This window comes from Paraburkholderia oxyphila NBRC 105797 (assembly GCF_000685075.1).
Lineage (GTDB): Bacteria > Pseudomonadota > Gammaproteobacteria > Burkholderiales > Burkholderiaceae > Paraburkholderia > Paraburkholderia oxyphila.
The window spans coordinates 1-57,671 of record NZ_BAYD01000057.1 but is presented as its reverse complement, the minus strand read 5'-3'; the positions used below and the strand labels follow the sequence as shown (position 1 = coordinate 57,671).

46 protein-coding genes and 2 pseudogenes (1 of these 48 running past the window's edge) are annotated in these 57,671 nt (G+C 62.2%); 24 read left to right on the top strand and 24 right to left on the bottom strand.

The genetic code is table 11. The features are described from left to right. The 6 genes and pseudogenes from BO1_RS29670 to BO1_RS29640 form a co-directional block, all read right to left on the bottom strand. Positions 1-2,910 carry the 5' portion of an efflux RND transporter permease subunit gene (locus BO1_RS29670; protein ID WP_028220655.1) on the bottom strand. It extends 354 nt beyond the left edge of the window, so the window shows 2,910 of its 3,264 coding nt (coding positions 1-2,910); the start codon lies at positions 2,908-2,910; the stop codon falls past the left edge of the window. Between the two features lie 12 nt (positions 2,911-2,922). Continuing rightward, entirely contained in the window at positions 2,923-4,206 is a 1,284-nt protein-coding gene (locus tag BO1_RS29665) for an efflux RND transporter periplasmic adaptor subunit (RefSeq protein ID WP_245643933.1), read from the bottom strand. Then, positions 4,203-5,633, bottom strand: a complete 1,431-nt coding sequence (locus tag BO1_RS53310; RefSeq protein WP_245643932.1) for an efflux transporter outer membrane subunit — start codon at positions 5,631-5,633, stop codon at positions 4,203-4,205. The genes BO1_RS29665 and BO1_RS53310 overlap by 4 nt, the downstream gene beginning before the upstream one ends. A 163-nt stretch (positions 5,634-5,796) precedes the next feature. Then, positions 5,797-7,266, bottom strand: a complete 1,470-nt coding sequence (locus BO1_RS29655) for an aldehyde dehydrogenase family protein (RefSeq protein WP_218002833.1) — start codon at positions 7,264-7,266, stop codon at positions 5,797-5,799. A 664-nt stretch (positions 7,267-7,930) separates the two neighbouring features. Next, positions 7,931-8,665 (bottom strand): annotated as a pseudogene (locus tag BO1_RS61380) (glucose 1-dehydrogenase). A gap of 24 nt (positions 8,666-8,689) precedes the next feature. Next, positions 8,690-9,415 carry an SDR family NAD(P)-dependent oxidoreductase gene (locus BO1_RS29640; protein WP_028220651.1) on the bottom strand — a complete coding sequence of 242 codons (726 nt, stop codon included), beginning with the start codon at positions 9,413-9,415 and terminating at the stop codon, positions 8,690-8,692. 566 nt (positions 9,416-9,981) lie between these two features. Between BO1_RS29640 and BO1_RS56565 the strand changes: the two genes are divergently transcribed. After that, positions 9,982-10,671 carry a TetR/AcrR family transcriptional regulator gene (locus tag BO1_RS56565; RefSeq protein ID WP_084688266.1) on the top strand — a complete coding sequence of 230 codons (690 nt, stop codon included), beginning with the start codon at positions 9,982-9,984 and terminating at the stop codon, positions 10,669-10,671. Positions 10,672-11,052: 381 nt separating this feature from the next. Next, the gene (locus tag BO1_RS53295) at positions 11,053-11,913 is read left to right on the top strand and encodes a pirin family protein (protein ID WP_043287148.1); all 861 of its coding nucleotides are present in this window, start codon (positions 11,053-11,055) and stop codon (positions 11,911-11,913) included. Between the two features lie 153 nt (positions 11,914-12,066). Here BO1_RS53295 and BO1_RS29625 read toward each other — a convergent pair whose 3' ends face one another. From BO1_RS29625 to BO1_RS29610, 4 genes are all read right to left on the bottom strand, one after another. Next, the gene (locus BO1_RS29625) at positions 12,067-12,429 is read right to left on the bottom strand and encodes a BON domain-containing protein (RefSeq protein WP_028220650.1); all 363 of its coding nucleotides are present in this window, start codon (positions 12,427-12,429) and stop codon (positions 12,067-12,069) included. Positions 12,430-12,520: 91 nt separating this feature from the next. After that, a complete protein-coding gene (locus BO1_RS29620) occupies positions 12,521-13,600 on the bottom strand; it encodes a porin (protein WP_028220649.1) in 1,080 nt (359 codons plus the stop codon). A gap of 329 nt (positions 13,601-13,929) precedes the next feature. Beyond that, positions 13,930-15,009 (bottom strand): porin, encoded by a 1,080-nt coding sequence (locus BO1_RS29615; RefSeq protein WP_084688265.1) that lies wholly within the window; start codon positions 15,007-15,009, stop codon positions 13,930-13,932. 188 nt (positions 15,010-15,197) lie between these two features. Next, complete coding sequence (locus tag BO1_RS29610) at positions 15,198-16,412, bottom strand: MFS transporter (protein WP_028220647.1); 1,215 nt, start codon at positions 16,410-16,412, stop codon at positions 15,198-15,200. A gap of 689 nt (positions 16,413-17,101) precedes the next feature. Here BO1_RS29610 and BO1_RS29605 point away from each other — a divergent pair. From BO1_RS29605 to BO1_RS29570, 8 genes are all read left to right on the top strand, one after another. After that, positions 17,102-18,709, top strand: a complete 1,608-nt coding sequence (locus tag BO1_RS29605; RefSeq protein WP_084688264.1) for an FAD-dependent oxidoreductase — start codon at positions 17,102-17,104, stop codon at positions 18,707-18,709. A gap of 2 nt (positions 18,710-18,711) precedes the next feature. Next, the gene (locus tag BO1_RS58055; RefSeq protein WP_084688263.1) at positions 18,712-19,788 is read left to right on the top strand and encodes a VOC family protein; all 1,077 of its coding nucleotides are present in this window, start codon (positions 18,712-18,714) and stop codon (positions 19,786-19,788) included. Between the two features lie 57 nt (positions 19,789-19,845). Beyond that, positions 19,846-20,850 carry a fumarylacetoacetate hydrolase family protein gene (locus tag BO1_RS53285; RefSeq protein ID WP_052409643.1) on the top strand — a complete coding sequence of 335 codons (1,005 nt, stop codon included), beginning with the start codon at positions 19,846-19,848 and terminating at the stop codon, positions 20,848-20,850. A gap of 5 nt (positions 20,851-20,855) precedes the next feature. Then, positions 20,856-21,872 carry an NADP-dependent oxidoreductase gene (locus BO1_RS29590; RefSeq protein ID WP_174490615.1) on the top strand — a complete coding sequence of 339 codons (1,017 nt, stop codon included), beginning with the start codon at positions 20,856-20,858 and terminating at the stop codon, positions 21,870-21,872. Between the two features lie 4 nt (positions 21,873-21,876). Next, positions 21,877-22,803, top strand: a complete 927-nt coding sequence (locus BO1_RS29585) for a BKACE family enzyme (protein WP_028220644.1) — start codon at positions 21,877-21,879, stop codon at positions 22,801-22,803. 10 nt (positions 22,804-22,813) lie between these two features. Beyond that, complete coding sequence (locus tag BO1_RS29580; RefSeq protein WP_043287145.1) at positions 22,814-23,257, top strand: nuclear transport factor 2 family protein; 444 nt, start codon at positions 22,814-22,816, stop codon at positions 23,255-23,257. A 110-nt stretch (positions 23,258-23,367) separates the two neighbouring features. Then, the gene (locus BO1_RS29575; RefSeq protein WP_028220642.1) at positions 23,368-24,408 is read left to right on the top strand and encodes a phosphotransferase family protein; all 1,041 of its coding nucleotides are present in this window, start codon (positions 23,368-23,370) and stop codon (positions 24,406-24,408) included. 13 nt (positions 24,409-24,421) lie between these two features. Then, positions 24,422-25,669 carry an acyl-CoA dehydrogenase family protein gene (locus tag BO1_RS29570; protein ID WP_028220641.1) on the top strand — a complete coding sequence of 416 codons (1,248 nt, stop codon included), beginning with the start codon at positions 24,422-24,424 and terminating at the stop codon, positions 25,667-25,669. Between the two features lie 253 nt (positions 25,670-25,922). Here the strand turns inward: BO1_RS29570 and BO1_RS56550 are convergent, their stop codons facing one another. After that, a complete protein-coding gene (locus BO1_RS56550) occupies positions 25,923-26,825 on the bottom strand; it encodes a LysR substrate-binding domain-containing protein (protein ID WP_052409642.1) in 903 nt (300 codons plus the stop codon). Between the two features lie 112 nt (positions 26,826-26,937). On the opposite strand from BO1_RS56550, the gene BO1_RS29560 reads away from it, so the two are divergent. The 4 genes from BO1_RS29560 to BO1_RS29545 all read left to right on the top strand — a co-directional run bounded on the left by BO1_RS29560 (position 26,938) and on the right by BO1_RS29545 (position 32,092). Beyond that, positions 26,938-28,299 carry an NAD(P)/FAD-dependent oxidoreductase gene (locus BO1_RS29560; protein WP_084688261.1) on the top strand — a complete coding sequence of 454 codons (1,362 nt, stop codon included), beginning with the start codon at positions 26,938-26,940 and terminating at the stop codon, positions 28,297-28,299. 112 nt (positions 28,300-28,411) lie between these two features. Beyond that, positions 28,412-30,073 carry an FAD-dependent oxidoreductase gene (locus tag BO1_RS29555; RefSeq protein WP_028220639.1) on the top strand — a complete coding sequence of 554 codons (1,662 nt, stop codon included), beginning with the start codon at positions 28,412-28,414 and terminating at the stop codon, positions 30,071-30,073. Between the two features lie 4 nt (positions 30,074-30,077). After that, entirely contained in the window at positions 30,078-31,241 is a 1,164-nt protein-coding gene (locus BO1_RS29550; protein WP_028220638.1) for an NAD(P)/FAD-dependent oxidoreductase, read from the top strand. Between the two features lie 53 nt (positions 31,242-31,294). Further along, complete coding sequence (locus BO1_RS29545; protein WP_028220637.1) at positions 31,295-32,092, top strand: transporter substrate-binding domain-containing protein; 798 nt, start codon at positions 31,295-31,297, stop codon at positions 32,090-32,092. Between the two features lie 213 nt (positions 32,093-32,305). On the opposite strand, the gene BO1_RS29540 is transcribed toward BO1_RS29545, so the two are convergent. Further along, the gene (locus tag BO1_RS29540; RefSeq protein ID WP_028220636.1) at positions 32,306-32,896 is read right to left on the bottom strand and encodes a PadR family transcriptional regulator; all 591 of its coding nucleotides are present in this window, start codon (positions 32,894-32,896) and stop codon (positions 32,306-32,308) included. A 51-nt stretch (positions 32,897-32,947) separates the two neighbouring features. Between BO1_RS29540 and BO1_RS53275 the strand changes: the two genes are divergently transcribed. The 5 genes from BO1_RS53275 to BO1_RS61370 all read left to right on the top strand — a co-directional run bounded on the left by BO1_RS53275 (position 32,948) and on the right by BO1_RS61370 (position 37,881). Beyond that, positions 32,948-34,573, top strand: a complete 1,626-nt coding sequence (locus tag BO1_RS53275) for an AMP-binding protein (RefSeq protein WP_043287139.1) — start codon at positions 32,948-32,950, stop codon at positions 34,571-34,573. A gap of 54 nt (positions 34,574-34,627) precedes the next feature. After that, positions 34,628-35,437 carry an FAD-binding oxidoreductase gene (locus tag BO1_RS53270; protein WP_084688260.1) on the top strand — a complete coding sequence of 270 codons (810 nt, stop codon included), beginning with the start codon at positions 34,628-34,630 and terminating at the stop codon, positions 35,435-35,437. Between the two features lie 104 nt (positions 35,438-35,541). Beyond that, positions 35,542-35,988, top strand: coding sequence for a BBE domain-containing protein (locus BO1_RS58045; RefSeq protein ID WP_084688259.1), 447 nt, complete (start codon positions 35,542-35,544; stop codon positions 35,986-35,988). A 284-nt stretch (positions 35,989-36,272) separates the two neighbouring features. Beyond that, positions 36,273-37,334, top strand: a complete 1,062-nt coding sequence (locus BO1_RS29530; protein ID WP_028220635.1) for a DMT family transporter — start codon at positions 36,273-36,275, stop codon at positions 37,332-37,334. Beyond that, positions 37,261-37,881: an SRPBCC family protein gene (locus BO1_RS61370; RefSeq protein WP_245643931.1), complete on the top strand. Its 621-nt coding sequence runs from the start codon at positions 37,261-37,263 to the stop codon at positions 37,879-37,881. Before BO1_RS29530 ends, BO1_RS61370 begins: the two co-directional genes overlap by 74 nt. A gap of 59 nt (positions 37,882-37,940) precedes the next feature. Here BO1_RS61370 and BO1_RS58040 read toward each other — a convergent pair whose 3' ends face one another. From BO1_RS58040 to BO1_RS29510, 4 genes are all read right to left on the bottom strand, one after another. After that, positions 37,941-38,132, bottom strand: coding sequence for a DUF3079 domain-containing protein (locus BO1_RS58040; RefSeq protein ID WP_084688258.1), 192 nt, complete (start codon positions 38,130-38,132; stop codon positions 37,941-37,943). A gap of 109 nt (positions 38,133-38,241) precedes the next feature. Then, positions 38,242-39,684: an MFS transporter gene (locus tag BO1_RS29520; RefSeq protein ID WP_028220633.1), complete on the bottom strand. Its 1,443-nt coding sequence runs from the start codon at positions 39,682-39,684 to the stop codon at positions 38,242-38,244. A 121-nt stretch (positions 39,685-39,805) separates the two neighbouring features. Then, positions 39,806-40,963, bottom strand: coding sequence for a CaiB/BaiF CoA transferase family protein (locus BO1_RS29515; RefSeq protein WP_028220632.1), 1,158 nt, complete (start codon positions 40,961-40,963; stop codon positions 39,806-39,808). Positions 40,964-40,992: 29 nt separating this feature from the next. Beyond that, positions 40,993-41,928: a hydroxymethylglutaryl-CoA lyase gene (locus tag BO1_RS29510; RefSeq protein ID WP_028220631.1), complete on the bottom strand. Its 936-nt coding sequence runs from the start codon at positions 41,926-41,928 to the stop codon at positions 40,993-40,995. A 185-nt stretch (positions 41,929-42,113) separates the two neighbouring features. On the opposite strand from BO1_RS29510, the gene BO1_RS29505 reads away from it, so the two are divergent. The 5 genes from BO1_RS29505 (at position 42,114) to BO1_RS29485 (ending at position 47,195) form a co-directional block, all read left to right on the top strand. Then, entirely contained in the window at positions 42,114-43,052 is a 939-nt protein-coding gene (locus BO1_RS29505; RefSeq protein ID WP_028220630.1) for a LysR family transcriptional regulator, read from the top strand. A 105-nt stretch (positions 43,053-43,157) separates the two neighbouring features. Continuing rightward, positions 43,158-44,135, top strand: a complete 978-nt coding sequence (locus BO1_RS29500; protein ID WP_028220629.1) for a substrate-binding domain-containing protein — start codon at positions 43,158-43,160, stop codon at positions 44,133-44,135. Continuing rightward, positions 44,132-45,019 carry a transcriptional regulator GcvA gene (gene gcvA / locus BO1_RS29495; protein WP_028220628.1) on the top strand — a complete coding sequence of 296 codons (888 nt, stop codon included), beginning with the start codon at positions 44,132-44,134 and terminating at the stop codon, positions 45,017-45,019. Before BO1_RS29500 ends, gcvA begins: the two co-directional genes overlap by 4 nt. 175 nt (positions 45,020-45,194) lie before the next feature. Continuing rightward, a complete protein-coding gene (locus tag BO1_RS29490) occupies positions 45,195-46,349 on the top strand; it encodes a pyridoxal phosphate-dependent aminotransferase (RefSeq protein WP_028220627.1) in 1,155 nt (384 codons plus the stop codon). A gap of 66 nt (positions 46,350-46,415) precedes the next feature. Next, entirely contained in the window at positions 46,416-47,195 is a 780-nt protein-coding gene (locus tag BO1_RS29485; protein ID WP_028220626.1) for an ABC transporter substrate-binding protein, read from the top strand. Between the two features lie 47 nt (positions 47,196-47,242). Here BO1_RS29485 and BO1_RS29480 read toward each other — a convergent pair whose 3' ends face one another. The 8 genes and pseudogenes from BO1_RS29480 to BO1_RS29445 form a co-directional block, all read right to left on the bottom strand. Further along, positions 47,243-47,635 (bottom strand): hypothetical protein, encoded by a 393-nt coding sequence (locus tag BO1_RS29480; protein WP_028220625.1) that lies wholly within the window; start codon positions 47,633-47,635, stop codon positions 47,243-47,245. A gap of 75 nt (positions 47,636-47,710) precedes the next feature. Further along, positions 47,711-49,555, bottom strand: coding sequence for a S10 family serine carboxypeptidase-like protein (locus BO1_RS29475; RefSeq protein WP_028220624.1), 1,845 nt, complete (start codon positions 49,553-49,555; stop codon positions 47,711-47,713). Between the two features lie 590 nt (positions 49,556-50,145). Then, positions 50,146-51,387, bottom strand: a complete 1,242-nt coding sequence (locus tag BO1_RS29470) for a M24 family metallopeptidase (protein ID WP_281179210.1) — start codon at positions 51,385-51,387, stop codon at positions 50,146-50,148. Between the two features lie 29 nt (positions 51,388-51,416). Beyond that, positions 51,417-52,940, bottom strand: a pseudogene (locus BO1_RS29465) (ABC transporter substrate-binding protein); the annotation flags it as partial. Positions 52,941-53,408: 468 nt separating this feature from the next. Further along, positions 53,409-54,734, bottom strand: coding sequence for an MFS transporter (locus tag BO1_RS29460; RefSeq protein WP_028220621.1), 1,326 nt, complete (start codon positions 54,732-54,734; stop codon positions 53,409-53,411). 443 nt (positions 54,735-55,177) lie between these two features. After that, on the bottom strand, positions 55,178-55,477 hold the full coding sequence (locus BO1_RS53260; RefSeq protein WP_156992450.1) for a hypothetical protein: 300 nt from the start codon (positions 55,475-55,477) through the stop codon (positions 55,178-55,180). Positions 55,478-55,655: 178 nt separating this feature from the next. After that, entirely contained in the window at positions 55,656-56,684 is a 1,029-nt protein-coding gene (locus BO1_RS29450) for a helix-turn-helix domain-containing protein (protein WP_028220620.1), read from the bottom strand. Positions 56,685-56,916: 232 nt separating this feature from the next. Then, positions 56,917-57,671: WD40/YVTN/BNR-like repeat-containing protein (locus BO1_RS29445; protein ID WP_028220619.1), on the bottom strand; the 755-nt coding region annotated here is incomplete at its 5' end.

Genomic DNA, 57,671 nt, shown 5'->3' with positions numbered 1-57,671 from the left:
TGCGAGCCCGATCACCGTGACCATGCCGATCTTGAAGTAGATGTCGTTGGGCACCTTGAACAGATGGCCGAACACCGACATGCCCAGCAGACCCAGCGGCACGCTCAACAACACCGCGACCGGAATGGACCAGCTCTCATAAAGCGCCGCCAGACAAAGGAACACCACCACGATCGACAACGCCATCAACGCCATTGCCGAATTTCCCGCGAGGATTTCCTGGTAAGACTGCCCAGTCCAATCCGAGGCAAAGCCACCCGGCAGCGACTTGTCGACAAGGTTGTCGATGATCTGCATCGCCTGGCCAGTGGAGTACCCCGGCGCGGGCATGCCCACGATCTCGACCGCCGAGTAGCCGTTGTAGCGCGAGAGTGCCTGCGGGCCGACACCCCACTTGGCCTTCACCACACTCGAGAGCGGCACCATGTTGTACGGACTGATGGCGCCGTTGCTCACCGATGGATTCACGGGGCTCAGTGCACCGCTCGGCGAGGTCCCCGCGCCGCTCGCGCCGGCGGCGGCGCTCGAACCAGACGAGGCGCCCGTCACGCCGCTCGGCGTGTAGATGTGCCCCAGCGCGTCGAGTCCCATCCGGAACGGCGCGTCAGCCTGAAGGAAAACGCGCTTCAGCCGTCCATCGTATGCGAATTCGTTCACATAGACCGGGGCGAGATCCATTTGAATGCTGTTATAGACGTCCGGCAACGAAAGCCCCATCGATTGCGCCTGAACGCGATCCACGGCCAGCTGAAGCTGGGGTGCCTCCGGCAACGAGTTGGGCCGAATACCGAAGAGCCTCGGGTCCCGGCCCGCCTCCGACAGCAACTGGCCTTCCGCCTTCGCGAGGTCGGCCCGCGATTGACCATTGCGCGCCTGCAGATACATATCGACGCCGGCGAATTGGCTCAATCCGCGTATGGTCGGCAGGTTCGTGACGAAGATCCTCGCGCCGTCGACGCCGCTCAGTATCTTGTTGGCCTGCGGAATCAACTGCATCGCGCTTTGCGAACGCTTGCCCCAATCGGTGAGCTTGATGAACGCCATGCCGACGTTTTCGCTTTGACCGACGAAGCTGAAGCCCTCCACGGCAAACACGCTGTCGATGTCCTTGCCGATCGGACTGTTTTTGAGCTTGCCGTCGACTTCGTCCATGACCTGCTGGGTACGTGAGAGCGTCGCGCCAGAAGGCAGATTGACGATCGCCAGCATGAAGCCCTGGTCCTCATCAGGGACGAACGCCGTCGGCAGGCGCGTGTAAAGCACGCCGGCCAGTGCGGCAAGCGTGATGAAGAGCACCATCCAGCGCGGGGCACGTCGGACAATCCGGCCGACGCTGCCGACATACCAGTTGCCGAACCGGTCGAACCCACGATTGAACCATTGAAAGACGACGTTGGAGCTTGCGTGATGCGAAGGCTTGAGGATGGCAGCACACAGCGACGGCGTGAATGACAACGCGAGGAATGCCGAGAACACCATGGACACGGCGATCGTCAGCGCGAACTGCGAATAGATCATGCCGGTCGCGCCCGGCTGCATCGCGGACGGAACGAACACGGCGGCAAGCACCACCGTGATCGCGATAATCGCCCCCGAGATCTGGCCCATGGCCTTGCGGGTCGCCGCCCCGGGACTGAGGCCTTCGTCACGCATGAGGCGCTCGACGTTTTCAATCACGACGATTGCGTCGTCCACCACGATGCCGATGGCGAGCACCATCCCGAACAGGTTGAGCTGGTTCAGCGAGAAGTGCAACAGCGACAGGCCGATAAATGTGCCGAGCAACGCAACCGGGATGACGAGCGTCGGAATGATGGTGGCCCTCACGTTCTGCAAAAAGAGCAGCATCACGACGAAGACGACGGCGATCGCCTCGACGAGCGTGTGCACGACGTCGGAAATCGAGGCGGTGATGAACGGCGTCGTATCGTACGGCACCGTCCATGTCACGCCCGCAGGGAAGTCGCGAGCCAGTGTCGCCATTTCAACCTTGACGGCCTTGGCCGTGTCGAGCGCATTCGCACCTGGCAGCAGGTAGACGCCCAGGCCGCCAGCAGCCTTGCCGTTATAGGCGGCGGAGGTGCCGTAGCTTTGCGCGCCAAAACTCACGCGGGCGACGTCGCTCAGTCGAACCACGCTGCCATCGCTGTTCGTGCGCAGGATGATGTCGCGAAACTGCTGCTGCGAGGAAAACAACGTATCGCCCGATACCGTCGCCGTGAAGACCTGGCCATTGACGGCTGGATCCGCGCCCAGCGAACCGGTTGCGAACTCGGCATTTTGGGCCTGGACGGCACTCAGCACCTGCGAAGTCGAAAGACCGTAGCCTTGCAGCTTGTCGGGGTTGAGCCAGATCCGCAACGCGTATTCCGAGCCCAGCATGAAGGTATTGCCCACGCCGTTGATACGGCCGATGACGGGTTGCAGCCGCGACGCGATGATGTCGCTCAGGCGCGCCGCATCGATGGCCGGGTTGGTCGATTGCAAGCCGACGAAAAGCAGAATGTCGGTGCTCGCCTTCGCCACGACGATCCCCTCCTGCGTCACCTCGGCCGGCAGCAGCGGCTGGGCGAGCGAGACCTTGTTCTGCACCTGCACCTGTGCGATGTCCGGGTTCGTTCCGGGCGCAAAGGTCAGCGTGATGGTGGCTGTCCCGTTGCCATTGGAGGTCGAGCTGAAGTACAGCAGGTTGTCAATGCCGGTCAGTTGCTGCTCGATCACCTGCGTGACCGTCGATTCCATCGTCGAGGCATTGGCGCCCGGATACGTTGCCGTCACGGTCACCTGGGGCGGAGCAATCTGCGGATAGGAATCGACCCCGAGGTGCTGCAGCGAAATCGCACCGAACAGGCAGATGAGGATGGGGATGACCCAGGCAAAGACCGGGCGATCGATAAAGAAACGTGACATGATACGGACTCCCTACGAACTGCTGCCGGCGCGACGGCCGCCCGATGACGGCGCCGCGCCGCTCTGCGTCAACCTCGTGCCTTGATCAGGCTCCGACCACGGGGTGGCTTTGGCGAGGATCCCCTCGTGTACGTTCTGCACACCTGTGACGATCACACGATCGCCAGCCGAAAGCCCCCCTGTGACAATCCAGTCGCTACGCCAGGCGTCGCTGGTATCGACGTCCTTGCGGACCACCTTGCCGTTGGCACCCAGGACCATCGCGTAGGAGCCGACTGTGTCGCGCTGGATGGCTTGCTGGGGAACCAGGTACACATCGTTGCGCTGGCCAAGGTCGGCATTGAGCGATACGTACATGCCCGGCAGCAATTGATGCTGCGGATTGGGTATCTGCGCGCGCAGGCTGACCGCGCCTGTGGCTGCGTTCACGGAAGCATCCGTGAAATCCAGCGTGCCGAGCTGATCGTAGGGTGTGCCGTTGGGCAGGATGACCTGAACGGTGGTCTTGTTTTGCGCGGCAAGCGCCACGTCGCCTTTGCCCTGTGCCTGCTTCAGCGTGATCAGATCGGCGGCGCTGATCGTGAAGTTCACATAGAGCGGATCGATCTGTTCGACCGTGGCGAGCAATGTCCCGCCAGAACCCGCATCGGCCGTGCCGTTGCCGACGACCGCGCCCGCGGTCACCTGTTGCTGACCCGCAATGCCGCTAATGGGCGAGGTCACCTTCGTATAGCCGAGATTCACGCGTGCGCCAACGACCGCGGCTTCGTCTGCCTTGACCTTGGCAGCGGCACTGCGTTCAGCCGCGTCGGCGTCGTCTGTGGTCTGTTGCGATACGGAGCCGATCGGCAGCAGCTTGTGATAACGGTCTGCAGTGACACGATCGTTCGCGTAGGTCGCCTCGTCCTGAGCGAGCGTGGCGAGATCGGTATTGAGCACGGTCTGGTAGTAGGTGGGGTCGATCTCGAACAGGGTCTCTCCTGCCTTGACCTCCGCGCCTTCCGTGTAGAGGCGCTTCGTCAGCACACCGGACACGCGCGCCGTGACGTTCGCGCTGTAATAGGCAGACAGGCGTCCGACGAAACTGCGGGTCAGCGGCACGTTGCCGGGTTCTGCTTCCATGACGCCGACCTGTGGCACAGGGGGAGCCGGAGGCGGATTATTTCTGCTGCAGCCAAAAAGCGCTACGAGGCCGATTGAGATAATCGATGAACGTAGAAGGAGTGACATGATTGAAACCGCTCGAACAAAATCGGAAAAAAATAGCGCGCGCAGCCCCGGTGCGCATGCTGTCAATGGCTACTCGTGGACGGCGCGGCGGCATTGGCAGGCACCTCATTGGCTTCGTCCCATTGCCATCCGCCGCCCAGGTTTTTGATCAGCGTTACGCTGCTCAAGGTCAGCGACGCCTGCGTGTCCACGAGGTTCTGCTGCGCCAGCAGCAACGTGAGCTGCTCGCTAAAGAGACTTTGTCTGCTTGTGGTGCCGATCTGGTACTGCGCATGCTCGCTATCGAAAAGCTGCTTGTTCCGCTGGTAGATATCCGCGTACGCGTGTTCCTGCTGTGCCAGATGGTTCCAGGAGGAGAGGCTGTCCTCGACGCTCTCGAACGCGGACAGCACTGTCTGGCGATACCCGGCCACCGCTTCGTCATATGTCGCGCGAGCTCCATGCACTGCGGCCGTGCGCGCGCCGCCGTCGAAAATCGTCCCCGCCAGCTGGGGGCCTAGCGTCCAGTAGCGGCTCGGCAAGGAGAACAGATTCGCCAGCGCGCTATGCTGGAAGCCGCCTTGCGCCGACAGCGTCAGGTTCGGGAAAAACGCCGCCTCGGCGGCGCCGATCTTCGCGTTCGCCGAGGCGGCCGCGCGCTCGGCGCTCACAACGTCATAGCGCCGTTCGAGCAGCTGCGAAGGCAATGAAAGCGGAACGGACGGTGCAACGAACGCATAGTGCGGCTCGGACGCTATGGAGAACTTGCCGGGCGGCACGCCCGTCAGGACCGCGATGGCGTGCTCATACTGTTCGCGTGCCGTTTGCGTGGACTGAAGGTCGGCAATGACGACCTCCAGCGTGTCCTGCGCGGTTAGCACGCTGTCGTTCGAGGACTCGCCTTGTGCGTAACTCGCCCGCGTCATGTCGAGAACGCCTGCATCGATCCGCCGTTGTTGCTCGAGCAGGTCGATATCGACGTCCGCCTGGCGAAGTTCGAAGTAGTCGCTCACCACGCTCGCGGCAATTGACAAACGCTGCCCTGCCAGTTGCGCGTCGCTCGCCTGCGCACTCGCCTTGCTCGACTCGATCTCGCGGCGGACTTGCCCCCATAGATCGAGCTCCCAGGTAGCGGCGGCGTCCGCCGTGACGGTGTTGTGCACACCGGGACTCAGGGCGCCGCCACTTGCCGCGACTGCGCCTTCCCCTGTTCCCGCGCGCGAACCTGATATACCGGCCGAGATCGTCGGAAAGAGACTCGCGGTATTGGCGGCCACGGTGGCTTGCGCTAACCGGTAAGCCGCCTCGGCTTGCGCGATCGATTGATTGGCCTGGAGCGCCTGTTCCACCAGCTGCGTCAGCGTATCGTCGTGATAGTCGCGCCACCACGTGCTCGAGAGTGTCGCCTGTGGGTCCGCCTGCGCCCGTTGCCACTCGACACCTTCCTTGAAACTGGTGGGAATATCGATCGTCGGCTTGCGGTAGTCCGGCCCCACCGCACAACCTGCGCTCACCAGCGCCACGGCAATCGTGCAACCACAAAGCACGACATGCCGAAAAGCGCGCCAACGATGCCGCGGTGCGTCGCCGCGCAAGTTGCAAGGAATGTTCATCTTTAACCTGTCACTAAAGGGTCGCCCGAAGGGCGAGTTGATCCGCGTTCGCGGTCATGCATTTCTAGAAGGGATACGCCGCCAGTTCTTCGCGGCGCGTCACCCATTGCCATTCGGTGAACTGATCTGCATTCGTGAACGTGCTGTAGTTGTGCCCGTTGCCGGACATACCGAACCCGCCCATCGGCCCGAACACCTCGTGCATGATCGTCTGGTCGTTGATGTGAACGATGCCCGCATGCAGCCGGTCGGCAATCCGCTGGGCCCGGCATGAATCGGAAGAAGCGACCGCCGCAACCAGGCCAAAGCGGTTCTGGTTGGCCAGCGCAACCGCTTCGTCGTCGTCCTTGAACACGGTTACCGCGGCAACGGGACCGAAGATCTCTTCGTCGAACGCAGGCATGCCCGGCGCGACGTCGACCATGACGGTCGGCTGGAAGAACAGGCCGTCGCGCGACCCGCCGGCAAGAATCTTCGCGCCCTTGCTTGTCGACTCCGCCACGATCCGGTCGACGTTGGCGGCCTGCCGCTCGTTGATGATCGGGCCAAGGTGGAAATCGCCCTTGAACGGATCGCCGACCTTGAGCGCGCCGGCTCGCCGCACGAGGCTCTCGACGTACGCATCGGCAATGGACGCCTGCACGAGATGCCGGCCCGTGGACATGCAGATTTGTCCTTGATGCATGAACGAACCCCACGCCCCGGCGCTCGCCGCAGCTTCGACATCGACATCGTCAAGCACGATGTAGGGATTCTTGCCGCCGAGCTCGAGGCTCGCACGCTTGAGCAAGCCGCCCGCTACGGCGCCAATCTGCTGCCCCACCCGGGTGGATCCCGTAAAGCTGATCATGTTCACGCGCTGATCCCGCACCAGCGCATCACCCGTCTGCGCGCCACCGGGAAGAACATGGAACAGTCCCTGCGGAAGCCCCGCCATTTCGAACAAGCGCGCATAGAGGGCGCCCCCGCAGACCGGCGTCTGCGGATCGGGCTTGAGCAGCACGGCGTTTCCGGTGGCCAGCGCCGGCGCGATGGCGCGCGCCGCGAGCAGCAACGGGGAGTTCCACGGGGTAATGACCCCGACCACCCCAATGGGGATTCTGCGTGCCATGCTCTGCCGGCCCTTCACGTCGCTCGTTGCAATGACGCCGGTCGGCTGGCTGGCCAACGCGGCAGCCTCCAGAATCTCGCGTATCGTCAGCTTCACCTCCAGTTGCCCCTTCGGACGTATCGCCCCGGTCTCCCGGACGATCTGGAGGGTGATATCTTTGGCGTAGACCTGCAGCAAACGCGCGACCTCACGCAAGATATCGCCGCGCTGAGGTCCAGGCATCGCGGCCCAGACGCGCTGCGCATCGGCCGCGATCGCAGCGGCGGCCGACACGTCGGTGGCCGATGCGCACCCAATCGATCCCATTGCCTCGCCGGTCGCCTTCTCGGTCACCTGGATCGTACCGGCGCCGCCGGCTTTCCATCCGCCGCTATAGATTCTGTTACGCCACACTGCTGCTGACATCAGCTCGCTCATGGACATTTGCTTTCTCCTGTTACCCGGATGAGGAGGCAGACCATTTGGATTCCTCAATAGTTAGATCAATCGCAAAGCACTCTTCAAGTGCAATCGTGCTTCTCATCCATCTGCTCCGCTAGTGCGCGGTATGTCCTGCTCGCCTGGCGATGAGGTGGTACCGGCTGGGAACTTCCAACATCTACCGGGCCGAGTATATTTGAGTTCTCAAATAAATGGACCGACGACATTTACATACACCGTTGCATATTTCGGCATAATGCTTCGCGGGATCGGTCGGTGAAGGCGTTGTGGCTGTGCGGAATTTCGCAGCCGCAATGGTCAGTTGGAAAGCGCTGCCGAATGGACGAGACGTCCATTCGTGTCAAGGCGAGGTGCCAGCGGCCCGTCTGTTGGAACTGGGGCACGAACGCCCCCCCGGTTCGGCTATCGCCGGCCTGCATATTGGGTCACAAGCTCTGCCAGCTTGCGCTTTTGTTCGAGCGTACGATGATCACCATAAATGACGGTGACGAGCATTGCCCGACCGGTTCTGGTCAAATCTGGTTTGCGCTCCCTGCCGCCTGCGTCCATGGAGGCGCCAGGGTGATCGGAGAGAGCAACCGTTAGACGGTTGCCGCTCCTGACTCAATGTTCTCTACGTGCTGCGTCTATTGCGGGTTCGGCTCTTTCATTGCGCAAGATATCCGCCGTCAACCACGAGTTCAGCACCTGTCACGAAGCTCGACTGGTTGCTGGCGAGAAACAGCATTCCCCTGGCCAATTCGATCGGTTGCCCCATCCGGCCGAGCGGAGTCGCTGCGACCACTTTCGCGCTGGTTTCCTCTGCCTGATCTTCGAGCACCATCGGCGTCGCGATGATGCCTGGATGGATCGAGTTCACGCGCACATTGTCAGGTGCGTAAGTGACCGCGGCGTGCTTGGTCAAATGTCGAACTGCCGCCTTGGTTGCGTGGTATGCAGCAGCCCCCGGTATAGCGGAGATGCCCCAAATCGACGAGACGTTGATAATCGAACCCTACTTGTTCGTGCGCATTCCCGGCAACACTTCGCGCATGCCGAGAAAGACACCGGTCAGGTTCGTGTCGAGCACCCGGTTCCAGTCTCCGAGGTTCTCGTCGGCAAGCGCCAACTGGGACCCACCAATCCCTGCGTTGTTGACCAGTACGTCCACGCCGCCATGTCTGTCCTTGATCGTCTGGACGATATCGCGCCAATCGGCCTCACTCGCGACATCCATGACGGAAAAACGGATATTGGGGTCGAGGAATGGCTCTGCTGGTTGATTGACGTCCGTCGCAAAAACGATGGCGCCTTCACTCGCGAACAGTTCTGCGGCTGCTCGACCAATGCCACGTGCGGCCCCCGTGATGAGAACGGCCTTGCCTGCTAGTTGTCCAGCCATGATGTCTCCTTCTTGCGTTGCCATTCAGCCGATGCCGCCGTCGACCGTGATTTCTGCACCGGTAATGTACGAGGCCGCATCTGATGCGAGGAAAAGGACCAGCCGGGCAACCTCGTCCGGTGTCCCAAGCCGCCGCATCGGAATCATCTCTTCATAAAACTTCAGCCGCTCGGGACTGTTTTGCCCAAGCATGGGTGTGTCGATAATGCCCGGGTGAATCGAATTCACGCGGATGCCAAGCGAAGCCAATTCCGACGCCGCGAGCTTTGTCATCCCACGTACAGCCCACTTGCTGCTTGCATAGGCGAAGATGCCGGCAACATTGTTCAGGCCGGCGTTGGAAGAAACGTTGACTATCGATCCCCCACCGCTCTTCGCCATTGCATCGGCTGCCGCGCGCATCCCCAGAAAGACGCCGAGCTGGTTGATTCGATAGTGAAGGTCCCATAGCGCCCTGTCGGTTTCCCGCAGGCTGGCGGGCTTATAGACGCCGGCATTGTTGACGAGGACATCGATCCGGCCGAAACGGTCGAGCGTCTGGCGCATCACTTCGTCCCAGTCCGCCTGTTCTGCCACGTCATGCCGGACAAAATGGCCGTTACTGCCCAGTTGTGCTGCAACGTCTGCGCCACTGTCATGGATGTCCGTGACCACGACTTTCGCCCCCTGCCGAGCGAATAGCGCCGCTTCTGCAGCGCCTTGCCCGCTGGCGGCACCGGTGATGACGGCTACTTTGGCTTCCAAGTCCATCTTGTGCTCCTCCTGGTTGTCGTCCTGACATTGATCTATTTCTATGGACTTATCTTGACACAGCCTGCACGGCCGAAGCAACATAAATCTCCTCGATCGTAGAATTTTTATGGGTCATGATCCGGATGTTTTTTTGTTCGTGTCGCGCCTGCCCTTGTCCATGCCCGTCGTCACCGCGAAGCTGCAATATCAAGGAATATTCATTAGTTATCCGTAGTTATCCGCGCAGGCAACCGAACTCGATGGCGCGATCCCGTTTGAAGGTGACAAGCCGCCCGAGGTCGCTGTCAACCTGGCGATGCGCGGCATGACCGAGCCGGCGACGCTAAAGATCGACTCGCTTAATGGCGCCGCGCCAGGGCTTTTCCACAGCGGTTTAATAGACTCCCTGAGAGCGTGCGAATCAGGGTAAGCACCGAGAGATCGACTGACCGTTGCACAGACCTCAGCAATCGGGTCGTCCGGCGGCTGATCCCCGCAGCTTGCAGCCGGCAGACGAGATGCTTGCATACCCGGACGGGCGACGTGTATCCTGCCCCTTTAAGGTATGACCCTTGTGGAATCGTATGAGTGGCAAGCGAAAGACAGCAGGAACAACAACGAAGGCAGCCCCGTCGTCACTGACGCTTGGACGTCGCCATGATGATGGCCGGCGGGAGCAAGCGCGCGCCATCGAAACCCGCCGTGCGATCATGGACGCCGCGCTGAACGAATTTGCGGAACGCGGTTTCGACGGCGCCAGCATGCGACGTATCGGCGAGCGGGCGGGGCTCGAATATACGCTCATCACGTACCATTTTCGTAACAAGGATACCCTTTGGCACGCGGTGGCCGAGGATGCGTTCGCACAAATCGAAGCCAAATGGAACGAGGCTATTCCGCCTGACTCCGAGATGCCGGCCGCCGAGCGTGTCCGCGAGGAATTCCGGACCTTCCTCAGGTTCACGATCGAGCACACTGCGTTCCACCACTTCATGTTGCGGGAAAACCAGGGAGATAGTCCCAGGCTCGCATGGTTGGTCGAGAACGTGCTCTTAAGGACACGAGAACGGCTTTTGCCGCAGATCCGCGCCGCGCAGGCCAAGGGCGCCATCCTGAAAGCGGATCCCGATCTCCTGTATTACATGCTCATCGGGATGACAACTGTGCTTTCGTCACTGAAGGGCGAAATGAGTGCCTCAATTGGTTTTTCACTCGATGATTCGAAGGCAGTGAATCAGTATTGGAAGTTGATCGAGAAAGCTGTGTTTTTATAACGGCGCCCGGAGAAAATCGCAGGTCTTCCCAATTGGGGCCCCGCCCCGGAATCCGGCGCTGCATGCGTCGGACAACGACGCGAGATCCGTTCAAGCGAACCCCGCACGGCTCGAAGCTCGCCATTCGGCAGCGCTCCATTGCGCGAGCGCCGCAACATTTTGGGCACCGTACTCGCTGCTCGAGAACGTTGGCTCATTGTTTCATGCCAGGAACGATCCGTTAAGTTTTCTCAACTACTCATTGCGTCGTTGAGATGGCTAAATACTGGCAGGCGTGTCGCACCATTCCGACCACCCGCTTCTGGGCGGCCTTTGTGATAGATGCATGGAGATGCAGCTTCATCGGGGTCGGTCCAGCGGGGTTCCCCGCAGGAAGAAAATATGAGCACCTCCAGTCCGCAGCAGTTCAGCAAGCATCGCGATAGCAGCGAATCGCGCCCTGTTGTATTCCGGCACGGGGGCAAGTTGCATGGCCCAGTGACGCGAATTGTCAGCCCATCGGATCTTGGGCAAATTTTGAAGCCATTTGTCTTTCTCGATCGCTTCGATATCCCGGCATCCCTCGGAAATGGATTCAAGATTCATCCTCACTCCGGTATCGCCACTGTCACCATCATGTTGGGCGGCAGCGTCGAGTACTCCGATACAACCGGCAAGTCCGGGCTTCTGGATTCCGGAAGCGTAGAGTGGATGAACGCCGGCGGCGGAGTATGGCACGACGCCCATCCAGTTGGCTCTGAAAATGTTGTGGGATACCAGCTCTGGGTCGCTCTGCCGCCTGAAATCGAAAACGCTCCGGCGACAAGCCAGTACCTCTCTGGCGAGCATGTTTCAACCTGCGGACCCGCGTATATCGTTTTGGGAGAGTACGCTGGGGTGAGGAGCACCCTACTGTCTCCAGACGGCATGAATTATCTGCGCGTCACCTTGCGCTCGGGAGAGCGCTGGACGTATGACACGCCGTCCGGGCACACCGTTGGCTGGGTGTTCGCTCATAGCGGCACGCTGAATGTCTCCGGCACCAGCCTGCACCAGGAGCTGGCTATTTTCCAGGAGTCGGATGGTGCTCTGGAATTCGAAGCGCAAGGGGACACCGAATTCATACTGGGTTCGGCTGTCAAGCACCCGCACGACCTGTGGCTCGGCTATTACTCGGTGCACACCAGCGCGGAGGCATTGGCGCGAGGAGAGGCAGGGATCAGAAAGATTGGCGCTCAACTGGAACTGACTCCGCGCGCATGAGTGCCGGTGTTGAGACTCGCGCAGGCGCACACAAACCCCTCACACACGCCCGCATATCGACCATTGCTTTCGCATTTCGGTGGATACGACGTTCCAGTGACGCACTGGCCGCAGGCCGAGGGACCCGGCCAGTGCATGGCAGATTGCGCAGCGCTACAGGCCTTCCGCCCGGACGATCAATCTGTTGTTTACCGTGCTAACGCCGGTCACACCGCTTGCCGCCGAGGTCGCCAGCTGGATCTGCCCGGTGTCGTTGACATATCCCTCGAGCCATATCAGCCCCCCTTTGGCCACCACTACGATACGATCTGCGTTCAGACCTTTCGTCCTCGTGAGACTGCGCAATACCGCTTTCCTGAGCTTGCGGTCCGCTGCCCGAATCGCCTTTGCCGTGGGCTCCGAAGTCACGGATGCCGGCGCTTGACTGCCGTCCTGGGCGCTCTGTGCGCAGGCACTCGCCCCAATGAGCGCAACCAGCCCTACGGCCGCGTACCGCAGGAATTGACTTCCTCTCATTCAAATTCTCCTTGTCGATCGGCGGCCGGCACATCCCGGTTTCGCCGGTCACGATGCCTTCGCACTGGAATCAGAACTGCCGGGCCGGTCACTAGAAGGTGTGACGCATGCCGAGCACCGCACCTACCGTCGTGCCTGTCGTCCCGTACAGTGCCCCATTGATCGAGATGCCCGTGTTCATGGCCCCATGGTTGTTGACCGCGCCGGCCTGTGCGTAGAGCATGGTGCGCTTGGACAGGGAATAATCGGCGCCCAGCGCCCCCATCACCGAATGATTGGCGGTGTGGTTTCGATCGCTTGTGACCCAAACACCCCCATTCAAATCGAGCGCAGGTGTCACGTGATAGTCGAGACCGCCACCATACACGTTGTTATTGAACGACCCAGCCACCTTGTAGTTGACGAAAGACAGTTTCGCAGTCAAGGCGCCAATCTTGTACGCGGTGCCAATCGTGCGCCCTTCGTACTCCACCGTAGTCGGCACCGGGGTTTGCGCATTGCCACCCGAGTTGCCATCGTAGATGGCGGCGTTGATCATGAAACCGCCCAACTCGTATTTGACGCTCGCCGAATACTGCCGTCCGGCCTGGAAATCTCCTGGCGTACCGCCAAGCGCGTACATCACGCTAGCCTGCAGGCCCGCGATCGTCGGGCTGGTGTACGACAGCGCGTTTGAGTTCTCAATACCTGTCCCGAGCACGTTATCACCCATGTTCACCAAACCGCTTCCGAACAGGGAAAAGTCGCGCGGGTCCGACTCGTACAGTGCAATAAAGAGCGGGGAATATTGCAGACCCGCCTTGATCGTGCCGTACGCACTGTCGAGCGCCATCCATGCCTGGCAGCCAAACAGGTTGCCGTTGCAGTCAGCCAGGCCGCCGTTGGCAACGCTGATCCCGCTCTCGAGCTTGAATGAAACTTTGAGTCCACCCCCCAGGTCTTCCGCTCCAGTCAGGCCAAACACCGATGGGCTGACGCCTCCTTCGATCAGCGATATCTGCTTTCCCGCGTTTTGACCCGGAGTTGTGCCAACTGCCTTGCTCGTATAAAGCAGTCCGCTATCGACGACCCCGTACAGCGTTACACTGCTTTGAGCTTGTGCAACACCCGTGGCCAGCAGGCTCGCTGCGCAGGCCATCACTCTCAAACCAGAACCTCTGCGCTTTCTCATAGACTATCTCCTTAACCATCGTTTCAATCCCTATTTCTCTTATGTTTATTCCACTATGTGTTATGTTTTTGAATATTCAATTCAATGCATTAGCACTGCTATATTTTTGCCACATGGAATCAAAGGCGCCTGACGAGTCTAAAAACTGTGCGCGCGTCGCCTTGATGTCAACTTTGTGGTTTGAGCCAGGCGCCATTTCAGGATGCGGCGCTAGTCCCGCCTACGAGCCCCGGGGCGCAATCCGGCTCTCGGCGGATCGGAGACTTCGCGGCGTGCGCGGCCCCCATCGCATTGCATACGGCCTCCACACTACGCTGGCGACGGAGCGCTCAGAACAAGTGCCGCATTCCGACTGTGGCGCCAAAAGTTGCTCCGGGCGCCCCAAAAGTCGCACCGTTTCCCGACACGCCGGTGTCCATCTTTCCGTGGTTGTTGACGAATGCAAACTGGGCGTAGAGCGACGTCGCGAGCGAGAGGTTATACGTCAGGCCAGTTGCCGCCAGGATCGAATGATTGCGTGTGTCGTTGCCATCGCTCGTGTACCAGACACCGGCGTCGACGTACGTTGCAGGTGTGATCCGATAGTTGAATCCACCCCCATAGACGCGACTGTCGAACGACCCCGAAACCCTATAGTTAACGAACACGGCTCTCAAGGTCAATTTCTCGAAGCTGTAGCTGGCGCCGATCGTACGGCCGAAGAAGGGCACGGTGCTGGGCACAGGGGTCGTCGCAGCCGTGCCTCCCCCGTTACCGCTATACATTGCGGCGGTGACCATGACCGGCCCATCCGTATAATTCAGGCTAAACGAATATTGACGTCCTGCCTGAAAATCTCCAGCGATCCCGCCCAACGCGAGCATCGCGTTGCCCTGGAAGCCTGCGACGGTTGGGCTCTCGTATGAAATCGCATTCGAGTTGTAACCCCCCGTGACGAACACGTTGTCGACATAAATTGGGACGACGCTTCCGAAGTAAGATGAGCCTCGCACTTCCGAGGAGACCAGCGAGAGCAAGAACGGTGAAAACTGCAGCCCAGCCCTGACTGTTCCGTAGTCGCTCTGAATACCAACGAAAGCCTGACGACCAAAGAAATTGCCATTGGAATCACTAAAACCCCCGTTGGCCAAATTGATACCGCTTTCGAGGGTAAAGATCGCTCTCGTACCGCCACCGAGATCTTCGGATCCTTTGAAGCCGAACAACGATGGCGTCATACCGCCACTAATCAGCGAGAACTGGTGGCCTGCATTTTGACCGGTGGTCAGATCCAGCGTCTTGCTCGTATACAGGATGCCGGCGTCCACGACACCGTACAACGTCACACTGCTTTGAGCATGGGCTGTTGGCTCAAATCCTCCGAGTAATACGCAAATTGCGACGCGAAAATATCTTCTGAAGAAGTTCATGACAACCTGATTCAGTTGACTCACTTATGTCTCTGGCCAATTGAATGTAAAACTCAGCAATCCAGCCAGATAAGTGACGAATAAAAATCGGTCTTCAACAACGCAGCAGCCGCCTCGAGATTCGTGATGTCACGCGAAGAATGCGGAACATCGGACGATCTCGAGTTGCCGCCCCAAAGTGCTCCGCCTCACTGAGCCGCAATTTTCCCGGTCATTCGAGCGCTCGCTAGCGCCATGCCAAGCGCCACCAACAGGACCAGCGACGACACCAGAACCTGCATCGAAAAGTTTTTGTCCGCGTCCAGCCCACTCGCGATCGCTTGCCCGGCAGCCAGTCCGAATGGCATCGCCGCGCTGCTCAGCATCGCAAATCTCCCCTCGGAATCCGCGCTCGAAAGGACGCCCAAATAATATGGAATGCTAAAGATCCAGAACATCATGATCAGGGAAGCGCAGATAGCCAGATCCACCCGGTCAGAAACGACACGCAGCGCGAGCATCGTCGTAGCCATTGCCAGTGTTCCCAGAATGATCGGCAAAGTGCGCCCGAACCGAAGTCCGATCAGCGATACCAGTAGCCCACCAACAATGCCGCCGAATCCGGCCATCGTGAGGGCGTACGCAACTGCGTCCGAGGGGATCCCATGAGCGAGCGCGATCTCCGCGACGAACGGCCAAACCCCGCCAATGCCGATCAGAAACAGAAACATGCCGATCAAGCCAAGCATCCCGGCGACCCCGGAAGTCGAGCGCTTTGCGCGTGAAGTGATGCCGGGCGAATTCGACTGCGAAGCCTCTCGCGGAAACCAGCCTATTGTGCATGCGGTAAGCAGTGTGACCGCGAGCAGCACATACATGGTGCCGCTATATCCTTTACTCACGGAGAGCCAGGACAAGATCCACAGGATCAGCGTCACTGTGAGCTGGTTTGTGGTAATTGCCAGACCAAAGTTTCGATCCGGCGTGCGTGTTCTGGACACGGCTGCGACCGCGATTGCATAGGTGATACCGATCCCGAAACCGGCGACAGCACGGCTCGCGATCAGAAGATGATAGGTAGGCACTAGCGCGCTTGAAAGGTGACCCAGTGCAGCGATCATCAGGCCAAACGCCAAAAAGCGCCTGCGGTCGATGCGCGAAATCAAAATCGACGTCAGGATCACTGCGGCACTCATGCCGGTCAGCTCGGTAGCGGTCAAACTCGACGCCTGCGCCTGGTCAATCGACCCGCTACTGATGTAACCGGCTACCAATGCGGGCGTCAACAGCATCGTCATAGCGCCGAGATTGGTCATCGAAATCATCGCGGCCAGTGATGTCGGGCGATCATGGCCACCCACGTCGTTCCCGCCACTGCTCTGCGCGGACTGTTCGGGAACTGCGATCTGATTGGTGTTTGTCATTGTGAGAAATTGACTTCATCAGTTAGGGGCATAAGGACGGCTCGCGCATCGGTACGCTCTGGCCGGATCGATCGAGTCTTCCAGGTTCGTCTTTTCTGTCGTTCTGGTCGCAACTGCTTTGAAACAATCTTGGCACAGCTCCTCCGTGGGAATCAATATAAATTTGATCGATCGTGGAGTTTATTGGGGACGTCCCTAAGCCGGAATTTGCAGGAAACCTAAAGTTCTCGAACCTGCGGGCCACAGTCGAACTGATGGTCGAGTGCTGACACGGCCGACGCCAAGGTCTCCGAGACTGTCACCACCACCCGACGGCCTGCCACCACGCCCATGCGGTCAGTGCTCCTGTTGCCTCCCATGCAGCCGTAGACGCCGGCACCAGGGAATATCCCTGGCTATCAAATCCGGGGGGTTGTCCGGTCGCCACGGGCGCTGCGAACTCCCGATGCCGCTCTGCACAAGATCGCCTTCCCCGTTTGGCAGCAAGGGGCCGCAGACGCAAACGGCACTTCGATCCCTGACTCGATCGCTCCCGACAACCACATTTGGCGAAGGCAGGCATACCCTCAGTTCAATCACAAAATCTCCACGATCGTAGAATTTTTAAAAAAGACATGCTAATGTGAAGCCATCGGATGCGGTACCCAACAAGGCGCCCGCTAGGGGCAGAACATGGAAGGAGATAGATCGTGGTCGACGTACCTGTACTTGTGGTGGGTGGAGGCCCGGTTGGGCTCGCTACGGCTCTGGAGCTTCAGTCCCGTGGCATCAAAACGCTAGTGGTGGAACGAAACCCAGGAACGACGCGACACCCGAAGATGGATGTCACGAACGGTCGCAGCATGGAGCACTTCCGCCGCCTTGGCGTCGCCGACCGGATTCGCGGTGTAGCCGTACCGCCCGAGAATTGCATGGACGTTTCGTGGGTGACCCGACTTAACGAGTGGGAATTGGCTCGTTTCCATTACCCGGACGTTCATGCCTGGCGTGAGCGCATCCGGAACAACAATGACGGCTCACAACCGCTGGAGCCGAACATGCGGCTCAGCCAGGTCGTTCTCGAACCTACCCTTTGTGAAGTGCTGAAGGAATCCCCGCTGGTCGAGCTTCGCTTTGGCTGGGCATTGCAGAGCTTCGTTCAAGATGCGGACGGCGTGACGGCAACGGTGCGTGAGACCGCAACTGGGAAGACGGAAGAAGTACGCTGCACCCTGCTCGCAGGATGCGATGGTGGCAGCAGCGTTGTGCGCGAATCGCTGGGCTTTTCCTGGGAAGGAAACTTCAACATCGCGCAATTCTATATGGTCCATTTCCGGTCGCCGGCAAAAGACCTTCTGCAACGCTTCGGCATCGCGTGGCACTACCAGTCTCCTCTGGGCAGCACGCTCATCGCCCAGGATGACAAAGACATCTTCACGATACATTGCCTCCTCCCGGAAGGCGTAGATCCGAAGACCATCGATCCCGTCCAGCTCGTGCATCAGTCGATTGGCACGGCGTTCCCGCTGGAAGTGCTGCAGGCTAACCCGTGGTCTCCACACCTGGTGCTTGCGACGGGTTACGGACGAGATCGGGTTTGGCTGGCCGGCGATGCCGTCCATCAATACATTCCGACTGGCGGCTACGGGATGAACACCGGCATTTGCGATGCTGTTGATGTCGGCTGGAAGTTTGCGGCAGTGCTCCAGGGCTGGGGTGGCCCGAAGCTGCTGGAGAGCATCGAGGCGGAACGCCGTGCCGTCGGCGCCCGCAATCTCGAAGGGTCCCGCTCACACATGGGTGTCCGCTTCCGCCTTGCAAAAGCCTATGACCCGAAGATGCATGAGGATAACGCCGAAGGCGCCGCGGCGCGTGAGGCCTATGGCCAGCTCATCAAGGAGCTCGGTAACGCGGAAAACGAATCGCTTGGCATCGAGCTCGGTTTCCGGTATCGCGAGTCGCCCATTATCTGCGCCGAGGGCAACGAGCCGGAATGGGACAGCCTGCGATATATCCCGAGCACGTGGCCGGGCGTGCGCGCTCCGCACGTTTTCCTGAATGACGGTCGCGCAATGTTCGACCTCTTCGGCCAGTGGTTCACGCTGCTTCGCTTCAGTGATGCAAGTGCTGAACCCATGATCGAAGCCGCGCGCGAACGTGGCGTGCCGCTCACTGTAGTGGAGATTCGCGACGAGCACGCGCGGGCCATCTATGAACGCGACTTTGTCCTGGTGCGTCCTGACCAGCACGTCGCGTGGCGTGGCGACGCCATGCCATCGGACGCGTACGCGGTCATCGATCGAGTTCGAGGAGCGTGACCATGCAAACCGGTGACCATTCACACGAACAAATGCCCATTCGTCCGATCGAACGTCCAGAGCCGATCGTCCGTGCCAGATCCGTCGCTCATGTCGTCCTGGAACGCAGCGACGTGGAAAAGATGGCGCAGTTCCTCATCGACTTTGGTTTTCACCCCTGCGAAGCCACGCTCGGGCAACCACGCCATTTCCGCGGTCACGGAACGTTTCCGTATTGCGTCGAGCTGGTCCCCTCTGAACGCGATGCGTTCGTTGGCTTCGCGCTTGCGGCCGACAGCGCTGAAGATCTCAGGACGCTCGCCGACGCCGAAGGTGTCCCGATCGAGGCGTGTGTCGGTCCCGGCGGTGGTATGCGCGTTCGCTTGACCGACCCGGACGGACGGCGCGTCGACTTCATTCACGGATTCTCCACCGTGGCGCCAATGGAGACGCGCGCCGCCCTGCTGGCAGTCAATACCCCCATGGAAAAGCAGCGCGTCAATGCCCCTGTCCGCACTCCTGTGCAGCCTGCCCCGGTTTTCCGCATCGGCCATGTCGTCCTCCAGACAACGAGCTTCGACGTGACCGCTCAATGGTACATGCGGCGCTTCGGTTTCATCCCGTCGGATATCAATTCCCTTCCCGACGGAAGCCCCATGCTCGGATTTTTTCGATTCGATCGCGGCGCAGAACCCAGCGACCACCACAGTCTGGCGATTCTCGAGGGACCGGAGCCCGCGCTGCTGCATATTTCCACGGAAACTCTGGATATCGAAGCGGTTGGTCAAGGACATCAGTACCTGCGCGCTCAAGGGTGGACGCCGCATTGGGGTATCGGCAGGCATAAGCTCGGCAGCCAGGTCTTTGACTACTGGCAGGACTCGGTGGGGGACGAGTGGGAGCACTACGCCGATGGCGACGTGATGACGGATCAATTTCCCACCGGCTATCACCCGCTCAACAGAGGTGGCTTGTGGTCGTGGGGCGATGACATACCTGACTCGATGCGGCCGGACGACGACATTCCCGAGGGTGTCCACCCCAAGGTCAAGGCGTTCATAGAAGCGCTGCAAGAGCCACCCCGCCCGTGGCTGCGATAACTCCCATCCATCATTGACTCGCTCAACAAAACAAGGTGAGCGAAAAGGAAGCTTGAAATGGCTATTCTGATCCTTCGATATCGCGATGACAGCGGCGCATCACGCTGGGCCAAACTCGTGTCTGCTGCGCCGAAAGCCGCCGATGATGTCATCGACGTCATCGACCTCCCCGTGGCGGAGAATTCCACGACCGATATGGTCATTGCGGCATACGATCAAAATCCGGAGCGCTTCGACAGCGGCGACGTAGTAAAAGTCACGGCTCGCCAACTGCAAAGCCCTGTGACAAGCGACGCAACAATCATTTGCCAAGGTCTGAATTACGGATCGCACGCCGCAGAAGCCGGCCACCACAACCGTCAACAGAACCTGCTGTTCGCGAAGGCAAGCACTACGCTATCCGGGCCGTATGACGCAATCGTCCGCCCTAAGGGCGTCGAGCTTCTCGACTACGAAGTGGAGATCGGCGTTGTTTTACGCTCGCGATTGACTGCAGGGACCGTCGTGGACGAAACGAACCTCGGTGAATATGTCGCCGGCGTGGTGCTCTGCAACGACGTGTCGGCACGCGACACCATGTTTGGCGCCTCGTTCTTGCAGTGGTACCAGGGAAAGAGTTATCGCACCTTCTGTCCCGCAGGTCCGGTGCTGTATCTCCTCGAGCGAGACGAAGTCGCCACTGCCCTCCTGAACCTGGAGATCTCGCTGGTTTATCGCGACGTTGAGCGGCAGCGTGCGGTCAGCTCACAACTGATCTACAAGCCCGCCGAGACGCTGACTCAACTCGCGGGCATCATGGACCTCGAGCCGGGCGACCTGATTTTGACCGGTACACCTGGCGGCGTCATCGCCCAGGGCACCCCGAAACTGGTCGAATCACTGAAGACGTATCTGCTTGATGACCAACGCCGTCGAGAAGAGATGATCGTCGAAATGAAGACGCTCGCCGATTTTCTGCAGCCCGGGGACACCCTCACTTTGACGATGCGCGACCTGAATCGTGGCCTCGAATTGGGAGGGCAGCACAGCACGATCGCCGAAGACTCCCCACACAAAGCGTGATCAGTATGATGAACCGCCGTGTGATCCTGAAGGGACGACCGCAAGGTATCCCTCTGGCCGAGCACTTCGAGCTGGATTCAGCGCCGCTGCGCGCACTCGACGATGGACAGATCCTGGTACGTAATCACTACCTGTCCGTCGATCCGGCGATGCGCGGCTGGCTGTCCGATGCCCAGAGCTACGGCGCTCGAATCGAGGTCGGCGATGTCATGCGCGCATTTGCCGTTGGCGAGATCGTCGAGTCCCGCAACGAGTCCTTCGTGCCTGGTGAAAGGGTAATGGGCCTGTTCGGCTGGCAAGAATACGCGTGCGTCGACCCGCAATCCGTTCTCCTGAGGATAGACGAACATGACTTCCCGATCTCGCTTTCTCTCGGTGTGCTCGGACTCAACGGAATAGCGGCCTATTTCGGCTTGATGGACGCATGCGCCCCCAAAGCTGGGGAAACCGTGGTGGTATCGACCGCCGCAGGCGCGGTCGGTTCATGCGTTGGACAGATGGCCAGAAATCTCGGCTGCCGCGTCATCGGTATCGCCGGGGGGCCCGAAAAGTGCAAGCTGTGTATCGATGAGTTCGGCTACGACGACGTGCTGGATTACAAGCATGAACCGGATCTCGCATCCGCCATTGCTCGCGCATGCCCGGACGGTGTGGACGTGTATTTCGACAATACCGCCGGCCCCATCAGTGATGCCGTGATCCGCCATATTTCGGCAGGCGCGCGCATCGCGATATGCGGCACCGCGTCCATCTCAAGCTGGGATCCGTGGCCCACGGGGCCTCGCTACGAAAGGCATCTACTCGTCAAGCGTGCGACGGTTCGGGGCTTCATTGCGCTCGACTACGTCGATCGGTATCCAGAGGCCGTTGCCCGGCTAGGACGCTGGATCAAGGAGGGCCGACTGCGCTATCGCGAGGAAATCCTGGAGGGGATCGAGCAGGCGCCCAGTGCGATCTCCCGCCTCTATACGGGCGAGAACCAAGGGAAGTTGCTGATTCGCCTTCCTGCATCAAGAGGATAAGACCATGTCGAAAGTCATCATTAGTTGCGCAATAACGGGGGCCGTTCACACGCCAACCATGAGCCCGCATCTGCCTGTTACGCCCGAGGAAATCGCAGCGCAGGCCATCGAGGCAGCCGAAGCCGGAGCTTCCATATTGCACCTGCATGCCCGCGATCCGCTGAATGGAAAACCCACGCCGGATCCGGACGTCTTCATGCGCTTTCTTCCGCGCATCAAGGAAGGCACCAACGCAGTCGTGAACATCACGACCGGCGGCGGCCAGGGAATGTCCCTGGAAGATCGAATCGCACCGGCAGAACTCGCGTCACCGGAACTTTGCTCCCTCAATATGGGATCGATGAATTTCGGCATGTACCCGATGCTGGCTCGCTATCAAGAGTTCAAGTACGACTGGGAACGCCCTTACCTCGAAGCATCCCGCGACTGGATCTTCCGTAACACGTTCAGCGACATCGAGAACATCGTTGAGCGGCTCGGGAAGGGTCATGGAACCAAGTTCGAGTTTGAATGCTATGACATCAGTCACCTGTACACACTCGCGCACTTCCTCGATCGCAAGCTGGTGACCCCTCCCCTGTTCGTTCAGTCGATCTTTGGCATCCTCGGCGGTCAAGGTGCCGATACCGAGAACCTGCTCCACGCCAGGCGCCTTGCTGACAAGCTCTTCGGCGATGATTACCGCTGGTCCGTCATGGCCAGTGGCAAGCATCAGATGCCGTTCATCACGATGGGCGCGATCAACGGCTCGAGCGTGCGCGTGGGGTTGGAGGACTCACTCTACGCAGGTAAAGGCAAGCTCGCGACCTCGAACGCGGAGCAAGTTCGACTGATCCGCTCGATTCTTGAGCCACTCTCGCTCGAGATTGCCACGCCGGACGAAGCACGTGAAATTCTGGCCCTGAAAGGCTCTGACAACGTCAAATTCTGAGGTAGTCAACATGTCGAATTCCCGTCAAGATTCCAAACACATCACCACTATTAAGGAATACTTTATTCTTGGTGATGCTGGCCGACCAGAGCTCTTCGATCTGTTCACAGATGATTTTCAGTTCTATTTTCCGAAGTTTGGTGTTGGCCGAGGAAAGGCCGAATTTGCGGAATTCGCGACCGGGCTTCTTGGCTCACTGAAGTCGATCTCGCACGACATCGGCGCGTTGAAATTTTTCGAAGGTACCGACTACGTCGTGGTTGAAGGCACAACCCAAGGCGAATATGCCGATGGGACACGATGGCAGGGTGGCGAAACCCCCGGAGGCCGGTTCTGCAGTGTCTATGAATTCGCGAGCGACGGGCGGATCAAGCGAATGCACATCTATCTCGACCCGGACTACGCAGGGCACGACTCAGATCGCTTTCTCTGGGGCACGAGCCGGGTGTGGTAATGCCGCGTAGCACGCGATATCGCCACTCGGCGACAGTATCCGGCGTGCGCGTTTGGCGCGCTGCCGGCTTTCAAATTGGGTAACCGCTTCACGCTTTAAACTAAACGAGCATGCAATCCGCCGAACCTTTTATTGAGTTTGATATATCGCGTCTCGAGGCCTTTCTTCGTAAAGCAATCGCGGGACTGAAAGGCACGATGACCCTAGAACGTGTCGGAGGGGGGCAATCCAATCCCACATTCTTCGTCTCGTTCGAGAATCGGCGGATGGTGCTCAGAAAAAAGCCTGGTGGAGAGGTCCTCCCGTCAGCACACGCTGTGGATCGAGAGTACCGCATTCTCAACGCGCTTGCTGCCACCGATGTCCCGGTGCCCAGGACGGTGCTGTTTCATGCTGAAAATGACATCGTCGGTACGCCCTTCTATCTGATGGAACGGCTTGAGGGGCGAATCTTCCCGGAGTGCCAACTGCCCGGCATGCCGCCCGATGAGCGGCGGGCAATTTACCTGTCCATGGCGCATACCATGGCACAGTTGCATAAGGTTGACTGGGCCTCCATCGGTCTATCGGACTATGGCCGGCCAGGGAACTATTTCCAGCGGCAGATCAATCGATGGTCGAAGCAGTGGGCCATGTCGAAAACCCGTGAGAACCCGGACATCGACCGATTGCTGTCCTGGTTGCAGGACAATATTCCAGAAGGCGACGAGGTCACGATCTGTCACGGCGACTTCCGGCTTGGCAATCTCATGTTCCACCCTGTGGAGCCCAAAGTCATCGCCGTGCTGGACTGGGAACTGTCGACGCTTGGGCACCCCCTCGCAGACGCCGCTTTCAACGCCTGTACGTGGCGCACACTCCCGAGCGAGTATGGCGGAATTCGTGGGCTCGACCTCTCCGCCCTCGGGATACCAGGCGAAGCGGAATATCTCGACCAGTACTACAGCGCCGCGGGCCGTCAGACCCGCCTTGAGCCATTTCACTTCGCGCTGGCCTTCCTGCGCTGGGCGGTCATATTCGAAGGTATCGCTGCGCGCGCCAGGAGCGGTATCGCAATCGCGGATAACGCATCCGAAGTGGGTCTGCTTGGCCTCGCGATGGCCCGTCGGGGTCTGGAAGCGCTCGACGCCGGCATCCCCGGCGTCCTCTAATCAGGAAAGGTTCATGGATTTCCACTATTCCCCGAAGGTTCAGGCACTCCAGGAGAAGCTCAAGGACTTCATGGAGCATCACGTGTTGCGCGCCAACGCAAGCTGGAATCGCATCGCCGACAGTGGCACATATCCGCTCGACATCGTTGAGCCCTTAAAGGCGGAAGCGAAAAAACTCGGCTTGTGGAACCTTTTTCTACCCGCGCTGCACGACGACGAGCCAGGGACACGTTTGACCAACCTCGAATATGCGCCGCTGGCCGAAATAATGGGACGGATTCCCTGGTCGCCGGAGGTATTCAATTGCAATGCGCCGGACACGGGGAACATGGAGCTCCTGCACCTGTTCGCGACGCCCGAGCAAGCAGAGCAATGGCTCACCCCGCTACTCGATGGACGAATCCGATCCAGCTTCGCGATGACGGAGCCCGACGTGGCATCGTCCGATGCAACGAATATCAGAACGACGATCCGGCGCGACGGCGATGACTATGTCATCAATGGCCGAAAGTGGTTCGTCACGGGTGCGTCTCACCCGAATTGCAGGTTCGCCATTGTCCTTGGCAGCTCTAGCGACGACCCACAAGTCGCCAGGCATCAGCGCCATTCCATGGTCATCGTCCCGCTGAACGCGAGCGGCGTTGAAGTGGTACGCAACGTTCCGATCATGCATCACGTTGCACCCGAAGGCCATTGCGAGGTCGTATTCAGCAATGTGCGCGTCCCGGTGAGCAACCTGCTCGGGAAAGAAGGTGATGGGTTTGCAATGGCTCAAGCGCGTCTTGGCCCCGGACGCGTGCATCATTGCATGCGCACGCTCGGTCAATGCGAACTCGCATTGGAATTGATGTGCGACCGCGCTATCGAGCGGCGTGCATTCAGCAAACATCTCAGCGACTTCGCCAATGTTCAGGACTGGATCGCTCATTCGCGGCTGGAGATCGACCAGGCCCGGCTGCTGGTTCTGAAAGCCGCATGGGTTCTCGATCAAGGCGGCAACCAGGCTGGCTACGTCGACGTGTCCGGCATCAAGCTCGTGGCTGCGCAGTTGCAAACCCGTGTCGTGGACCGCGCGATTCAGGTGTTCGGCGCAATGGGGCTCACGCCCGATACCCCATTGTCATTTCTCTGGACATGGGGCCGGGCCATGCGCTTCCTCGACGGTCCGGACGAGGTGCATCTGCGTACGGTGGCGCGCGCCGAGCTGGCCAAAGCCAAGGCCAATCCCGGCTCCACCAGAGCCTGGCTCACCACCCAGTGAGGGCGGTGTCGTGCCTGGCGTCTTCGTCATCCAGGAGATCGCGTCCGTAGTCAAGTCGGTTCGCGAATTCTACCGGCGAGGTCCGTTCAGTTTCGCTGAAGAGCACGGTCCTGGTGAACGATCAGGATGCCTATGTGGCATGCGGACTGGCGGGCATCGGCTTGATACAGGGAAGCACCTTGATACTCGACGTTCATGTGCGAGCCGGCCGGTTATGCAAAGTGCTGAGAGACTATCCATTGACCTCGACGCATCAGCCGTCGCGCGTGAGCGCAAAGCCGGCCTCGGCCACTTCCAGCTCGAGCCACTCGAGAAACTCCGCGAAGCCGCTCGAACGCTTCACGCGCTTCGGGTAGACGAGCGTATAACGTCCCCCCGTTTTGATGCTGCCAGGGTGCACCCGGATCAACTGCTGCTCGAGCAGCTCGTCGCGCGTGAGCACGGCATCCACGAGCGCGACGCCTTGGCCACATTTCGTCGCGACAATCGCGGACTCCAGCGTGTCGAACGTCAGATGGCCGTTGTCGCCGCCCGTCGTGTCCGGATAGAGATCGTCCCAGCGGCGCCAGTCGAGCCGGTCCATGCTCGAATCGACAAGCCGCGCGGTCTTCAGCATGGCTTGACTGTCCGTGCCCGCGAGCAGTTGCGGCGCGCACACGGGAATCAGCTCTTCTTCCCACAACGGCATCGCCTCGTAGTCGGGCCACGTCGCCGTGCCGTACGCGAACATGGCATCGATCGATTCAAACGCAAAGTCGGGGAAGCGATGATAGACCGTATCGACGCTCACCGACACATCGGGATAACGCTGATAGAACGCCGTGAGCCGCGGAATCAGCCAGCGCGCCGCCATGGTCGGATGCGCGCGCAGACTCACGCTGCGCCCGACACGCCCTAGCATCGACGAGGCGTCGGACAGGAGGCCGATGACCTGCTCCGCGACAGGCACGAGCGCGGCGCCTTCAGGCGTGACCACGATCTTGCGCGTATGCCGCTCGAACAGGCGGCATGCCATGCGCGACTCCAGTTGCGCGACCTGGCGGCTCACTGCGCTCTGGCTCAGGTTCAGCGATTCACCTGCCTTGCCGAAGTTTTCGGTCTTCGCAACGGTGAGGAAGGCCTGCAACAGTTCGATCGATGGCAGTTGACGGCTCATCTTTCTATGCGCTCCTTGCATCGGATAAATGTAGATATATCACTTTTCTTTCGATTGATCGAGGCTCATTCTGAACGGCATGCCGACGTTGCGCGGCGCGTCCTCTTCAACAATGCGAGTCGATCCCTTGAACGCTCCAGAATCCCCATTCGCCACGGCGCTGCCGACGCGACCCGACCCGCTGCCGCGTGAAGTCGACGTAGCGATCATCGGCGGCGGCCTGATGGGCTGCACCACCGCGTATTACCTCAGCAAGGCGGGCGCGCGGGTGTTGCTGATCGACAAGAGCCGCATCGCGGGCCAGCAATCGTCGCGCGCGTGGGGTTTCGTGCGCCAGCAGTCGCGCGACGAGGCCGAAGTGCCGTTGATGCAGGCGAGCATCGAGATCTGGCGCGGGCTCGAAGCAGAGCTTCAAAGCGGGCTCGGGTGGCGCAACGACGGTTGTCTGTTCGTCGCGGGCAACGAGGCCGAGCGCGATGGCTATGAGTCGTGGCTTCCCGTTGCACGCCAGTTCTCCATCGATACGACGATGCTGTCGCCGCGCGAAGTCGCCGCGAAGCTGCCCGGCTATGCCGTCCCGCAGCTCGGCGGCCTCTTCACCGCGAGCGACGGACAGGCGGAGCCCACGCTCGTCGCCCGCGCATTCGCGATGCGCGCGCTCGAGCTCGGCGCGCACATCGTCGAGCAGTGCGGCGCGCGGGCCATCGACGTCGCCGCGGGCCGGATTGAAGGCGTCAATACCGAACGCGGCTATGTGAAGGCGAAAGCGGTCGTCTGCGCGGCCGGCGCCACGACATTCCGGCTGCTGCGACTGCTCGGCATCTCGCTGCCACAGCAGCTTGTGCGCGGCACCGTCGCGCGCACCACGCGCGGCCCCGCGCTCTGCGGCATCTCGACGATCGCGAACGGTGTCGGCTTCCGGCAGCGGATCGACGGCAGCTTCAACATCGCCGACGATGCGCATGTCGACGTCGACATGACGCTCGGCCATTTGCGCGCGCTCCACTGGTATGCGCCGTCGCTGTGGGCGCATCGCAAGTCGTTCCGCTTCAATCTGAACGGTGCGTGCCTCACCGATCTGGGCCGGCGCATGCCGTGGTCCGAAGCGTCGCGCCTGGGGCCCGCCATTCATGCGCGCGATCCGCTACTGCGCCCCAACGAACGGAGCCTGCGCACGGCGCTGCGCGGACTCAAGACCGCGTTTCCCGGGCAGGCCGAGACGGAGATCGCCGAGAAGTGGGCCGGCGGCATCGATGTATTGCCCGATGGCATTCCCGTCATCGATGCGCAAACGTCGATCAGCGGCCTCGCCGTCGCGACCGGCTTTTGCGGCCACGGCTTCGCGATGGGCCCGATCGTCGGCAAGACGCTCGCGCAGTGGATCACCACCGGCAATCCGGGCCTCCACGTGCGCCAGCTGCGTCTGTCGCGCTTCGCCGAAGGCGACGTCAAGCCGCCCTCTTCGCTGTTCTGATCTTCGGTTCCATGCCGGTGCATTGCGTCACGGCCTGACCAGCCGTGCAGCATGGCCCTGCCCGCACCTTTTGCCATAACCATCACGCGCATACATCCAGTGAGGAGACACGGTGACCCAGCAAACCTTCTACTACGACCCCGCGTCGGTGGCCGGCAAGGCGCCGCCGATCAGCGACGAGACTGACCTGCTGATCGTCGGCGCGGGACCCGCCGGACTTGCGGCCGCGCTGTGCGCCGCAGGACACGGCGTGCGCGTGATGCTCGTCGACGAAAATCCGGTGCCGCTCGAAACGATGGGCGAAGAAGTGCCGCTCCATTTCGGCTCACGCATGGGCGCCGCCGTCGCGAACCGCAACAGCGTGCTGCAGAAACTGCTCGAGGCGCGCCCCCAAATTGCCGAGGCGCTTGAAGCGGGCGTCGACGTCCGGCTTGGCACCGCCGTCTGGGGACTCTTTGCGCAACAGCGCACGACAGCCTGGATCGATGGCGCCGTCGCGGGCCTCGCCGACGAAGAAAACGCGTACCTGGTGCGCTTCAAGCAGGTGATCGTCGCTGCCGGCCATCGCGACATGGGCCTCGCGTTCGATGGCTGGGACCGGCCGGGCGTCATGGGCGTGAGCGCCGCGCATCGGCTCGCCACCGCCTACGAAGCACTCGACGCGAGGCAAGCCGTGCTGGTCGGCAGCGATACGCATGCGCTTGCAGCTGTGCTCGCGCTGATCGATCACGGCGTGCGGATCGAAGCGATCGTCGAGCAAGCCGGCCAGGTGCGCGGCGATCGCACGCTGCTCGAACGTCTCGTTGCGCAAGGCGTGCAAGTGCTGACCGGCCATGTCGTGCGCGAGGCGGCCGGCGATGCGCTCGGCGTCAAGCGTGTGAAGATCGCGCCCGTCGATGGCGCGGGCCGCCCCGTCGATGGCGCGATGCACGAGATCGAATGCGACACGGTGCTGCTCGGCGTGGCCGCCGTGCCCGCGATCGAACTCGTCGAGTCCGCCGGGTCCCGCACGTCGTTTCAGGCGAGCCGCGGTGGCCACGTGCCCGTCATCGACGCGGCACAGCGCACGTCGCTCCCGTGTGTGCTCGCGGCCGGCGATTGCGCCGGGGTCTGGCCGTCCAAAAGCCTCGACGAAAACATCGCGCGTTGCGAAGGCCGTATCGCGGCGCGCACGGCGCTCGCGGCACTCGGTGTCCAGATCGACGCGTCCGACGCCGCGCCGGTTCCCGACGAGCCCGCAACCGACCTCGCGCGCCATCTCGCAGCGTGGGTGCGTGCGTCGGTCGTCCATGCACAGAACGATCCCTATGTGTGCCTGTGCGAAGAAGTGACCGCGACCGAGATCCTCTCCAAGCAGCCGCCGCGTTATCTCGGCTGGACCCCGGCAGACGCGTCGCTGCAGAGCGTGATGACGGCGCAGCCGCACGGCAGCGCCGGTCCCAACCCCGACGTGACGAAGCGGCTCACGCGCGCGTGCATGGGCCCCTGCCAGGGACGCCGATGCCGCGAGCAGGTGGCGACCTTGCTCGGCATTGGCGCGGGCGCGAGCGTCGGTGAGATCCCGCTCGCGTCGTTCCGTCCGCCGGTTCGGCCGCTGCCGCTGCAGCAGATCGGACAGCTCCAAGAGATCGCGGAAATGCGCAATCGATGGGACGCCTGGTTCGGCATGCCGTCCCAGTGGACCCCGTTCTGGCTGTGCACCGGCGAGCCGACCGTCGCGCGGCGTCCGCACGATGCCGTCCATCCCGTCCAACCGCTCCACCATGAGGGCTGACACCATGCAGGCAGCAGGAACGAAATCGTCTAACCGGGCGTCCGTCGTCATCGTGGGCGGCGGCGTGACCGGATTGAGCGCGGCCTGGTGGCTTGCCCGCGATGGCGTCGACGTGCTCGTCCTCGAAGCCGGACTGATCGGCTGGGGCGCGTCGGGACGCAATGGCGGGGGATGCACGCATCATCACAGCCCGCTCTTCCTCGAAGAGCAGCGTCTCTGGCCGATGATGGACGAACTGCTCGGCTATCCGACCGAGTTCCGGCGCGACCGCATCAGCATCGATCTCGACGAACAGCAGCTCGCGCTCGACCGGAAAATCGTGGACGAAGCCCAATACTTCGGACTGCGAGCAGACTTGCTGGATCCTCAGCAAGTCCGCGATCTCGTGCCGTTCGCGGGTGAGAACGTGCTGGCCGGCTACTACTACCATTTCGGCGGCCACGCGAATCCGCATCGCACACTGCAGGCGTATGCGTGGGCGCTGCAAAGCCACGGCGGACGCATTCTCGAACACACGCCCGTCCTGCAGATCGAACGGCAAGGCGGCCGCGTGACGGGCGTACGCACCGCGCAAGCGCGCATCGACTGTGATCATCTGGTGATTGCCGCAGGGCCGTACACCGGCGAGCTTGCCGCGCAGCTCGGCGTCGAGATTCCGCTCGTGACCGCGCGCGCCGAGATGATCGTGACCGAGCCGCTGCCGCTGATCGAAGTGGGCGGCGTCGATGGCAACGGGCTCTATGGCCGGCAAACGCTACGCGGCAACCTCGCCTACGGCGGCGGCCCGCACGAATGGGTCGAGCTCGCCGACTTGCGCAGCACGCGTCCGCTCTCGACACCGCTTCAATGCAATATCGCGAAGCGACTCGCAGAGCTCTTCCCGAAGGTCGCGCACAAGCGCGTGATCCGTAGCTGGGCCGGGTTCGTCGAAAATACGCCGGACGGACGACCGGTGATCGATAGCCCCGCTTCACTCGACAATGTCACCGTCGCGACCATGTCGGGCGTCGGCTTCGGGCTGTCGCCGGCGAGCGGTCATGCGATTCGCGATCTTGTTCTCGATGGCGCGTGCAGTTTCGCCGATCTTTCGACATTCGCCCTCTCCCGCTTCGCGAAGCTCGAACCGGACTGGCAGCGCATTCAGGGCTGGCTGCCGCTGCCCGCTTGAGTGGAAAGGACCTTCCCGTTGTGCCACGCTGTTTCGATCAAAGAGGATCTGTCATGAAACGAACGTTTCGCAATCTGGCCTTGCTGGCATCCATCGGCGTGACCTTGTGCTCGTTTGCGGCGAGCGCAAGCGCGGGGCAAGACACAGTGCGCTTCGGCGTCGCCGCCGAGCCGTATCCGCCGTTTCTCGTGAAGACGCCCACGGGTCAGTTCACCGGCTTCGAGCCGGATCTGATCCGGGCGATCTGCGCGGAGATGAACACGAAGTGCGAAATCAAGGAAGTGGCATGGGACGGCATCATTCCCGCGCTCATCGACAACAAGTTCGACGTCATCTTCAACTCGATGGGCATCAGCCCGGAGCGCCAGAAGGTGATTGCATTTTCGCGTCCGTACTATGAGACGACCGGCGTGTTCGTCGCGCCGAAGAACGTCAAGTTGACGCTGACACCGGAGGGGCTCAAGGGCAAGTCGATCGGCGTGGAGGGTTCCACCACCGATGCCGAGTTCGTCCAGACGGCGTATGGCAAGACCGCGACGATCCGCATTTACAACACGCAGGACGAATGCGATGCCGATCTGCTAGCGGGACATATTGATGTGGCGTTCCTGGATAAAGTCGGCGACATCGACTTGCTGAAGTCCAGGGAGGGCGCGACGCTCGAAGAGAAAGGCGCGGGCAGCGTCAAGATGGATCCGCTGAAATATGGTCTCGGTGTAGCGGCAGGTCTGCGCAAGGGGGACACGGCGCTCAAGGCGCGCATTGACCAGGCGCTTGATCAGTTGCATGCCTCGGGCCAGTACGCGCAAATATCGAAGAAGTACTTTGCGATTGATCTTTGGCCGCATTGAGCATGCGTAGCCGGCGATGGCCGCTCGTGGGCGCCATTGCCGGGCATCGGGTGATTTCAGCGCGACATACTCGTCTCCAGCGGCAACACCAATTCCACAACGCTAGTTCAGGAACCAAAGGCTACAGGCCACCCCCTGGCGCGCCTCGGTCCCTGTTCCGCATCGTAGTCCACACCGGGAGTGAACGGGCAGCTCGATCGGTCTACTCGTGCTTCACCTGGAAAGTGACGGCTCTCGCCCGGGCGGCGGATTCGCGGCGATGTCGGACCAGAATTCCAGACACGCAGTTGCCATACGCACACCCAGGTCCAATGGCGCCATCCGGCGATCGGCCCATTCTCGTCCTTCGTTGTACTCGATAATGGCCTGGTACACAGCCAGACGCTCCTGGTAAAGGCGCACCTGGTCTTCCGCCAGCTTTACGAGCTCGACGGTACTGGCGAACTCACTGAAAAAGAGCTGCAACACCGCCATATCCCGCATCTCGAACACTTCGCCCGGCGGCGTTTTCAACCAGTTCTCCAGGACCTGCTGGCCGCTCGACGTCAATGAATAAACGCGGCGACGTCGCCCGCCTTCCTCCACTTCCTGATCCAGCAAGCCCGCACCGGCCAGCCGCTCCGGCTCACCATAAAGCTGTGAGTGTGGAAACGGCCAGAAGTACCGGACAGAGTGCTCGACCGCCTGCTTCAGTTGATACGGCGTCGACGGCCCCCGCAAACCGATGACCCCTAGAACGACATACGAAATCGGGCTTAACCGGACGGGTGCTTCTACGTGGGTGGTATTTTGGATCGTTGACATGATCTGTTTCGGACGATACATTTAAAACCATTGTATGGGATGGAGTCGACCATGACAACAAAGATTGCAAGCTGTTCGCAGGCTGAGTTATCGCATTGTCAAGGCGACGCCTTTGAACCTGTCACGGAGCTTTCGATTGGAGACGCCCTGCGTCTTGCCGCAGATAAATGGGGCAATCGAATTGCGCTTGTAGAGGGCACGGAAATTGCGAATGCTCACCGTCAGTGGTCCTTCGCACAACTGTATGAGAACGCGTGCGTCGTCGCCCATGCTCTGCTGGCGCGCTTTTCTCCTGGCGAGCACGTTGCCGTCTGGAGCGCCAACTGCCCCGAATGGGTTCTGCTCGAGTTTGGCGCAGCATTGGCCGGGCTCACGCTCGTCACCGTCAATCCCGCGTACCTGCCCAAAGAACTCGTCGACGTCCTCAGGCGGTCCAACGCCACCGGCATCGTCCTGTGTCCCGAGTACCGCGGGCGTGATTGCATGGCAATACTGAATGAAATAAGGGCGGAGATTCCTGACGTGCGCGAAGTGATCTCGCTCGCGAACTGGTCCGCCTTTCTTGATTCGGGCAAGAGCACTCGCTCACTGCCCCACGTGTCTCCAGACGATGTCGCGCAGATCCAATACACGTCGGGCACGACGGGATTTCCCAAGGGTGCGGAGCTGACGCACCGCGGGCTCGTCAACAATGGCCGGTTCTATGCCAACGTCATTGGCGCAAATGCCCAGGACGTCTGGGTCAATCCGATGCCCCTGTTCCACACGGCGGGCTGTGGGCTCGCTACCCTGGGCGCATTGCAGACGGGCGGAATGCACGTACTGCCCGCTGGATTCGACCCCAGACTCATGCTCGATCTGATTGAGGCTCATCGCGGCACGGTGGTGCTATGTGTGCCCACGATGTTGATCCGGATGCTCGATCAGCCTGACGCCAAAGATCGTGACCTTGCTTCATGGCGGCTTGCCACATTGGGCGGCGCGCCCGTGCCGCCGGAACTCGTGCGCCGCGCGTTCACCGAATTCAATCTTGATGTCGCAATTGGTTTCGGCCAGACGGAGTCGTCGCCCTATATCACTCACACGCTGCCGCGCGACCCCAATCCGCAATGGATCGAGACGGTGGGGCGGCCGCTGCCACAGACCGAAGTCAAGATCAGCGACCCCGATACCGGCGAGACCGTTCCCCTTGGGGTGATCGGAGAAGTTTGCGCGAAAAGCATCTGCGTCATGAAGGGGTATTTGGGCGACCGCAAAGCAACAGCGGAGACCATCGACGCGCAAGGATGGCTGCATACCGGCGACCTCGGCAGCCTCGACGCACAGGGTTATTTGCGCATCCATGGCCGCATCAAGGACATGATCATTCGCGGTGGAGAGAACATCTATCCGCGAGAGGTCGAAGACGTGCTGTGTACACACCCGGGCGTCACCCTTGCGTCGATCGTGGGGGTTCCCGATGCGCAATGGGGCGAAGTCGTCGTCGCTTTCGTCCAGCCACGACCGGGCTGCAATTTGAGCAGCGACGAACTCTTCGAGTTCTGTCGCGCACGCCTCGCTTCCTATAAGACACCACGGATCTGGCGCTTTGTCGATCGCTTCCCGCAGACGGCTTCCGGAAAAATCCAGAAATTCGTGCTGCGGGACGAATTCATGGCCTCGACCGGAAACAGGTAATCTTGACGGGCAGCGCGAGCAGGATACCCGGCGCTTCGCTGACGAGCTTGTACTTTGAACCGGATCGCGCCCAATCAAGAGATGTTGACTCGTCCTGCCAAATTGGGGGAAGTGATGATTTCGCCAAATAGCGCTCATGCGGTTGCAGTAAGCGAACTTCGGTCGACTATGCAGGGGCCGGTCATAACGCCCTCCGACGATGACTATGAGCGAAGAAGGAAAATCTGGAACGGCGCGATCGACCTGCGCCCTTCCATTGTGGCAGCATGCGCAACCGTCTCCGACGTGCAGGGGGCCGTGAACACCGCACGCAAGCATGGCTTGCCTGTTTCAGTCCTTGTTGGCGGCTACGGCTGGGCTGGACAATCGCTCCGGGATGGAGGGGTGGTGATAGACCTGTCCGCGATGAATCAAGTTGTTGTCGATCCGCAATCCCAAACAGCAATCGTGGAAGGCGGCGCAACGGCTGGTGATGTCGTTGCTGCTGCGACCGAGTTTGGGCTCACGGCGGTCGTGGGAACCATGGCGAAGATTGGCATGGCGGGTTTTACTCTCGCCGGCGGCTATGGCCCCTTGACTCCGCACTTCGGCTTGGGTCTGGATAACCTCGTCGCCGCAGAATTGGTCCTGCCCGACGGAAGCTATTTGAGCGTTAGCGCCACTGAGAATGCGGACCTGTTTTGGGCATTACGCCCGTGGGTCCGATGCGCGGTCTGTTCTGAGGGGGTTCGCCACCACAATGGCGTCGGCGCCCGACGAACTTGCGGCGACAGTTGCGCTCGTGTCGAGTCCGAGCGGCGATCCGGCTGTCGTGCTGGCGCCGTGCTGGAGCGGAGACATCCAGCGAGGAAAGGCAATTGTTGACGGACTAACGCACTTCGGTTCGCCCGCAATGGTCAATATGGCATCCATGCCGTGTGACGCCCTTTTCGGTCTATTCGAAGGCAGCGCCCCTAAAGGGCGCCACTATGCCCAGCACACGCGCTGGCTCGGTGCGCTATCCGCCGACACGATCACCAGGGCTGCTGGAGTGTGGCGACAGCCGCGAGTCTCCACTTTCGGTCTTCGCCATTCAGTCTTTTCACGGCTTTCCGTCGCGCCTACCGTTGCATGCCACTTCGTTCGGTCTCCGTAGAAAACACTTTCTCGCCAGCATCATTGCAGCCTGGGACGAGAGTGATGACCGGCGGGGAGCCGTACACCGCACTTGGGCACACAATGCATCGGAGAAGTTGTCTTCCTCGGTGCTGCCCGGCGGATATCCCAACCTCTTGGGGCCCGACGAACGTGCACAGATCGATCTCGCCTACGGCGAAAACACGACTCGTTTGCTTGGCATTAAACGTCGCTTTGATCCTGAGAATGTGTTTAATGCAACACCGTTTCCTCCGGTTGGCGAAAACTGGAACGTCTGACATTGCATATGCACTTCGAATTTCATACGAAATCCATACATCGCACTCGCGTGCGAGAAACCCATGGCACAAACACACGATCGCGCGTGCATCGTGCCGCACGCATCGGCGATAATTGAACGTTCCCCTTCAACGAAGCGCACCGCGATAGCCCGGCCCCGCTCCCTGTTCCCGCAGCGGCAAGACAATGCCCGCGTCGACGCATCGAAGGTCCGCCGCGACCGTAACCGGGGACGCAGGACGCAGGGGCCTCAAACATCGCTCGGACGAAAAGCAGGACCGCCATGAAATCGCATCTTCACGCCATTGCCACGGCGCTGCTGGCCGCCGCGCTATTCGGCGTGGCCACGCCGCTCGCCAAGGCGCTGCTCGGCACGCTGCCGCCGTTCATGGTGGCGGGCCTCTTCTATCTCGGCAGCGGCGCCGGGCTCGCGCTCGTCATCCTCGTGCGCCGCTTGCGCCGCCGCGCGGACGAGCCGCCCGCACACGCGCCGCTGCGTCTGGCCGAAGTGCCGTGGCTCGCGGGCGCGATCCTCGCGGGCGGCGTGGCCGGCCCGGCGCTGCTCATGCTCGGGCTCGTCACGACGCCCGCCGCCACCAGCTCGCTGCTGCTCAATCTCGAAGGCGTGCTCACGGCGCTCATCGCGTGGGTCTGCTTCCGCGAGAACTTCGACGCGCAGATCGCGCTGGGCATGGTGGCCATCGTCGCGGGCGGCGTGCTGCTCTCGTGGAGCGGGCCGCACGCGGGCATCGCGCCGGGCGCGCTGTTCGTGGCGCTCGCCTGCCTGTGCTGGGCCATCGACAACAACCTGACGCGCAAGGTCTCCGCCAACGACGCCATGACGATCGCCTGCCTCAAAGGCGTGGTCGCGGGCCCCGTGAATCTGGCCGTCGCGTTCTGGCTGGGCGCGCACTGGCCCGACGGCGCGCGCCTTGCGGGCGCGCTGGCCGTAGGCTTCGCCGGTTACGGCGTGAGCCTCGTGCTGTTCGTGGTCGCGTTGCGCAACCTGGGCACGGCGCGCACGGGCGCGTATTTCTCGGTGGCGCCGCTGTTCGGCGTCGCGCTTTCGCTGCTGCTCTGGCCGCAGCGTCCGGAGACTACGTTCTGGACCGCCCTCGCGCTCATGGCTCTGGGCGTCTGGCTGCACGTGCGCGAGCGTCACGAGCACGCACACACGCACGAGGCGCTCGACCATACCCATCGGCATCGGCATGATGCGCACCATCTGCACGAGCACGACTTCGACTGGGACGGCACCGAGCCGCACACCCATGCGCATCGCCACGTGCCGCTCACGCATACGCACGCGCATTACCCGGACGTGCATCATCGGCATTCGCATTGAGGGGGTCGACGAAAGCCGAGATGTCGATTGCGGCGCACGAAGCGCCGGTTGCCGCCGCGTAGCCCACGGACAGCAATTTTCCCCAGGCGCGCCAGCGGGCCGGCGCGCACAATCCTCACGACGCCTGCATGCAGGCATGGACGATGGAGACAACGCAATGGCTTCCCTCTACCGTGAGATCCCCCTTGAAACCGATGCGGCCCGGGCGTGGGAGACGCTGCGCGATTCGCGCAACATCGCGCGCGTGTTCGCGGGCGTGCTGACCGACGCACAGGTGGACGGCGACCTGCGCACCGTGACGTTTGCTAACGGCAGCGTGGTGCAGGAGCGGATCGTCGCCGTGGACGACGCGCATATGCGCGTGGCCTACACCGTCTGCGGGCCGAACTTCGAACAACACGCCGCTTCGATGCAAATCGTGGCGGAAGCCGGTGGACGCAGCCGCATGGTGTGGATCAGCGATTTTTTGCCGGATGAACGGCGCGCCATGGTCGAACCGCTGATGGACGCCGGCTGCGCGGCTGCCCAGCGCAATTTGGCGCGATGAGGGCGGCTGTAAACGCAATCGCGAGCGCAAAGGCGCTCGCGTTCTCGCTGTGCGTGACTTCAGTGTTGGCCGCTAGTGCTGGCTGACACGTCGTCTTCGGACGTCTCGAAACCCCAGTCGCCGTATTCGAGCCAGTCTTCGCCGAGCAATTCGATCGGATGTTGCGTGCGCGACGAGCCGTTTCCGCAACTGAGCGATCCAGAGGCGCATTGCCGTATTCCTTCCTGGTCTGAACCTGCCCTGCCTGACATGGTGTATCGACGTGCCTGGTTGCTTGCCGCTATGCGCGCGGGTTGGTCGGCGTAGCGCGGGGCTGGCAGTTAGTTGCACTTCTAGCCGCGCACAGCGCATTCATCGCCATCAGCTCGACAATTCGTCGAGCGAAACGCCATTGGTTCGCGGACCGAAAGCGCCGATCGAAACCATCACCACGAGCATGCAAAGCGTTATGCCGGCAAACACGCCGTGTACGCCAAAGTCGCGCAGGAGCGCGGCGATGATGAAGCCCGACATTGTCGCGCCGACGCGGCTCGCCGAATAGACGACGCCGTTCGCGCGGCAGCGCACCCAGGTGGGAAAGAGTTCCGCCTGGTAGGCGTGATAGCAGACCGAGATCGTCTGCCCGGCGAGGCTGATCAGGATGCCGAGCACGATTAGCGCCGCGGTGCTGCGCGCCTGCGCGAACAACAGTCCGAAGACCACGACGGCAAACGCCGAGCCGACGATGAGCCATTTGCGCTCGATCCGGTCGGCCACCGGCATGGCGAGCAGCGGGCCGCACGGCAAGGCGATGGCGATCACGAAGGCGTACAGCAGGCTCTTCGTGACGGTCACGCCCTGCCCGATCAGGAGCGTCGGCACCCAGTTCGCGAAGCCGTAGTAGCCAACGGCCTGGCACAGATTGAACGCGATCAGCATGATGAGCCGCGCACGATAAGGCGGCCGCCACAGCTCGGCGAGCGACGCGCGCCGGTGCGTGGGCGGCGTGGGCGCGAGCGCAGGCGGCGGCAAGTCGCGGCCGCTCTCGCGCCGCGCGGCCTGCTCCAGCCTCGCGATGATGCGCTCGGCCGCTTCAACGCGGGCGTGGGTGGCGAGCCAGCGCGGGCTCTCCGGCACGGCGCGGCGCACGAACCACACCAGCACGGCGCCAAGCGCGCCGGCAAGCACAACCCAGCGCCAGCCGTCGAAGCCGAACGGCGCGATGGGCACGAGCCACCACGAGAGCAGCGCCGAAGCCGGCGCGGCGGCAAACATGACGGCCTGATTGAACGCCATGGCGCGGCCGCGCATCTGCTGCGGCACCATCTCCGTCACGTAGCTGTCGATCGTGACTATCTCGATGCCCACGCCGATCCCCGTCATGAAGCGCCACAGGATCAGGCCTTCGGGCGCATGCTGCATCGCCATCAGCACCGAGCCGAACGAATACCAGAGCAACGAGAACGTGAAAACGCTTCGGCGTCCGAATTTATCGGGCAGCCAGCCGAAGCACAACGTCCCTACAAAGAGGCCGCCGAAGGTCGCGGCCACGAACGCGCCGATGCCGTTGAAGCCGAAGAAGCTCGACGTGGTGGTGTGCAGCAGGCCGCTCTTCGCCAACCCCGGCGCGATGTAGCCCGTGAAGATGAGATCGTAGACCTCGAAGAAGCCGCCCAGCGAGATCAGCAGGATGAGCTTCCATAGCTGCCGCGTGACGGGCAACCGGTCGAGGCGCGCGGACAAGGCCTGCGCCACCGCGTGCCCGGCGGCGGCCGTTTGCGGCCGAGCGCCAGCCACCTCGTCCGTGGTGAGGGTTCGTTGCATGTCTGTCTCCGTGTCTGCCCTGCGTGCGGCATCGCTGCCGCGATCGCCGCCGCAAGGGCTTCGTTATGCGTGCTTGCGCGGGCGTCTGCGGCCCGCGTTGGGTGACGGCGGCCGGGCGCCGTTACGGCTGCCGCGCTTGCGCACCGCCGAGCCGCGCGAGCACTTCCTCCGTGTGCTCGCCGACCTTCGCGAGCGGCTGGCGCACGCCGGGGCGGCGGCCATCCATCAGGAGCGGAAGCAGCACGACCTCGGTGGTCTCGCCGTCATCGGTCCGCATCGGCGCGAGTCCGCCGCTTTCCCGCAGGTGCGGGTCGTCGAACAGCTGGTCCGGGCGCACGATTGGCGCATAGGGAATGCCGGCCGCTTCGAGCCGCGGCGTCAATTCGCTCACGTGCACCGCCTTCAGGACTTCACCGAGGCGCGCGAGCAATTCGGGCCGCACGGCCACGCGCGAAGCATTGGTGGCGTACTGCGGCTCCTCTGCAAGTTTCGGACAGCCAATCACATCGCAGAGCGTCACGAACTGCTTGTCGCTCACGGCGCCGATAAAGAGTTGCTCGCCTTCGGCTAGCGTGAACACGTCATACACACTCCACGCCGACACGCGCGACGGCATGGGCGGCGGCGCTTCTTTCGTCATCGCGTATTGCTGCATGTGCTGGGCGCTCAGAAACACGCAGTTCTCGAAGAGCGCACTCTGCACCTCCTGGCCACGCCCGGTCGCATCGCGCTCGCGCAGCGCCGCCAGCACGCCAATCGCACCGAACATCCCGCCCATGATGTCGTTGACCGAGGTGCCCGCGCGCAGCGGCCTGCCCGCCGGCCCTGTCATGTACGCGAGGCCGCCCATCATCTGCACGACTTCATCGAGCGCAAGACGGTTCTCATAGGGGCCCGGAAGAAACCCCTTGTGCGAAACATAGATGAGGCGCGGATAGCGCTGCGCAAGCGTAGCGTAGTCGAGCCCGAGCTTGTTCATCAGGCCGGGGCGGAAGTTCTCCAGCATCACGTCGCTCTGCCCGATCAGCTCGATAGCCGCCGCGCGCCCCGCTTCCGTGTTGATGTCGAGCACGACGCTCTTCTTGTTGCGATTGAACGAGCGGAAAAAGCCGATGCCGAGGCCGGGCAGATTGCGCGTCTTGTCGCCGCCAGGCGGCTCGATCTTGATGACCTCCGCGCCGAGATCGGCGAGGATCATGCCGCACGTCGGGCCCATGACCATGTGCGTGAATTCGACGACGCGCACGCCGTCTAGCGGAAGCCGCTTTGCTGTGTCCATATGAACCTCAGGATTACGAATCAGTATGATCAGCTGGAGTGGGCGGCACGAAACGTCTTCGGCAGCCCCGCGCGCCAGAGCGTGCCGTGCAGCGTTTCGTGGTCGAGCCATTGCGCCACCTGCGCGCGCAATGCGAGCAGCGCTTCGATGTCGATGCCGGTCTCGATGCCCATGTCGGCCAGCATGAACGCGAGATCCTCGCTCGCGGCGTTGCCGCTCGCGCCTGGCGCATGCGGGCAGCCGCCGATGCCCGCGAGCGAGGCATCGAAGCGCGTGACGCCCGTTTCCAGCGCGGCATAAACGTTGGCGAGCGCAAGGCCGCGCGTGTCGTGAAAGTGGCCGCACCAGAGCCGCTCGCCCGCGATCGCGCGCGCCTCGCCGAACAGCTCGCGCACGGCGGCGGGGTTCGCATAGCCGACCGTATCGGCGAGGCTCACGCGGTCCGCACCCGCGTCGAGCAGCGCCCGCATGTAGCGCAGCACGTCCTGCGCGTGCACGCGCCCCTGCAAGGTGCAGCCGAACGCCGTGCCGATGCCGGCTTCGATCAGCGTCTTCGCGCCCGACGCGTCGCGCGCGGCGCGCATGCGCGCGACTTCGGCGACCACTTCGTTGGGCGTCTTGCGCAGGTTCGCGAGGCTGTGCGCCTCGCTCGCCGAAAGCGGCACGAGCATGAGGTCGGCGCCGGCTTCGAGCGCGCGCTCGGCGCCCTTGAGATTGGGCACCAGCACCGAGACGAACAGCCCCGGCAAGCGCCGCGCGAAATCGACGAGCTCGGCCGTATCGGCCAGTTGCGGCAACAGGCGGGCGGGCACGAACGAGCCCACCTCGATCTCGCGCAGGCCGGCGGCGTGCGCCGCGCGCAGCCACTCGCATTTGCGCGCGGTGGGCAGCACGGTCTGGATGCTTTGCAGGCCGTCGCGCAGGCCGACTTCACGGATGACGGCGCGCTCGGGGAATGAGGGCATGAAGGGTCTCCATAAGCTGCAGGTCGATACGCCGGTTCATGGCGGGCCGGCGATGTGCTAACTTTAGCCATTCCCTGAGATACATAAAGCGGTATTTCGGAACCAGTGACATTCCGAACCGGAAACATGCCAGTTCGGCCGCCAGGCTGACCGGAAGCCTCGTGGAGCGAGACGGAGCAGCACGCATGCACGACATCGACATCAAGACCCTGCGATTGCTGGTCGCCGTGTGCGAGCACGGCAACATGGGCCGCGCCGCGCGCGACGAGCACATCGAGCCTTCGGCAATCAGCAAGCGCATCGCGCAACTGGAGGCCAGCCTCGGCGTGCCACTCCTCACGCGCTCGCGGCGCGGCGTGCAGCCCACGCCGGCAGGCGTCGCGCTCCTCGAGCACGCGCGCAGCGTGATCTTCACGCTCGAGCGCGCGCTCGGCGACATCGCCGCTTTCGGCAGCGGATTGCGCGGCAGCGTGAGCGTGTGCGCCTCCGCATCGGCCATCGCCGAGGCGCTGCTCGACGATCTCGCCTCGTTCATGCGCATGCCCGCGCACCAGAACATCCGCGTGAACGTGGACGAGCGCACCTCCAGCGAGCTCGTGCAGCGCGTGCGCGATGGCGTGGCGTCGGTGGGCGTGTGCTGGGACAACGTGGAGCTCGCCGGCCTGGAGTCGCGCCCCTGGCGCGAGGACCGGCTCGCGCTCGCGGTGCACCCCGACCACCCGCTCGCGCGCCGCAAGCGCATCGCGTTCACCGATACGCTCGACTACGAGCACGTGGGCCTGCCGCCGTCCACGGCCGTTCATACGCTGCTGCAGCGCGCGGCGGCGCGCAGCGGGCGCAGCATCGACTATCGCGCGACCGTGTCGAACTTCGATGCCGCGTTCCGCGTGGTCGCGGCGAATCTGGGCATCAGCGTCGTGCCGCAGGAGGTCGGCCAGACCTACACGCGCATCATGAACGTGCGCATGATCGCGCTCGCCGATGCGTGGGCGCGGCGGCGCTTCATCGTCTGCTTTCGCGAGTTCGACGCGTTGCAGCCCGCCGCCCAGCGCATGGTCGAGCATCTCGTCGCACGGGCGCAAGCGGCACCGGAGGCTCGCGACGCAAACGAGACGCGAGAATGAAGCGCCGCCTCATGAATGGCACGCCGAAGCCCCGTGCGTCGTTTACACTTCCAGCATTCCCCGATCGACTCTTCGACTCTCGCGCCCCAAGCCGCCGCCTTTGCCATGCCTGATGAAAAACGCCGCCGCGTCGTCATTGCGAGCCTGCTTGGCGCGATCGGTGCCGCGCTCACGCGCTCCAGCAGCGGCGCGACGCGCAACTTCACCATCGCGCTGGTCCTCAAGGGTCTCCCGGATGCCTACACGCAGACCATGATCGCCGCCGCGAAGGTCTTTCAGGCGCATGCCCCCTACCCGTTCACGCTGCTGGTGCAGGGCGTCACGGCGGAGACCGACTCGGACGGCCAGATCCGCCTCATCGACGCGCTGATCGCCCAGCGCGTGAACGCCATCGTGATCGCGCCCGCCGATTCGCGCGCGCTCGTGCCGGCCGCGCGCCGCAGCGTGCAGCAACGCATCCTCACGCTGGCGATCGACAACCCGCTCGATGCCGACGCGCTCTCCGCGGCGGGCATCCGCGTGCCCTATGTGGGCCCCGACGACCGGCGCGCCGCGCGGCTCGTGGGCGACTATCTCGCGCATCGTTTGCGGCCGGGCGACCGGGTTGGCATCATCGAAGGCGTGCACAGCGCGCGCAACGCGCAGCAGCGCAACGCCGGCTATCGCGACGCGATGCAGGCCGCGCATGTCGAGATCGTGGCCATCGCGCCCGGCGACTGGGAATACGGCAAAGGCCGCCTCGCGGCCGCCGCGATGCTCGCGGCGCACCCCGGCATGCGCGCCTTGCTCTGCGCGAACGACAATATGGCGCGCGGCGCCGTGGATGCCGTACGCGCGGCGCAATTGAGCGGCCACGTCCTTATCACAGGCTTCAACGACGACGACGCCATCAAACCGCTGATCAAAAAAGGCCAGGTGCTCGCCACGCTCGATCAGTTCGCGGCCAAACAGGCCGTCTACGGCCTCGACGTGGCCATGCAGGCCCATGTCGAGCAGCAGACCCAGGACGATCTCTCGGACTTTATCGAAACGCCGGTCGTGCTCATCACGAAGGACAATCTTCAGGCCGGCCACGCACCATGAGACACCTCCCGCCCCTGAACGCCCTGCAGATCTTCGAGACCGTCGCCCGCTACGGCAGCTTCACGCGCGCGGCCGAGCATCTGTGCCTCACGCAAGGCGCGGTGAGCCGCCAGATACTCGCGCTCGAAGAGTACTACCGGCTGCCGCTGTTCCGGCGCACGCCCAAGGGGCTCACGCTCACGCCCGAGGGCGAGCAGTTGCTGCCCGCCGTGCGCGACGGCTTCGCGCGCATCGAAGAGGCCTCGATGCGCCTCACGCGCCAGCGCACCGAGCTGGCGCTCAAGGTGCCCACCTGCGTGATGCGCTGGATGCTGCCGCGCATCATGCGCTTCCAGGCCGAGCATCCCGATCTTCAGGTGCAGATCACGACTACCTGGCAGCACGAAGCAGATTTCCAGGCCGAGCCGTTCGACGCCGCCATCGTCTATGCGCCCGCACCGGGCGCGGGTGTTCACGCGGTGCTGCTGTTCGACGAATACCTCACACCCGTGTGCGCGCCGGAGTTGCTGGAAAAGCGCCCCATCGCGCAGGCCGACGACCTCGCGCATCAAACCCTGTTGCACCCGACGCGCGATCACCGCGACTGGAAGCTGTGGCTCGCGCAAGCGGGCGCGCAGCAGGTCAACGCCCACGCGGGCCCCACGTTCGAGTCGCTCGACCTCGCCACCAGCGCCGCGATGCAAGGCTTCGGCGTGGCCATTGGCGACCGCACGCTCGCAGGCGAGGATCTTGCCGCGAACCGGCTCGTGATGCCCTTCGATCTGGCCGTGGCAACGGGCTGGCGCTACTATTTCGTCTACCCCGAGTGCGTCGCGCAGCAACAGAAGGTCCAGCGCTTCAGCGAGTGGATCGAGCAGGATCGCGAGCGCTCCGGCGCCGGCTGACGGGCATCCCAGGGATGCTCGCGGGCGCGGGCTGGGCGCGTGAAAAGCGCGCCATGAGGCAAATGCATGGCCGCCATGAGAATTATTCGATTGCCGCGGCGGTGCGCTTTGGGCTAAATGGACGCTTTCGATTACGTCGTCTGCCATGACGCCGCCCCCAAGGGAGAACCCACCCATGCAGAGCGCCGCTCGCATACGCTCGAAACTGCCCGACGTCGGCACGACGATCTTCACCGTCATCGGTCAACTCGCCGCCGAGCATGACGCGCTGAATCTCTCACAAGGCGCACCCAATTTCGAGCCCGATGCGCGGCTCGTCGAGAACGTTGCCGCCGCGATGCGCGCCGGCCACAACCAGTATGCGCCGATGGCGGGCATTCACGCGCTGCGCGAAGCCCTGGCCGCCAAGTTCGCATCGCTGCACGGCGCGCACTACGACCCCGCCGACGAAGTCACGGTGACGGCGAGCGCGAGCGAGGGCCTCTACTCCGCAATCAGCGCGCTCGTGCATGCGGGCGACGAGGTCATCTATTTCGAGCCGTCGTTCGACAGCTATGCGCCCATCGTCCGCCTGCAGGGCGCGACTCCCGTGGCGATCAAGCTCGCGCAGCCGGATTTCCGCGTGAACTGGGACGAGGTCGCCGCCGCGATCAATCCGAAAACGCGCATGATCATCGTGAACACGCCGCACAATCCCACGGCCACGATCTTCGACGAGCACGACATCGCACGCCTGAAAGCGCTCACGCGCAACACCGATATCGTGATCCTCTCCGACGAAGTCTACGAGCATGTCGTGTTCGACGGCGCGCAGCACCAGAGCATGGCGCGCCATCGGGAGCTGGCCGAGCGCAGCGTGATCGTCTCGTCGTTCGGCAAGTCGTATCACGTGACGGGCTGGCGCGTCGGCTATTGCCTCGCGCCCGCCGAGCTGATGGAGGAGATCCGCAAAGTCCATCAGTTCATGATGTTCTCCGCCGACACGCCGATGCAATACGCGTTTGCCGAAGCGCTCGCCGAGCCGGCGACTTATCTCGGCCTGGGCGAGTTCTACCAGCACAAGCGCGACTTGCTGGTGGACGCGCTGGCCGGCTCGCGTTTCGAGCTGCTGCCGAGCGCCGGCAGCTTCTTCCTGCTCGCGCGCTTTCGCGCCTTTTCCAGCGAGCGCGACAGCGATTTCGTGCTGCGCCTGATACGCGACGCGCGCGTGGCGACCATTCCGCTTTCCGCGTTCTACACAGACGGCACCGACGACGGCCTCATCCGCCTGAGCTTTTCGAAAGACGACGCCACCCTGCTCGAAGGCGCGCGCCGGCTGTGCGCAATCTGAGCGGACCCGGGCCGTTCTGAGCCGGTTACGCGCACATCAAACGACAACCATCACAAGGAGATCACCATGAAGCTATCCAAGATGTTGCTCGCACTCGCCTGCGCCTGCGCCGCCGTTCCCGCGTTCGCGGACACGACGGCACTGCGCTTCGGCCTGGAGGCGCAATATCCGCCCTTCGAATCCAAGGCCGCCAACGGCAGCCTGCAGGGCTTCGACATCGACATCGGCAATGCCGTGTGCGCGGCCACGCATCTCACCTGCAAGTGGGTCGAGACCTCGTTCGACGGGCTGATTCCGGCGCTGAACGGCCGCAAGTTCGACGCGATCAACTCGGCGATGAACGCTACGGCAAAGCGCCGCGAGGCCATCGACTTCACCACGGTGATCTATCGCGTCCCCACCCGCCTGATCGCCCGCAGCGACAGCGGCCTCACGCCTACCCCGGCGTCGCTCAAGGGCAAGCGCGTGGGCGTGCTGCAATCGTCTATTCAGGAAACCTATGCAAAGGCGCACTGGGAGCCGGAAGGCGTGAGCGTCGTGGCGTACCAGGACCAGAACCAGATCTACGCCGATCTCACGGCGGGCCGCCTCGACGCGACGCTGCTGCTCGCGCCCGCCGGCCAGACGGGTTTTCTCTCCCGCCCCGATGGCAAGGGCTTCGCTTTCGTTGGTGCGCCGGTGCGCGACGACGCGATCCTTGGCAGCGGTGTGGCGTTCGGGCTGCGCAAAGGCGACGATGCGCTGCGCCAGCGCCTGAATGCGGCCATCGCGAAGCTCGAAGCCGACGGCACGGTTGCGTCGCTCGCGCGCAAGTACTTCGGCGATATCGACGTGTCGCCGAAATAAGAGATGTCGGATCGGCTATGCCATACAGCGCCGATCCGCACTGGACTTTACTGCTGCTTTTGCTGCTGCAGATACTGCCGCACGTCGCTCATCGAGACGCGGCCCGTATGCGCCGTGTCGATCTGGTCGAAATGCTGCGCGATATAGCCAAGGCCGCTACTTTGCGCCTGTGCCTTCGTAATCGAGGCACCGTTGCTCAGCACCGTATTCGCGCCTAGTCGCGCTTCAATGCGCTTTTGCGCCTCTTGCTGCAGTTGCGTGCCCGTGGATGGCGTCACGGGCAGCGGACGGTTGGCGGGGAAAAACGGACCGTCCACGCCGTGCCCGCCTTGCGGGAGCGTGACGGGTGCCACGGCCTGGGTTGCCGCCTGCGCGTTGCCAAACATGGCCGCGAGCACGATGAGCGGCACGAGGCGCCACAGTTTATCGAATTCGGACATGATCACTCGCATTCAAAGGGTGTGCATGAAGGTGAGCATCAGGTCCCCGGCTCCGCCGGGACCCGTTTCTCAAGCTTACTGCGTTGCCGTGGCCTGCGCAGTGGCCGTCGTAGGCGTACCTGCCGGGCTCTCATCGGACCACGGAGCGGGCAGCGTCCAGAGCGAAAGCGCCAGCGGAATGGGCTGTCCGGCGTAGTACTTCGCGAGATCGGCCTTCATCTTCGGGCGCGCCACATCGTCGAGATAAATCATGTGTCCGCCCTGGAAGAAGTTGACCTGCAGGTTCGGCGCCAGACCCTGAACCGTTTGCAGGCGCGCGAGCTGCTTCTCCGTATTGAAGAACGGCGTGGCGAGATCGTGATAGCCGTTTTCGGAAAGCACCTGCAACTGCGGGTTCAACTGGATCGCCCCCAGCAGATCAGGCAGCGTGTCGGGCAGCGGCTGGCCGTCGTGCGAGAAGTCCCATACGTTGATGATGTTGTCGTTGAGCGGCATATACGTCGCATTGGGCGCGCGATAGCCCAGATAGTCCGGCATCTGCGTTGCCAGCGCGGTCGTGAACGGCTGCGAAATCAGAATGTCCGACGGGTCGCCATCGCTCTGCAAGCGCGGATCCGAATTGGGCAAGGACACGCGTCCGTCGTAACGGCCGATGGTGGTGCCCGGGATCAGCTCGATATTGAACGGATTCGCATTGAAGTAGCCCTGTAGCGCCTGCAAGGTCAGGCTCGATGGCCAACGCCACGAGTCGAGCGTGCGCTGGGCCGGGAACACAGGCGTGCCGAGCGCATCCGGAATGCCGAGCTGGCTCAGCACCCACGATTGCGCGTACTTTCCGAAATGGTTGTACTGGCCCGTCGCGAAGACCTCCGATTGCCAGGCAAAGAGCCCCTGATCGATCAGCGGCGGCGACACCAGGTTGAAGTACGCGGCCACCTCGGCATAGCCCGGGTAGTAGCCCGCGAGCGTATCGGTATCGAGCGCGAGGCCCTCGGTCGAAGCCGTGATGGCCGTGGCCTCGATCGCATCGGCGAAGTAATTCAGAATCGACGACTGCAGCACGATGCCCGTGAGCTTCACGCCGGCGGTCTCGAGCGCGAGCGCGAGCATGTCCGTGCGCGGCGTGCCGTACGATTCACCGTAGAGATAGATGGGCGAGGCGCTGCGGTTGTTGGCCGCCAGATAGCGCATGATGAAGTCGCGCATCACGTTGACGTCCGGGTCGCAGCCCCAGAAGCTCTGGTTCGTGTAAGGCGCAATCGCCTCCGAGAGGCCCGTGCCCGGGGGATCGATGAACACCATGTCGGTGGTATCGATCAGGCTCTCCGCATTGTTGACGAGCGGGAAATTCGGCCAGTTCGTCATCAGCGGGTCGGGCGTGGCGACACGCGTGGGTGCGAACGAACCGAGCCGCAGCCAGATCGACGACGAGCCCGGCCCGCCGTTGTAGATGAAGGTGACAGGCCGCGGCGCGCCGTTCGTGCCCGGTGCGGTGTAGGCGACATACGACATCGTCGCTTCAGGCGTGCCGTTCGGATTCGAGGCCGTCAAATGGCCTGTTGTGGTCGTGTAGTTGATCGTCGTCTTTCCCGAGGTCCATTGATAATGCATGACGGCCGCCTTCTCCGCGACCTCGTTCAGCGGTAGCGCGTCGGTGGCATTGGATGAATAAGCGACCGGGTCGACATAAGGCTGGTTGCCGTTTTGCCCTTGCTGGTTGCCGTTTTGCCCTTGCTGGTTGCCGTTTTGCTCCTGCTGGCTCGCGGCCACCTGGCTCATTGCGCTCGCACCGGTCCCGGTGCTGCCATCGCCGCCGCCGCATCCCGCGAGCATCAGCACGCCGGCGATGACCGCGCCGGGCATCGCTAGCCGGCCCATGCTGCGCACACGGCTCTTGTTGGAGCTACTGTCTGGATTCATTTCTGTCCCTGTGAATGGTGAAATACCGCTACACAAAGGCCGCTTTCGCCGGGGAAACGCATTAGGGAAAACAGACTGCACATGCAGGAATCGCCGACACAACCGCGGCTGACAATAAGCTTTCTATTTTCTGACCGTTTTAATTCAATTTACCGAATCGGCAATTATTCAGGATAACTAACTATATGAATCAGATAATTCCGGAAACTTATACCGTTTCCCCCGAATACCCATATGAAATATTTAGTAATGAATCGTGGCAGAGGAAAAATAGAGGGTGTTGCAGCGCTTTGTCAAGACAGAGTTTTAGAGCCGTTAATACCAGCCATTAACTACGCAATACGCATATCACGCATGCGTGCGCCCGGCTATCTATAGCGGCACACCTTTATTTTGAAGAACCCGATTTGAACCGTTGAGAAATTCTGGACGCGATGCCGTAACCCGACAGTCAAGAAGACCTGCGAACGCTTACCGCCCGCGGGTTTTCAGCAACACCATGTTGAAAGAGCGGTCCGGCTTACGCCGGGCCGCTCTCTGAAAGGACTGCTCGTCAAATCAATCTCTGTACCGGAAAGTCCGGCGCGGCATCACTCGTCGAACGGATTGTCGATTGACACTGCCGGCTGCGTGAACCATTGCGGACCGCTTTGCGTCATGTAGGCATGGTCCTCATGCCGGATGCCAAATTCGCCGGGCACGCACAGCATCGGTTCAATGCTGAAGCACATGCCCTCCTCCAGTGCCACGCTGTTCCCTCTCACCAGATAGGGATGTTCGTGCAGTTCGAGGCCAATTCCATGCCCGGTGCGGTGTGGCAAGCCCGGCAACCCGTAGTTGTCGCGGTAGCCAACGCTCTTGAGATACTCGCGCACGGCGGCATCGACCGATTCGGCTGGCCTGCCGATTTGCGCCGCTTCGAACGCACGGCGCTGCGCCTGCTGTTCGTGCTCCCAGACTTCACGCTGCCGGTCACTGGGAGTTCCGAACACGTAGGTCCGGGTAATGTCCGAGCAATAACCGTGCAACTGGCAGCCGGTATCGATCAACACCATGTCGTTGCCTTCGAGCACCTTGGCCGCATTGACACCGTGCGGGAACGCCGTGTCGCCACCGAACAGGACGATGCAGAAAGTGGAGCCGCGTCGCGCACCCACCTTGCGGTGGGCTTTATCGATGAATTCGGCGACTTCGCCAGTACTGATGCCTTCACGCAAAATGCGCGCAACGGCCTGATGGACACGCAACGTCATGTCGTTCGCACGCTGAAGCAAAGCGATTTCCGTGCGCGACTTCTTCCTGCGGCAAACCGTGGTGATCCTGGCCGCGCCCACAATCGCAAGACCGTCCGCGTGCTCGCGCAGTCGCTCGTAGGTCAGGAAGGGAGAAGTCTCGTCGAGCGCGAGCGTACCCGCGTGGATGCCCATATCCCGAATGATCCGTATGGCGTGCAGCCAGGGGGCTTCGTGTTCGTCCCATAGGTCGATCTTTCCCGGGATCTTCAGCATGCTGTCGAAAGTGCCTTTTTCGAAAGCGGGCACGAGGTACCTGACTTCTCCCCGGGCAGGAATGATCGCCGCCACCAACCGCTCGCTGCGGTGCCATGAAATGCCGGTGAAATAGAGCATGTTGCTGTTGGCATCGACCAGCATGGCATCGATACCCGCGTCCCGCATCAGCTTTTGCGCGAGCGCGATTCGGTCGAAATATTCGCCGTTGCCGATCGGCGCCACACCCTGCGTCATATCGTGCAGCTTGTCCAGTTCGATTTCCGCGCTCGACCCACCAACACCAATAGTCATGCTTCGCTCCAAGACATAGGTTTCAAACAATTTCGATGAATACTGCGCGACAATACGCTCTACTTCACGCTAACGCCATCGAAACGCACATACCCGAGCGGCTCGATGCGCATGTCGACCACGCTCTTGCGAGCCGGTTGATAGACCGTCGAGTTGGCGATCGGTGAGAATGGCAATTGCTGCGCGAAAATCTGTTGCGCTTGGGTATAGATTTTTGTCCGCGCATTGAGATCCGTTGCCGCCCTGCCCCTCTGGACCAGGTCGTCGAACGGCTTGTAGCACCAGTGCGCAAAGTTGTTGCCGTGCACAGAATCGCAACCGAGCAGCGTTCCCAGCCAGTTGTCCGGATCACCGTTATCGCCCGTGAAGCCGATCAGCATGCTGTCCTGCTCCCCTGCGTGAGCGCGTTTGATGTACTCGCCCCACTCATAGGTGACGATCTTCGCTTTCACGCCGATCTTCGCCCAGTCGGCCTGGATCATCTCGGCCATGAGACGCGCGTTCGGATTGTAGGGACGCTGGACAGGCATCGCCCAGAGCGTCATCTCCAAGCCGTTCGGAAAGCCCGCCCTGGCGAGCAACGCCTTCGCGTTGGCAGGATCATAGGACGACGTCTCAAGACCCGGATCGTATGACCACTGCGTCGGCGGCATGGGCGCGGTGGCGGCCTGCCCTGCGCCTTGATACACCGATTCCAGAATCGCCTTCTTGTTGATCGCCATGTCGAGCGCCTTGCGCACTTCGACCTTGTCGAACGGCTTGCGCTCGAAGTTGTACGCGAGATAGCCAAGGTTGAAGCCCGGCTGCGACGGAACGTCGATATCCGCGCTGCTCTTCAGCGGCCCGATATCGGCCGGGCGCGGATAGCTCATGACCTGGCATTCGTCGCGCTTGAGCTTCTGTACGCGCACGCTGGCATCGGGCGTGATCGAAAAGATCAGCTTCGAGAGCTTCACCGCGCCCGGTTTCCAGTAATCAGGATTGCCATCGAAACGAATGGTCGCGTCCTTCGTATAGCTCTTGAAGATAAAGGGGCCTGTGCCCACTGGATACTGGTTGATGTCGGCGGCCTTGCCGGCCTTCAACAACTGGTCCGCGTATTGCGCCGACAAAATCGAGGCAAACTCCATTGCCACGTTCTGGATGAACGGCGCGTTGGGCTCATTCAGCGTGAACTTCACGGTATACGGATCGACCTTCTCGACTTTCGCGATCAGCTTGTCGAGGCCCATGTCGGTGAAGTACGGGAACGACACCGGATACGCCTTGCGAAACGGCTGGTTCGGGTCGAGCATGCGCTGGAACGTGAACACGACATCGTCGGCGTTGAACTCTCGCGTGGGCTTGAAGAACGCGGTGGTCTGAAACTTCACGCCGTGGCGCAGATGAAACGTATAGGTCTTGCCGTCGGGGGAAACGTCCCACGATTGCGCAAGGCCGGGCTCGACCCTGGTGCCGCCGCGCTCGAACTCGACAAGGCGGTTGTAGACGGTGAACGTGTTCGCGGTAAAGTCGGTCCCAGTCGTGTACTGCGCCGGATCAAATCCTCCTGGGCTGCCCTCCGAACAGTACACCAGGGTGCTCTCGGCAGCCCGTACGTGATGGGCGGCCATTGCCGAGAAGGTCACGATTGCGGCGACCACCCCATTTGCATACCTGAATGATGGCCGGCGGCCAGGGTTCTGCTTCATCGACGCTGCCTCCTTTATTATTCGTTATTGGCTTTGCCGGATCGTCCATGGATCGCCCAGAGAAGAACGACACCGATTTAATCCATGCCTTATCTCCGGCATCCTTCAGCCGACATTCTCGACAAGAATAAAATCAGCGTCTTGATGCCGTTCTACGCCGTAAATGACGAAATCGGCACAATCAAGAGCCGGCGAGACGACGGGCAGCGTCCTGTAATAGTCCGTCTGGAGGCGAGCTTTTTCACGTTGGCGCCGAGGCGAATTGCGGCGTCTGCGCGAGAAGCGCGGCGCTGAGGGTAGCGCCGCGCCGCCGCGCCGCCGCGCCGCATCACACTGCGGCACGCGGCGGCATTGATGCGTTCAGTGGCTGATATCTTCGAGCGAGAGGCCGCGCGTATTCGGCCCGAGCAGAATCATCACGATGCCCACGAACATGGCCACGCCGATGAAGATCGCCACGCCCGGCACGCCGTAGTGATGCAGCAGAATGCCGATCGCGAGCCCCGCGAACGCCGCGGCGATCCGGCTCCACGAGTACACGAAGCCCACTGCGCGAGCGCGCACGCGCGTGGGATAGAGCTCGGCCTGGTAGCCGTGGTAGGCATAGGACATCACGTTCGACGCCAGCGTGAAGAGCACGCCCAGCACGATCAGCACGCCCGGCTGCGAGGCCTGCGCGAAGAGCGCGATGACGATCGCCATGACCAGCAGGCCACCGACGATCTGGGTCTTGCGCTCGAGCTTGTCGGCGAACCAGACGCCAATGAGCGGGCCGAACGGATTCGCGATCGCGATCACGAAGGCGTAGGCGAGACTCTGCGTCACGTGAATGCCGCGCGCGATCAAGAGCGTCGGCACCCACGCCGCGAAGCCGTAAAAGCCGATCACCTGCGCCATGTTGAAGATCGAGAGAATCACCGTGCGGCGCAAATACGGCGGGCGCAGCACTTCGCCAAGCGAGCCGCGGCCACCCTTTTCGAGCTGAATGGCCCCGGGCGGCGGCAGCGTAATGCGCTTTTCGGCGGACACGCGGCGCTCGATCCCGGCGACGATCTGCTCCGCTTCATCCACGCGCCCGTGGCGCGCGAGCCAGCGCGGGCTTTCCGGAATGTTGCGCCGCAGGAACCACACCACCACCGCGCCCACCGAGCCGATCAGGATCACGACGCGCCAGTAGTCGAGCCCGAGCGGCTGCGTGTCCTTCAGGATGTACGCGAGGAAGGCCACCACCGGCACCACGCTGAACGTGATGAACTGGTTGACCGCATAGGCGCGGCCGCGCTCGGCGCTCGGAATCAGCTCCGAGATGTACGTGTCGATCGTGACCAGTTCGATGCCGATGCCGATGCCGGCGATGAAGCGCCAGATGTTGAGCCCCATGCCGGTCGTCTGGAACGCCATGATGCCCGTGCAGGCGATGTACCAGATCAGCGACCACGTGAAGATGATGCGGCGCCCGAACCGGTCGGCCACCTGGCCGAATACGAGTGCGCCGACCCACAGCCCCGCGAACGTGGAGAACACGAAGGTGCCGAAGCCGGCGACCTTGAGCGGCCCGAGCGCGGAAAAGAAGCCGAGCGATTCGGGCGTGAAGAGGCCCGAATGCACCATGCCCGGCGCGACATAGCCGGTGAAGAACAGGTCATAAAACTCGAATACCCCGCCGAGCGAAAGCAGGATCACCATCGACCAGACCGTGAACGACGGCGGCAGCCGGTCGAATCGGGCGGCGATTTCCGCGGATTTTTCTATTGACATCGAAATACCTCACACCCTTTTTGTAAGCATATTGGAAGCAAATGGCCGATGTTTCGCGCGCGATGCGAAGCGCATGCTGCCTCCCCGGCGCAGATCCTTGCGTCGTCATCATTCTGGCGGCGCGGGACACGCGAGACGCAGCAGACCGCCGCCGGAGGCGTCGATATGCGGCACAGCTTGCAGCTTATTTGTACCGGAGCATCAAGGCACCTGGTTGAAACCCAAATTCGCTCGATTTATGGCGCAGACGTGACGAATATTGGCCAATAGGGTCGACGCCATGCATTTTCGTTTTGCCGAATCCGGGTTCGACTTTAATGCGGCCGGTCAGGGTGTCAATGCTATGTGCGGCTCTTATGATTCTTTCTGTCTCACGTCTGGCCAACCCGCTCTCGCATCAGGCGGGACGTATCAAGGTCTCTCGCCTGCATCGCGCCCGCGGCGCAGCCTCGCTTGTCGAGCCGCTCAGCCAGTAGCCAGCAAAAGGCGTCCAGTTCCGCGCTGCCTTGCGCCGCGACGAACTCTTGCACGACTTCGTGCACGGCCGCTTGCAGCGTCGCAGCCGAAAGCGTGCTGGCGATATGCGATGCGCCGCGCGCGAGTTCGAGCGACCAGGCGGACTCGTAGTTATACAAGCCGCCTTGCCGCGGCTTTCTCTGGTTCTTTTTCATTTTGCCCCCGTTCTGCGCCGATCTCGCAGATGCCGGCATCTTTGCAGGAGCCGGCACGTGGGAGCAACGATTGTAAGGGGGGTGACAGCCAAACCTGTCCGTACGTCTCAAATACTTGTCGCGATGTCTCACGCATGAACCGTGGCGCGAATGCCAGGGCGAACTGCGCCGACCTGGCTCAACGCATCAGGGACATCCAGTAGCGCCAGTCGTCCACAGAGGCGTTTTGCGCGGGCCCGGCACTGCCATTCAGCGCCAGCATGCGCACGGCGCGAGGAGACAGGCCAATCGAGCGGTGGAAGGCACGGGCAAAGTTCGCGGCATCCGTGAAGCCGTGCGCGGCGGCAATATCGGCAATGGACATTGCGCTGCGCGCCGGGTCGGCGAGCATCTCGCGGCAGCGGCGCAAGCGGCGCTCCCGCACGTAGGTCGCGAAACCGCCTTCCTTCTCGAACAGCCGGTACAGCGTGGCCCGCGAGATGCCGAACGCGAACCCCACCTGCTCGGCGCTCAGTTGCGGCGCGCTCAGGTGCTCCTCCAGATAGCGGCAAATCGAAACGAAGACACACTGCTGCACGGCCGGCAGGTGCTCCGGATTCACGCTGGCGTTGATGGCCGAAGCGGCAAGCTGCAAGGTCGCGGGCAGAACGGCCAGGGCGCTCGCCTGCGTCATCTGGGGCGCGTGACGGTAGAGCGCGCTCAAATGCTCGCGCAGCAGTGCAACCGTGGGCTCGGTGCCGCGCAGCACCCGCATGCTGTGCTGGTCCGGTGCGTTCAGCAAGGGAGACAGCAGGCGTCGCGGCACCGCCAGATTCAGGAATTCGCTGCGCGTGGTCTCGGTCGCGAGCGGCTGGGCCGCATCGACGATGAACAGGTCGCCAGGCCGGGTACACGCCTGCTGAGCGCCGTCACGCACGCGGCAACTGCCGCCCAGATAGAACTGCAAGACATATTGGTCGTGGCCGTCGCGCCCGATCTTCGCGTTCGAGCGGTCGTAGCGTTGCGCACCCGTGCGTATCGTTCCCAGCACCACGTCCGCGACCAGATACGCGCTTACGCTGGTCTGGAAGCCGGTGTCTCGCGCCTCCATGGTTTGGGTATCGAACACGACGTTGACCGCCTCGCGCCACGCGGCAAACTGCTGAGACCGCGGCAAGCCGTGGGTATCGAATTGCGAATGAGGCAAGGAGTTCGGCGCTTGGCTCATGGGCCACCTCGGTTCGGGCTGCGACTTCTGGATTGAGTCGATGCCACTGCTCGATGAAAGCGCCACAGGCGGAGCTGAGACGAATCCTTCCACTCGATAACCGGGATATCGGCCGCATGAGCCCGGAACTTTAGAGGATATTCGGGGGCGATGGGTAGGGCGTCGGGCTTCGGGACGGCGCGCCGGCAGCGCGTGGGCGGCCGGTGCGAGTCCGCTTCAGGCCGGAGTTGCTTCAACGCCCGGCGAGCACGCCGTCCTGTGAAAACCAAACCGGTTTTCCATCGCCCGCAATCACGACCGCAGTGAGTGTCGCGCGATCCGGGCGCTGCGCGACTTCGAACCACCTGGCGCCCGCCCCCTGCTTCAACAGCAGTCCGTCGAGCCCGACGCCCAGCAGCCCGTTTCCGGTCACCACGAGGTCGGTGATCGAACTCTTCGTGTTGGCGTTCAGCGAGGTCCACGTCGCCCCGCCATCGCTGCTCTGGTACAGGCTGCCGAGCAGCCCGCCCACGACAATGCGCCCGTCGGGCAGCGCCACGCCTGCCCACAGCGTGCCCTTGCCGCCGGTCGGCAGATAGCTCCAGGTCGCGCCGCTATCAGTCGACTTGAGCACCATGCCCTGCTCCGAGTCGATGTAGAGCGCGCCCTGCTTGTCCGCGAAGACGTGGTACAGGTTGCGGTCCGCCCTGCCGGCGCCTGGCGGCTTCGGCACCGTCACTTTGGTCCACGTCTTGCCACCGTCGTGCGTGGCGAGCATCAGCGACCACAGCCCCACGGCAATGCCGTCCTGCGCGCTCGTGAACAGCACCGAGAACAGCGGCTGGTCCACTGCGAGGTCCATACGCTGCTTCTGCCACCTCTCGCCGCCGTCGCGGGTTGCGAGGATCACGCCCCACTGACCCACTGCCCAGCCGTGCTGCGCATCGGCGAACGTCACCGCCGAGAGCGTGGCCGACACCGGCACCTCGCGCGCCTGGCGCCATGTTT

What these genes read in the sequence shown, in the direction of transcription:
- BO1_RS29580 (WP_043287145.1), top strand. Translation starts at nt 22,814, where the DNA reads ATGTCGAATTCCCGTCAAGATTCCAAACACATCACCACTATTAAGGAA.
- BO1_RS29560 (WP_084688261.1), top strand. Translation starts at nt 26,938, where the DNA reads ATGCGAGTCGATCCCTTGAACGCTCCAGAATCCCCATTCGCCACGGCG.
- BO1_RS29515 (WP_028220632.1), bottom strand. Translation starts at nt 40,963, where the DNA reads ATGGACACAGCAAAGCGGCTTCCGCTAGACGGCGTGCGCGTCGTCGAA.
- BO1_RS29625 (WP_028220650.1), bottom strand. Translation starts at nt 12,429, where the DNA reads ATGAGAGGAAGTCAATTCCTGCGGTACGCGGCCGTAGGGCTGGTTGCG.
- gcvA (WP_028220628.1), top strand. Translation starts at nt 44,132, where the DNA reads ATGAGACACCTCCCGCCCCTGAACGCCCTGCAGATCTTCGAGACCGTC.
- BO1_RS58055 (WP_084688263.1), top strand. Translation starts at nt 18,712, where the DNA reads ATGCAAACCGGTGACCATTCACACGAACAAATGCCCATTCGTCCGATC.
- BO1_RS29590 (WP_174490615.1), top strand. Translation starts at nt 20,856, where the DNA reads ATGATGAACCGCCGTGTGATCCTGAAGGGACGACCGCAAGGTATCCCT.
- BO1_RS29485 (WP_028220626.1), top strand. Translation starts at nt 46,416, where the DNA reads ATGAAGCTATCCAAGATGTTGCTCGCACTCGCCTGCGCCTGCGCCGCC.
- BO1_RS29520 (WP_028220633.1), bottom strand. Translation starts at nt 39,684, where the DNA reads ATGCAACGAACCCTCACCACGGACGAGGTGGCTGGCGCTCGGCCGCAA.
- BO1_RS53285 (WP_052409643.1), top strand. Translation starts at nt 19,846, where the DNA reads ATGGCTATTCTGATCCTTCGATATCGCGATGACAGCGGCGCATCACGC.
- BO1_RS29530 (WP_028220635.1), top strand. Translation starts at nt 36,273, where the DNA reads ATGAAATCGCATCTTCACGCCATTGCCACGGCGCTGCTGGCCGCCGCG.
- BO1_RS29570 (WP_028220641.1), top strand. Translation starts at nt 24,422, where the DNA reads ATGGATTTCCACTATTCCCCGAAGGTTCAGGCACTCCAGGAGAAGCTC.
- BO1_RS29640 (WP_028220651.1), bottom strand. Translation starts at nt 9,415, where the DNA reads ATGGACTTGGAAGCCAAAGTAGCCGTCATCACCGGTGCCGCCAGCGGG.
- BO1_RS53275 (WP_043287139.1), top strand. Translation starts at nt 32,948, where the DNA reads ATGACAACAAAGATTGCAAGCTGTTCGCAGGCTGAGTTATCGCATTGT.
- BO1_RS29510 (WP_028220631.1), bottom strand. Translation starts at nt 41,928, where the DNA reads ATGCCCTCATTCCCCGAGCGCGCCGTCATCCGTGAAGTCGGCCTGCGC.
- BO1_RS29450 (WP_028220620.1), bottom strand. Translation starts at nt 56,684, where the DNA reads ATGAGCCAAGCGCCGAACTCCTTGCCTCATTCGCAATTCGATACCCAC.
- BO1_RS29475 (WP_028220624.1), bottom strand. Translation starts at nt 49,555, where the DNA reads ATGAATCCAGACAGTAGCTCCAACAAGAGCCGTGTGCGCAGCATGGGC.
- BO1_RS58040 (WP_084688258.1), bottom strand. Translation starts at nt 38,132, where the DNA reads ATGTCAGGCAGGGCAGGTTCAGACCAGGAAGGAATACGGCAATGCGCC.
- BO1_RS53295 (WP_043287148.1), top strand. Translation starts at nt 11,053, where the DNA reads ATGAGCACCTCCAGTCCGCAGCAGTTCAGCAAGCATCGCGATAGCAGC.
- BO1_RS29615 (WP_084688265.1), bottom strand. Translation starts at nt 15,009, where the DNA reads ATGAACTTCTTCAGAAGATATTTTCGCGTCGCAATTTGCGTATTACTC.
- BO1_RS29500 (WP_028220629.1), top strand. Translation starts at nt 43,158, where the DNA reads ATGCCTGATGAAAAACGCCGCCGCGTCGTCATTGCGAGCCTGCTTGGC.
- BO1_RS56550 (WP_052409642.1), bottom strand. Translation starts at nt 26,825, where the DNA reads ATGAGCCGTCAACTGCCATCGATCGAACTGTTGCAGGCCTTCCTCACC.
- BO1_RS29540 (WP_028220636.1), bottom strand. Translation starts at nt 32,896, where the DNA reads ATGTCAACGATCCAAAATACCACCCACGTAGAAGCACCCGTCCGGTTA.
- BO1_RS29575 (WP_028220642.1), top strand. Translation starts at nt 23,368, where the DNA reads ATGCAATCCGCCGAACCTTTTATTGAGTTTGATATATCGCGTCTCGAG.
- BO1_RS58045 (WP_084688259.1), top strand. Translation starts at nt 35,542, where the DNA reads ATGCCCAGCACACGCGCTGGCTCGGTGCGCTATCCGCCGACACGATCA.
- BO1_RS29550 (WP_028220638.1), top strand. Translation starts at nt 30,078, where the DNA reads ATGCAGGCAGCAGGAACGAAATCGTCTAACCGGGCGTCCGTCGTCATC.
- BO1_RS29620 (WP_028220649.1), bottom strand. Translation starts at nt 13,600, where the DNA reads ATGAGAAAGCGCAGAGGTTCTGGTTTGAGAGTGATGGCCTGCGCAGCG.
- BO1_RS29655 (WP_218002833.1), bottom strand. Translation starts at nt 7,266, where the DNA reads ATGTCCATGAGCGAGCTGATGTCAGCAGCAGTGTGGCGTAACAGAATC.
- BO1_RS29505 (WP_028220630.1), top strand. Translation starts at nt 42,114, where the DNA reads ATGCACGACATCGACATCAAGACCCTGCGATTGCTGGTCGCCGTGTGC.
- BO1_RS29610 (WP_028220647.1), bottom strand. Translation starts at nt 16,412, where the DNA reads ATGACAAACACCAATCAGATCGCAGTTCCCGAACAGTCCGCGCAGAGC.
- BO1_RS53260 (WP_156992450.1), bottom strand. Translation starts at nt 55,477, where the DNA reads ATGAAAAAGAACCAGAGAAAGCCGCGGCAAGGCGGCTTGTATAACTAC.
- BO1_RS29490 (WP_028220627.1), top strand. Translation starts at nt 45,195, where the DNA reads ATGCAGAGCGCCGCTCGCATACGCTCGAAACTGCCCGACGTCGGCACG.
- BO1_RS29460 (WP_028220621.1), bottom strand. Translation starts at nt 54,734, where the DNA reads ATGGTGATCCTGCTTTCGCTCGGCGGGGTATTCGAGTTTTATGACCTG.
- BO1_RS56565 (WP_084688266.1), top strand. Translation starts at nt 9,982, where the DNA reads ATGAGTGGCAAGCGAAAGACAGCAGGAACAACAACGAAGGCAGCCCCG.
- BO1_RS29480 (WP_028220625.1), bottom strand. Translation starts at nt 47,635, where the DNA reads ATGTCCGAATTCGATAAACTGTGGCGCCTCGTGCCGCTCATCGTGCTC.
- BO1_RS29585 (WP_028220644.1), top strand. Translation starts at nt 21,877, where the DNA reads ATGTCGAAAGTCATCATTAGTTGCGCAATAACGGGGGCCGTTCACACG.
- BO1_RS29545 (WP_028220637.1), top strand. Translation starts at nt 31,295, where the DNA reads ATGAAACGAACGTTTCGCAATCTGGCCTTGCTGGCATCCATCGGCGTG.
- BO1_RS61370 (WP_245643931.1), top strand. Translation starts at nt 37,261, where the DNA reads ATGCGCATCGCCACGTGCCGCTCACGCATACGCACGCGCATTACCCGG.